Annotated in this window: 46 protein-coding genes (1 of these 46 running past the window's edge); 18 read left to right on the forward strand and 28 right to left on the reverse strand. The window is 69.6% G+C overall.

The features are described from left to right. Window positions 1–788: the 5' portion of a Na+/H+ antiporter subunit A gene (locus ABZ319_RS03165; RefSeq protein WP_354984640.1), read on the reverse strand. Its footprint begins 2,056 nt before the window's first position; 788 of the gene's 2,844 nt are visible here — the first part of the coding sequence; the start codon lies at window positions 786–788; the stop codon falls past the left edge of the window. 278 nt (window positions 789–1,066) lie between these two features. Here ABZ319_RS03165 and ABZ319_RS03170 point away from each other — a divergent pair, with 278 nt between their 5' ends. After that, complete coding sequence (locus ABZ319_RS03170) at window positions 1,067–1,774, forward strand: VIT family protein (RefSeq protein ID WP_354984686.1); 708 nt, start codon at window positions 1,067–1,069, stop codon at window positions 1,772–1,774. A 526-nt stretch (window positions 1,775–2,300) separates the two neighbouring features. On the opposite strand, the gene ABZ319_RS03175 is transcribed toward ABZ319_RS03170, so the two are convergent. The 3 genes from ABZ319_RS03175 to ABZ319_RS03185 form a co-directional block, all read right to left on the reverse strand. Next, complete coding sequence (locus ABZ319_RS03175) at window positions 2,301–2,849, reverse strand: hypothetical protein (RefSeq protein WP_354984641.1); 549 nt, start codon at window positions 2,847–2,849, stop codon at window positions 2,301–2,303. A gap of 13 nt (window positions 2,850–2,862) precedes the next feature. Then, a complete protein-coding gene (locus tag ABZ319_RS03180; RefSeq protein WP_354984642.1) occupies window positions 2,863–3,363 on the reverse strand; it encodes a hypothetical protein in 501 nt (166 codons plus the stop codon). A gap of 205 nt (window positions 3,364–3,568) precedes the next feature. Further along, window positions 3,569–4,654: an NAD(P)-dependent alcohol dehydrogenase gene (locus ABZ319_RS03185; RefSeq protein ID WP_354984643.1), complete on the reverse strand. Its 1,086-nt coding sequence runs from the start codon at window positions 4,652–4,654 to the stop codon at window positions 3,569–3,571. Window positions 4,655–4,776: 122 nt separating this feature from the next. Here ABZ319_RS03185 and ABZ319_RS03190 point away from each other — a divergent pair, with 122 nt between their 5' ends. The 3 genes from ABZ319_RS03190 to ABZ319_RS03200 all read left to right on the forward strand — a co-directional run bounded on the left by ABZ319_RS03190 (window position 4,777) and on the right by ABZ319_RS03200 (window position 7,784). Continuing rightward, the gene (locus tag ABZ319_RS03190) at window positions 4,777–5,574 is read left to right on the forward strand and encodes a helix-turn-helix transcriptional regulator (protein WP_354984644.1); all 798 of its coding nucleotides are present in this window, start codon (window positions 4,777–4,779) and stop codon (window positions 5,572–5,574) included. Between the two features lie 128 nt (window positions 5,575–5,702). Continuing rightward, window positions 5,703–6,374 carry a PadR family transcriptional regulator gene (locus tag ABZ319_RS03195; protein ID WP_354984645.1) on the forward strand — a complete coding sequence of 224 codons (672 nt, stop codon included), beginning with the start codon at window positions 5,703–5,705 and terminating at the stop codon, window positions 6,372–6,374. A gap of 177 nt (window positions 6,375–6,551) precedes the next feature. Beyond that, window positions 6,552–7,784 carry an FAD-dependent monooxygenase gene (locus ABZ319_RS03200; RefSeq protein ID WP_354984646.1) on the forward strand — a complete coding sequence of 411 codons (1,233 nt, stop codon included), beginning with the start codon at window positions 6,552–6,554 and terminating at the stop codon, window positions 7,782–7,784. Window positions 7,785–7,821: 37 nt separating this feature from the next. On the opposite strand, the gene ABZ319_RS03205 is transcribed toward ABZ319_RS03200, so the two are convergent. Next, window positions 7,822–9,861 carry an MFS transporter gene (locus ABZ319_RS03205; protein ID WP_354984647.1) on the reverse strand — a complete coding sequence of 680 codons (2,040 nt, stop codon included), beginning with the start codon at window positions 9,859–9,861 and terminating at the stop codon, window positions 7,822–7,824. A gap of 128 nt (window positions 9,862–9,989) precedes the next feature. Further along, window positions 9,990–10,652: a TetR/AcrR family transcriptional regulator gene (locus ABZ319_RS03210; protein WP_354984648.1), complete on the reverse strand. Its 663-nt coding sequence runs from the start codon at window positions 10,650–10,652 to the stop codon at window positions 9,990–9,992. Between the two features lie 109 nt (window positions 10,653–10,761). Between ABZ319_RS03210 and ABZ319_RS03215 the strand changes: the two genes are divergently transcribed. The 4 genes from ABZ319_RS03215 to ABZ319_RS03230 all read left to right on the forward strand — a co-directional run bounded on the left by ABZ319_RS03215 (window position 10,762) and on the right by ABZ319_RS03230 (window position 13,689). Then, a complete protein-coding gene (locus ABZ319_RS03215) occupies window positions 10,762–11,748 on the forward strand; it encodes a sigma-70 family RNA polymerase sigma factor (protein ID WP_354984649.1) in 987 nt (328 codons plus the stop codon). Between the two features lie 113 nt (window positions 11,749–11,861). Then, window positions 11,862–12,737, forward strand: a complete 876-nt coding sequence (locus tag ABZ319_RS03220) for an oxidoreductase (RefSeq protein ID WP_354984650.1) — start codon at window positions 11,862–11,864, stop codon at window positions 12,735–12,737. Between the two features lie 53 nt (window positions 12,738–12,790). Then, a complete protein-coding gene (locus tag ABZ319_RS03225; protein ID WP_354984651.1) occupies window positions 12,791–13,270 on the forward strand; it encodes a transcriptional regulator in 480 nt (159 codons plus the stop codon). A gap of 44 nt (window positions 13,271–13,314) precedes the next feature. Then, window positions 13,315–13,689: a DUF3817 domain-containing protein gene (locus ABZ319_RS03230; RefSeq protein ID WP_354984687.1), complete on the forward strand. Its 375-nt coding sequence runs from the start codon at window positions 13,315–13,317 to the stop codon at window positions 13,687–13,689. 73 nt (window positions 13,690–13,762) lie between these two features. Here ABZ319_RS03230 and rdgB read toward each other — a convergent pair whose 3' ends face one another. From rdgB to clpS, 10 genes are all read right to left on the reverse strand, one after another. After that, complete coding sequence (gene rdgB, locus ABZ319_RS03235; RefSeq protein ID WP_354984652.1) at window positions 13,763–14,371, reverse strand: RdgB/HAM1 family non-canonical purine NTP pyrophosphatase; 609 nt, start codon at window positions 14,369–14,371, stop codon at window positions 13,763–13,765. Beyond that, window positions 14,371–15,147 carry a ribonuclease PH gene (gene rph / locus ABZ319_RS03240; protein WP_354984653.1) on the reverse strand — a complete coding sequence of 259 codons (777 nt, stop codon included), beginning with the start codon at window positions 15,145–15,147 and terminating at the stop codon, window positions 14,371–14,373. Before rph ends, rdgB begins: the two co-directional genes overlap by 1 nt. Before the next feature lie 186 nt (window positions 15,148–15,333). After that, a complete protein-coding gene (locus tag ABZ319_RS03245; RefSeq protein WP_354984654.1) occupies window positions 15,334–16,098 on the reverse strand; it encodes a cyclic nucleotide-degrading phosphodiesterase in 765 nt (254 codons plus the stop codon). A gap of 74 nt (window positions 16,099–16,172) precedes the next feature. Next, complete coding sequence (locus ABZ319_RS03250; protein ID WP_354984655.1) at window positions 16,173–16,868, reverse strand: rhomboid family intramembrane serine protease; 696 nt, start codon at window positions 16,866–16,868, stop codon at window positions 16,173–16,175. Between the two features lie 292 nt (window positions 16,869–17,160). Continuing rightward, window positions 17,161–18,123 (reverse strand): cysteine synthase, encoded by a 963-nt coding sequence (locus ABZ319_RS03255; protein WP_354984656.1) that lies wholly within the window; start codon window positions 18,121–18,123, stop codon window positions 17,161–17,163. Between the two features lie 4 nt (window positions 18,124–18,127). After that, complete coding sequence (locus tag ABZ319_RS03260) at window positions 18,128–18,427, reverse strand: MoaD/ThiS family protein (protein ID WP_354984657.1); 300 nt, start codon at window positions 18,425–18,427, stop codon at window positions 18,128–18,130. A 60-nt stretch (window positions 18,428–18,487) separates the two neighbouring features. Beyond that, window positions 18,488–18,904, reverse strand: coding sequence for a M67 family metallopeptidase (locus ABZ319_RS03265; RefSeq protein ID WP_354984658.1), 417 nt, complete (start codon window positions 18,902–18,904; stop codon window positions 18,488–18,490). Between the two features lie 147 nt (window positions 18,905–19,051). Then, on the reverse strand, window positions 19,052–20,116 hold the full coding sequence (locus ABZ319_RS03270) for a P1 family peptidase (protein WP_354984659.1): 1,065 nt from the start codon (window positions 20,114–20,116) through the stop codon (window positions 19,052–19,054). A gap of 31 nt (window positions 20,117–20,147) precedes the next feature. Further along, a complete protein-coding gene (locus ABZ319_RS03275; RefSeq protein ID WP_354984660.1) occupies window positions 20,148–20,717 on the reverse strand; it encodes a DUF2017 domain-containing protein in 570 nt (189 codons plus the stop codon). Between the two features lie 22 nt (window positions 20,718–20,739). Further along, window positions 20,740–21,138, reverse strand: coding sequence for an ATP-dependent Clp protease adapter ClpS (clpS, locus tag ABZ319_RS03280; protein ID WP_354984661.1), 399 nt, complete (start codon window positions 21,136–21,138; stop codon window positions 20,740–20,742). Window positions 21,139–21,260: 122 nt separating this feature from the next. Here clpS and ABZ319_RS03285 point away from each other — a divergent pair, with 122 nt between their 5' ends. After that, a complete protein-coding gene (locus ABZ319_RS03285) occupies window positions 21,261–22,571 on the forward strand; it encodes a nicotinate phosphoribosyltransferase (RefSeq protein WP_354984662.1) in 1,311 nt (436 codons plus the stop codon). On the opposite strand, the gene ABZ319_RS03290 is transcribed toward ABZ319_RS03285, so the two are convergent. Continuing rightward, the gene (locus ABZ319_RS03290; protein ID WP_354984663.1) at window positions 22,546–22,719 is read right to left on the reverse strand and encodes a hypothetical protein; all 174 of its coding nucleotides are present in this window, start codon (window positions 22,717–22,719) and stop codon (window positions 22,546–22,548) included. The two genes, ABZ319_RS03285 and ABZ319_RS03290, sit on opposite strands and share 26 nt — an antisense overlap. Before the next feature lie 147 nt (window positions 22,720–22,866). On the opposite strand from ABZ319_RS03290, the gene ABZ319_RS03295 reads away from it, so the two are divergent. Beyond that, window positions 22,867–23,436: a nicotinamidase gene (locus ABZ319_RS03295; protein ID WP_354984664.1), complete on the forward strand. Its 570-nt coding sequence runs from the start codon at window positions 22,867–22,869 to the stop codon at window positions 23,434–23,436. Between the two features lie 234 nt (window positions 23,437–23,670). Continuing rightward, a complete protein-coding gene (locus tag ABZ319_RS03300; RefSeq protein WP_354984665.1) occupies window positions 23,671–25,734 on the forward strand; it encodes an ATP-dependent DNA helicase in 2,064 nt (687 codons plus the stop codon). A gap of 168 nt (window positions 25,735–25,902) precedes the next feature. On the opposite strand, the gene ABZ319_RS03305 is transcribed toward ABZ319_RS03300, so the two are convergent. Then, the gene (locus ABZ319_RS03305) at window positions 25,903–26,439 is read right to left on the reverse strand and encodes a DoxX family protein (protein WP_354984666.1); all 537 of its coding nucleotides are present in this window, start codon (window positions 26,437–26,439) and stop codon (window positions 25,903–25,905) included. A gap of 161 nt (window positions 26,440–26,600) precedes the next feature. Further along, complete coding sequence (locus ABZ319_RS03310) at window positions 26,601–27,962, reverse strand: NCS2 family permease (RefSeq protein ID WP_354984667.1); 1,362 nt, start codon at window positions 27,960–27,962, stop codon at window positions 26,601–26,603. Between the two features lie 295 nt (window positions 27,963–28,257). Here ABZ319_RS03310 and ABZ319_RS03315 point away from each other — a divergent pair, with 295 nt between their 5' ends. Continuing rightward, entirely contained in the window at window positions 28,258–30,309 is a 2,052-nt protein-coding gene (locus tag ABZ319_RS03315; RefSeq protein WP_354984668.1) for an AMP-binding protein, read from the forward strand. Between the two features lie 110 nt (window positions 30,310–30,419). Here ABZ319_RS03315 and glgP read toward each other — a convergent pair whose 3' ends face one another. After that, window positions 30,420–32,987 carry an alpha-glucan family phosphorylase gene (glgP, locus tag ABZ319_RS03320; RefSeq protein ID WP_354984669.1) on the reverse strand — a complete coding sequence of 856 codons (2,568 nt, stop codon included), beginning with the start codon at window positions 32,985–32,987 and terminating at the stop codon, window positions 30,420–30,422. A gap of 185 nt (window positions 32,988–33,172) precedes the next feature. On the opposite strand from glgP, the gene ABZ319_RS03325 reads away from it, so the two are divergent. The 4 genes from ABZ319_RS03325 to ABZ319_RS03340 all read left to right on the forward strand — a co-directional run bounded on the left by ABZ319_RS03325 (window position 33,173) and on the right by ABZ319_RS03340 (window position 38,458). Then, complete coding sequence (locus tag ABZ319_RS03325; protein WP_354984670.1) at window positions 33,173–33,832, forward strand: PaaI family thioesterase; 660 nt, start codon at window positions 33,173–33,175, stop codon at window positions 33,830–33,832. A 74-nt stretch (window positions 33,833–33,906) separates the two neighbouring features. After that, window positions 33,907–35,910, forward strand: coding sequence for an alpha-1,4-glucan--maltose-1-phosphate maltosyltransferase (locus ABZ319_RS03330; protein ID WP_354984671.1), 2,004 nt, complete (start codon window positions 33,907–33,909; stop codon window positions 35,908–35,910). Beyond that, window positions 35,907–38,108: a 1,4-alpha-glucan branching protein GlgB gene (gene glgB, locus ABZ319_RS03335; protein WP_354984672.1), complete on the forward strand. Its 2,202-nt coding sequence runs from the start codon at window positions 35,907–35,909 to the stop codon at window positions 38,106–38,108. Before ABZ319_RS03330 ends, glgB begins: the two co-directional genes overlap by 4 nt. 101 nt (window positions 38,109–38,209) lie before the next feature. After that, entirely contained in the window at window positions 38,210–38,458 is a 249-nt protein-coding gene (locus ABZ319_RS03340; protein WP_354984673.1) for a hypothetical protein, read from the forward strand. 108 nt (window positions 38,459–38,566) lie between these two features. On the opposite strand, the gene ABZ319_RS03345 is transcribed toward ABZ319_RS03340, so the two are convergent. The 3 genes from ABZ319_RS03345 to ABZ319_RS03355 all read right to left on the reverse strand — a co-directional run bounded on the left by ABZ319_RS03345 (window position 38,567) and on the right by ABZ319_RS03355 (window position 41,261). Next, entirely contained in the window at window positions 38,567–39,418 is an 852-nt protein-coding gene (locus ABZ319_RS03345) for a tetratricopeptide repeat protein (protein WP_354984688.1), read from the reverse strand. Window positions 39,419–39,476: 58 nt separating this feature from the next. Beyond that, entirely contained in the window at window positions 39,477–39,851 is a 375-nt protein-coding gene (locus ABZ319_RS03350; RefSeq protein ID WP_354984674.1) for a DUF3817 domain-containing protein, read from the reverse strand. Window positions 39,852–40,079: 228 nt separating this feature from the next. After that, on the reverse strand, window positions 40,080–41,261 hold the full coding sequence (locus ABZ319_RS03355) for an acetyl-CoA C-acetyltransferase (RefSeq protein WP_354984675.1): 1,182 nt from the start codon (window positions 41,259–41,261) through the stop codon (window positions 40,080–40,082). Between the two features lie 113 nt (window positions 41,262–41,374). Here ABZ319_RS03355 and mce point away from each other — a divergent pair, with 113 nt between their 5' ends. Next, complete coding sequence (mce, locus tag ABZ319_RS03360) at window positions 41,375–41,845, forward strand: methylmalonyl-CoA epimerase (RefSeq protein ID WP_354984689.1); 471 nt, start codon at window positions 41,375–41,377, stop codon at window positions 41,843–41,845. Window positions 41,846–41,931: 86 nt separating this feature from the next. Then, window positions 41,932–42,906 carry a hypothetical protein gene (locus tag ABZ319_RS03365; protein ID WP_354984676.1) on the forward strand — a complete coding sequence of 325 codons (975 nt, stop codon included), beginning with the start codon at window positions 41,932–41,934 and terminating at the stop codon, window positions 42,904–42,906. Between the two features lie 132 nt (window positions 42,907–43,038). On the opposite strand, the gene ABZ319_RS03370 is transcribed toward ABZ319_RS03365, so the two are convergent. From ABZ319_RS03370 to nucS, 5 genes are all read right to left on the reverse strand, one after another. After that, window positions 43,039–43,479: a hypothetical protein gene (locus tag ABZ319_RS03370; protein ID WP_354984677.1), complete on the reverse strand. Its 441-nt coding sequence runs from the start codon at window positions 43,477–43,479 to the stop codon at window positions 43,039–43,041. A 159-nt stretch (window positions 43,480–43,638) separates the two neighbouring features. Continuing rightward, complete coding sequence (locus tag ABZ319_RS03375) at window positions 43,639–44,118, reverse strand: hypothetical protein (RefSeq protein ID WP_354984678.1); 480 nt, start codon at window positions 44,116–44,118, stop codon at window positions 43,639–43,641. A gap of 20 nt (window positions 44,119–44,138) precedes the next feature. Then, a complete protein-coding gene (locus ABZ319_RS03380; protein WP_354984679.1) occupies window positions 44,139–44,528 on the reverse strand; it encodes a hypothetical protein in 390 nt (129 codons plus the stop codon). Between the two features lie 141 nt (window positions 44,529–44,669). Continuing rightward, entirely contained in the window at window positions 44,670–44,975 is a 306-nt protein-coding gene (locus tag ABZ319_RS03385; protein ID WP_354984680.1) for an ATP/GTP-binding protein, read from the reverse strand. Between the two features lie 10 nt (window positions 44,976–44,985). Then, window positions 44,986–45,666, reverse strand: a complete 681-nt coding sequence (nucS, locus tag ABZ319_RS03390; RefSeq protein ID WP_354984681.1) for an endonuclease NucS — start codon at window positions 45,664–45,666, stop codon at window positions 44,986–44,988. Between the last annotated feature and the right edge of the window lie 200 nt (window positions 45,667–45,866).

Below are 45,866 nucleotides of genomic sequence, written 5' to 3' on the forward strand. Positions count from 1 at the left end.
CACAGCGGTGACTCCGAGAAGACCGGGGCCAGCCGGGCCACCAGGTACACACCGGCTTTCACCATGGCGGCGGCGTGCAGGTAGGCGCTCACCGGGGTCGGGGCGGCCATGGCGCCGGGCAGCCAGAAGTGCAGCGGGATCAGCGCGGACTTGCTCAGCGCGCCCACCAGAACCAGGACCACCGCGACATCGACGGCCGTGCCGGTGGGCACGTCGCTCGCCGCCAGCAGATCCGAGAGCAGGTAGCTGCCGTAGGCCTCGCCCAGGATGACGACGCCGACCAGCATGGCCAGCCCGCCCGCGCCGGTGACCAGCAGCGCCTGAATGGCGGCGCGGCGGCTGTCCGGGCGGTCGGCGTAGTGGCCGACCAGCAGGAACGACAGCACGGTCGTCAGTTCCCAGAAGGTGAACAGCAGCAGCATGTTGTCGCTGGTGACGAGGCCGAACATGACGCAGGCGAAGGCCGTGAGCAGCCCCGCGAACGCACCGAGGCGAGGTTCGTCGTTCTCGAAGTATCTGGCGCAGTAGGCCAGGATGAGCGCACCGACGCCGAGCACCAGACTGGCCATGATCGCGGCCAGCGAATCGAAGCGGAGATCGATGTTCATCCCGATCTCGGGCGCCCACTCGATCCGAACCTGTTGCGTGGAGCCCCAATTCGCGATGACCCACAGCAGTCCCGCGGCGGGGACGAGCGCCAGACCGAAGAAAGCGTCGCGACCGAAGACCCGGACGCACCACGGCGCAGCCAGCGCGGCGAACGCGAGTGCGAGCAGGACTGGCAGCAAATTGGCTCCGATGGTCGGCGGTACGTCGACGGGAAGTCGAGAGGATCCTATCCAAATTCGGACATCGCCCTGAAATCGCGCTGGTGAGACGCCCCGGCGCGTCGCCCGCGGGCACGGCCCGGCGGCACCCCCGCCCACCGGCGAAAACATCGGGTGCGCACGGTACGGGCCGAGGGACCCGCCGGTGTGGGCAACATCATGGCGGCGCGCCGTCCCGCCGTTCGGCGCACCGGGACGCCTACGCTTTTCGAGTGACCGAAACGACCGATTCGGACGGACTGGCGCATCCGCACGAGCCCCATCAGACCGAGGGCCTGGCCGCTCGGCTGAACTGGTTGCGGGCCGGGGTCCTCGGGGCCAACGACGGCATCGTCTCCACCGCCGGGCTCGTCGTGGGCGTGGCCGCGGTGAACACCGGCACCTCCGCGATTCTCACCGCGGGCATCGCCGGGCTCACCGCGGGCGCGATCTCCATGGCCGCCGGCGAGTACGTCTCGGTGAGCACGCAGCGCGACAGCGAACGGGCGCTGCTGTCGAAGGAGAAGCGCGAACTCGCCGAATCACCCGATTACGAACTCGCCGAGCTGGCGCAGATCTACCGGAACAAGGGACTCTCCGCCGAGACCGCCCGGCGGGTCGCCGCCGAACTCACCGAGCACGACGCCTTCCGGGCGCACGCGGAAGCCGAATTGGGTTTGGACCCCACCGAACTCACCAACCCCTGGCACGCGGCCCTGTCCTCCGCGGTGGCGTTCACCCTCGGCGCCCTGCTCCCCCTCCTGGCCATCCTCCTGCCACCGGTGTCGTACCGGATCCCGGTGACGTTCGTCGCGGTCCTCGTGGCCCTGGCCGTGACCGGCACCGTCAGCTCCCGCCTGGGCCGCAGCGATCCCCGCCGCGCGGTGCTCCGCGTGGTGATCGGCGGCGCGCTGGCCATGGCGGTCACCTACGGCATCGGTCAGCTGGCGGACGTGTCAGGCCTCTGACGGTCAGGGGGTGGTGCGACGCCGCTCCGCCGGGCACATCTCCGCGTGGCGCCGGCGATGTTCACCCGACGCACGAGGCGAACGCCCGGAGGGACGAGTTCGGTTCGCCGAACGAGTCGGCGGCGCCGCCGTCGCGAATGCCCAGGGTCAACCGTCGAACGCAGCAATCCGGGAACGGCGGCGAGCGCGTCCATCGGCGGCCCGCGGACTCGGCCGTCACAAACCGCGTAGGCAGCCGGCGGACGTGTCGGGCCTCCGACGGGCAGCGCGCAGGGCTGACGTCGGGTTGCCGGTGCCGCTCCGGATCGCGTACCGGCGGCCGAACGAGGACGTCGCGATCCGACGACTTGAACGAAATATTCTCAATAGCAACGGGATTGGCGGTTCCATCGGACGGGGTAGTTGGTTCGTGGCCCTCCGTCCAGTACGCATTCGACCGGACCCGCGTCCGGGGGCGGGACTTCCTTGTCACCGGCCGGGCATCGCACCGAGGCAGGACGACCCCGGTGCGGCGGTTACGGCGACATCAGGGCAGCGGCACCGGGACCGGCGGCTCCACCGGGTGGGGAGGGCCGGGTTCGGCGGGCGGGGGCGGCTCGGGTGCGTCGAGCGGGGGCAGTACGGCGGGGTCGATCACCGCGCCGGCGGGAGGGATCGGCGGGACGGCCTCGGCCGGCGGCAACCCGGGCACCGGTGGGACACCTTCGACGGGCGGTAGGCCGTCGACCGGCGGGACGCCTTCGACCGGTGGCACCGCGGCTACCGGTGGAACTCCCGCCACCGGCGGCACCCCGGCTACGGGTGGAACTCCGGCCACCGGTGGAACTCCCGCCACCGGCGGCACCTGGGCGGCGGGGGCCAGGGGCACCCGAATCACCAACGCGGGGGTCGTGATCGGGGGTGGGGCGACCGTGGGGGTGGACTCGGCCGCGCCGGTGTCGCCGGTGCCGGTCAGGAGCATGCCCGTGCCGATCGCCAGCACCATCAGCCCGGAGGCCACGGCCACCGAGCGCAGTGCCCGGGGGTCGATGTCACCCTCGTCCGCCGGCTTCGATTCGTGAACGCTACCGAGCATGGCGGTCTACCTCCTACGGGGCGGGCGGCGGCGGGGGCGGCGGGGGCAGCAGGAACGGCAGGATCGGGGCCAGGATGTCCGGTACCGGCGGGGGCGGCGGCGGAGGCGGAGGCTCCGCCGGGGGCGCGGGCTCGGGCGGCGGCGGCTCGGCGGGCGCGGGCGGGATGTACTGCTGCTCGGGCTCGGGGGCGGGCGGCGGCGGTGGGGGCGGCGCCTCCGCGGGCGGCGGTTCCGGAGCGGGCGGCGGCGGGGCGGGCGCGGGCGGCGGCGCCGAATCGACGGGCTGCGTGGTCGAGGACTTGGATCCGGGGGTGGTGGTGGACTCCGTCCCGTCGGACGTGCCGCCGAGCCCGGCGCCCAGTCCGCCGCCGACCAGCACACAGGCGATGCCGACGGCGAGCGCGCCCATGACGACCACCGAACGCAGCGACATCTCCCCGGGCTCGGTCACGCCGGGGGTGCCGTCGTTGTCCGGTCCGGCGGGGGGTTTCTTCTGCATCGTGCCCAGTGCCACCGAGGAACTCCTTCGTTCGAAGCAGCGCTGTCGCCGATCCGAAAAGCTCGTCCTTCAGGCACGGTACACAGATTTGCCAGAAACTTATACGCGCTCGACCGGAGACGAATATTCCAGCTCAGCATCTATTGAGCAGCATTGCGGAAAGGTCGCTGATACCCGTTCACCCCGGTCGGGGGCGGATCGCGGCCGACCCGCCGGACCGTCACGACACCGTGATGACCACCTTGCCGAACGGGTCGCGCTCGGTGAAGTAGCGGTACGCCTCGACGGCCTCGTCGAAGGCGAAGACGCGATCGATGACCGGGCGCAGGCGGTGCGCGGCGACGGCGGCGTTCATCGCCTCGAAATCGGCGCGGCTGCCGACCGCGATCCGGCGAACGGACAGGAACTTGCCGCCGAGCGGGTCCGCCGGTTCGGCGCCGGCGGGCGCGGGGAAGGCGCCGATCAGCGTCACCTGCGCGTTGTATGCCGCTGCCGCAAGGGATTTCGGCAGGGTGAGCAGGCCGACCGCGTCCACCACGTGCTCCACGCCGTGGCCGCCGGTGAGGTCCAGGACCGCCTGCTCCCAATCCAGGGTGACGGTCCGGTCGATGACCTCGTCGGCCCCGAGCGCGCGCAGCCGCTCGGCCTTCGCCGCCGAGGAGGTGATCGAAACGACCCGCGCGCCCAGCAGTTTCGCGTATTGCACGGCGAACAGCCCCACCGGCCCGGTCCCGACCGTCAGCACCGTCTCACCCGGCCCGACCGGCAGCGGCTTGGTCAGCGCCGACCAGGCGACCAGGCCCGCGCAGGTCATGGCGGCGGCCTCCACATCGGTCAGATGCGCGGGCACGTGCACGATCGAATCCTCTTCGAGCACAACGTGATCCGCCAGCCAGCCGGCGTTGTTCGCGCCGTACTGCTCATAGGCCAGCGCGAGCACTTGCGGGCCGTCGTTCCAGGCGACGAAGTAGGTGCCGGAGACGCGGTCACCGAGCGCGGCCCGGGTGACTCCCGCGCCCAGGGCGACCACCTCGCCGACGCCGTCGACCAGCGGCACGATGCCGGGGGTCAGCGGCACCGGGTACGTGCCTTCGAGGAGCATGAGGTCCCGGCGATTGAGCGAGGTGGCGCGGACGCGGACCACCACCTGGTGCGGTCCGGGGCTCGGCACCGGCCGATCACCCCGGACCAGGCCGTCGAGCCCGCGCAGCGGCTCGGCGCGGTAGGCGCGGGAGGTGTCCGGAAGTGGTTCCGCGGCAAGGGAAGTGCCGGCGACGGAATTGCGCTGATCGAGTTCGTTGCTCATGGGACCGAGTTTGTGCGCCGCGCGGCCGCCGTGCGATTCCCCGCGGGGAATGATCGAGTGGCCGCCGTCGTCATACCCCGCGGGGAATCGCGGCGCGGCGCGCCCGGGCACACAGTGGAGGGATGACGATCATGGCGGTGGCGACGGCGAGCCCCTTCGCGCAGCAATTACGCCGGTGGCGGTCGCTGCGCCGGATCAGCCAGCTCGATCTCGCGATCCGGGCCGAGACCAGCCAGCGGTACCTGAGCTTCCTGGAACAGGGGCGCTCGCATCCGGGGCGGACCATGGTGGTGCGGCTGTCCGAATCGCTCGGACTGTCGCTGCGCGAGCGCAACACCCTGCTGCTGGCCGCGGGCTACGCCCCCGCCTTCCCCGAATCCGCTTTGGACGCACCGGAACTCGGGGCGGTCCGGGAGGCTGTGGAGACCATCCTGCACGGCCACCTGCCCTACCCGGCGGTCGTCACCCGCCCGTACGGGGTCCTGGTCGCGGCCAATGCCGCCTTCGAGTTGCTGACCGAGGGCTGCGCACCCGAGCTGCTGACCGGGCCGCCGAACGTTCTGCGCCTGGCCCTGCACCCGGACGGCCTCGCGCCGCGGGTGCTGAATCTGCCCGAGTGGGGCAGGCACATCGTCGACAGCCTGCGCAATCGCGCGGCGCACAGTCCGGATCCGGAGCTGGACGCGCTCATCGCCGAGTTGACGGGGTACCTGCCGCCGGTCGATCCCGGCCCGAACCACCTCGGTTTCGCCGTACCGCTGCGGCTGCGGCAGGGGGACGCCGAACTGCGGCTCATCACCACCCTGACCTCGTTCGCCACCGCCACCGACATCACCCTGGCCGAGTTGCACCTCGAGGCGTTCCTGCCCGCGGACCGGCCCACCGCCGACCTGCTGCGCGCCCGCTTCGCGCAGGATTAGGACTGAACCCGGCACGCGCGACACCGGGCCCGGCGGCGATTGCCCGCCGGGCCCGGTGTCGTATGCGGCGACCCTTGTCCTCGAATACTCGTAGACGTATATTCGTAGACGAGTAAGGAGGCGCGCGGATGGCCCGCAAACGCAAGGTAGGCAATCTCATGGCCCTGGCCGTGCTCTCGGTGCTCGCCACCGGGGACATGCACCGCTACGAGATCGCTGCCAGATTGCGGGCGTGGGGCAAGGACCGCGACATGGGCGTCAAGTGGGGCTCGCTCTACACCGTCGTGGACAACCTCACCCGGCACGGCTTCCTGGAGATCGCGGGCAGCGAGCGCGACGGCGCGCGCCCCGAGCGCACCATCTACCGCATCACCGACGCCGGTCGCGCCGAACTCGCCGACTGGGCACGGGAACTCATCTCCACGCCCATGCCCGAACAGCGGCCCTTCATGGCGGGCCTGTCGGTGCTGGCGGCACTGCCGCCGGACGACGTCGTAGAACTGCTCGGGACGCGAATTGCCGCGCTGGAGCGCACGATCGCCGAACAGCGAGCCCAATTGTCCACGCTGGAAAGCACTTTGCCGCGACTGTTCCTCATCGAGGACGAATACGAACTGGCCATGCTCGAGGCCGAGGCACACTGGGCGCGCACGACGCGCGACGCCCTCGCCGACGGCACCTTCCCGGAGATCGGGACGTGGCGCGCATGGCATCTAGCCGGAACGACGCCCGCCGAGGTCGTCACCGAAGTGGAGGGAGGAGCGCCCGGGGCGCAGCCGCCGGATACGAATTCTCGATAGACCGGGCCCCGGCGAGCGTGCTGCAACACGACCGCCGAGACCCGGATGTGCACAGTCCCGAACCTCGTTCGTGCAGGCGAACTCGGCTCCGAGTTTGGCAACTACAGGATAACTGGCTTCGCCGCGCGCGCAGGGATTCGGGTAAACGATCTTTATCGATACCCAGGGAGAAAACCCATGTCCCTCATTGACACTGCCCTCGTCAACACTGCCCGCGTGCGGTCCGCCATGGTCATCGGCGGTGGCATCTCCGGTCCGGTGACCGCGGCCGCCCTGCAGCGCGCCGGCATAGCAACCCGGGTGTACGAGGCCTATCCCGGCCCCGCGCACAGCATCGGCTCCAACTTGGCGCTGGCTCCGAACGGAGTGGCCGCCCTCGACGTGATCGGCGTGGGCGACGCGATTCGCGCCATCGCCGCGCCGTTCAGCGCCCAGTCCGCCGCCATCGGCGCCAAACACGTCGACCTGCCCCGGCTGGCCGGGGTGGAACCGCTGCGGCTGGTCGATCGGCCGGACCTGCACCGGGTCCTGCACGAGCACGCCGTCGCCCAGGGCGTCGAGATCGAGTACGGGCGGCGGCTGATCGGGGTGGACGAGCGCGCCGACGGCGTCACCGCGCGTTTCGCCGACGGCTCCACCGCCACCGCCGACGTGCTGATCGGCGCGGACGGCATCCATTCGGCCACGCGTTCGCTGATCGACCCGCAGGCCCCGGGGCCGACCTATCTGCGCATGCTCGGCTTCGGTTCGTACACCACGTGCGATCTCGAATTGCCGCCGGAGAGCATGACTTTCGCGTTCGGGCACCGGGCCTACTACCTGTACGGCTCCATGCCGGACGGGCGGGTGATGTGGGGTGCGAACCTGCCACACGATCGCAAGCTCTCGCTCACCGAGGCGCGGGCGATCCCGGCCGAGCGGTGGCTGGAGATCCTGCGCGAGACCTACGCGCAGGACAACCCCGGGGCGGAATTGGCGCGGCGGACCCGGCCCGAGGATCTCGAGGTGGTCGGCGGGCTGTACATCATGCCGCGGGTGCCGAACTGGTCACGCGGGCGCATGGTGCTCACCGGCGACGCGGTGCACGCGCCGTCCAACAGTTCCGGCCAGGGCGCGTCGCTGGCCATCGAGAGCGGTATCGAGTTGGCGCGCTGCCTGCGTGACATCGGCGATCCGGCAGCGGCTTTCGCCGCCTACGAGGCGCTGCGCCGCCCGCGGGTGGAGGCGGTCGCGGCCCGGGTGGCGCGCACCAACAGCACCAAGGCGGCCGGGCCGATCGCGCGCCGGATGATGTCGGCGGTGATGCCGGTCATGTTCCGGATGATGAACCCGGAGAAGGTGTTCGGGGCCGAGCAGCGCTTCCGGATCGACTGGGACGCCCCGGTGCGGCCGGCGCGCGTCAGCGCCTGAGGCCGCACCGCGCTCGGCGGCGGGGCGGGCGGCGCACTCAGCGGCGCGCGGGCAGCGCGTCCGGGCGGTCCGCCTCGTCGAGGAGTTTGGTGGCGATGTTCTCCAGCGCCTGATCGAGCAGCGCGCGGTCCTTGGAATCGGTGAGATCCCAGTCCTCCAACTGGGTTTCGAGCCACTGCTTCCAGGCCGCGCGCACCCGATCGACCTCGCGCAGGCCGCGATCGGTGAGTTCGAGTTCGTCCCCGGCGCGCCGGAGCAGGCCCTCCCGTTCGGCCTTGGCGTACACCGGCTCGACGAGTTCGGACGGCACCCAGTGCGTGCGGGCGATATCGCCGACCGTCGCCGTGCCGCGCAGTTTCTGATAGAGGCGCACCTGCCCCAGCGCCCACGCCTCGTCGCGACTGAGCGAACTTCCCGCCGCGGCAAGGATTCCCGGGTCCGGGACGGCGTTGTCACGGAGTTTGCGCAGCACCTGCGCCACCGCGCGCTCCAGTTGCACGGCGCGGTCGCCGGAGTCGGGTACCGCGAAACCCTCGCCGACATCGGTGGCCTCCCCGCGCGCGCTGTCGCGCAGCGGCACCTCCTTGAGAAGCCACGCCACCAGGAAGCCGAGCACCGCGACCGGCACCACCCATCGGAAGACGTAGTCGATGGAGGTGGCGTAGGCGTCGATGATCGGCAGCGCCTGCTCGTGCGGCAACTGCCGCAGCGCTTCCGGGTTCTGCGCGACCTCGGGCGGCACCTTCGCCTCGGCCACCGCCGCACCGAGATTCGGCCCGATCTGATTGGAGTACAGGGCGCCGAAGACCGTGGTGCCGAAGGCGCTGCCGATGGTGCGGAAGAAGGTCACCCCGGAGGTGGCGGTGCCCAGATCGGCGTACGGCACGCTGTTCTGCACCGCGATGGTCAGCACCTGCATCGCCAGGCCGATGCCCAGACCCAGGATCAGCATGTACAGCGACTGCAGCCAGACCGAGGTGTTCGCGTCCATCGTGGACATCAGGAACAGGCCGACGGCCATGACCGCTGTCCCGGCGATCGGGAAGTACCGGTAGCGCCCGGTCCGGCCGACCACCGTGCCGGACAGGATGGAGGTGAAGAACAGGCCGACCACCAGCGGCAGCGTCCGGACCCCGGACACGGTGGCCGAGACGCCCATGACGTACTGCAGGAACGCCGGGAGATAGGTCATCGCGCCGAGCATGGCGAAGCCGACGATGAAGCTCAGGATGGAGCACACGGTGAAGACGTTGCTGCGGAACAGGTGCATGGGGAGCATGGGCTCGGCGGCCCGCAGTTCCACCCGCACGAACAGCACGGTGAGCACGGCCGCGGCCGTGAACAGTCCCAGGATCACCGGCGAGCCCCACGCGTATTCCTGTCCGCCCCACTCCAATCCGAGGATCAGGCAGGTGACCGCGACCGCGATGAGCGCGATGCCCAGGTAGTCGACCAGCGGCTTGACCGTGTTCTTGACCACCGGGATCGTGCGGGCCGCCACCAGGATCATGATGATGGCCAGCGGCACGTTGACGTAGAAGCACCAGCGCCAGGTCAGATGGTCGGTGAAGAGTCCGCCCAGGGTCGGGCCGATCACGGTGGTGATGCCGAAGACCGCGCCCAGCCCGCCCTGGTACTTGCCGCGCTCGCGCAGCGGGATCACGTCGGCGATCAGCGCCATGGAGGTGACCATGAGCCCGCCCGCGCCCAGGCCCTGGATGGCCCGCGCGACGATGAGCAGGGTCATGTCGCCCGCCATGCCGGCGATGATCGAGCCGATGATGAAGATGGCCCCGCTGGCCTGGAAGACGAGTTTGCGGCCGAACAGGTCGCCGAATTTGCCGGCCAGCGCCGTGGCGATGGCCTCGGCCACCAGGTACGCGGTCACGACCCACGCCATATGCCCGGCTCCGCCGAGGTCGGCGACGATGGTCGGCAACGCGGTGGCGACGATGGTGGAGTCCAGCGCCGCCATGAGCATGCCGAGCACCACGGTCCCGAAGATGATGTCGATACGGGCCTTGCTCAGCGGCTGAGGTGGCGACGGGAGGGTTGCGGCTGCGCTGGCACCGGTCATCGGCCCAGTATGTTGCGCTCACCAGCCCCGATTGAGCAACGACACGGCAAATGAGACCGTTCGGTTGCATCATGCGCCCACACGGGAACGGCTCGGCCGCGGGGCAGCGCCGCTCGGCCCGCGAGACCTCAGCCGGCGCGCACCGCGTACGTCCCCAGCGCCGGTTCCAGGGTGTCGAACGCGGTCGCGATGTAACCGAGCACGGCCGCGGCGATGACGTCGTTCGGCTCACCGGCGACCGCGCGGCGCAGGGTCTCCTCGAAGAGCGCGCGGTGCACCGAACCGAGCAGCGCGGCCGCGACGCGCGGGGTGAAATCACCGGCGGCGGAATCGGTTTCGGCGGCCAGCGCGTCCGCGAGCCGATTCTCGCGCTCCTCGTGGAACTCCCGCAGCCGCGCCAGCAGCGCCGGGCTGCTCACCAGCAGCCCGGCGAAGGCGGGCCCGGAGAATCCGACCACCGGATCCCGCTCCCGCGCGGCCGCCTCGTACGCGCGCCGCAGCGCGTGCAGCGCCGACTCCCCCGGTTCCCGCGCCCGCACGACGGCCGCGAGCCCGCCGACGTACTCCCCCGCCAGATCCAGGACGAGGTCTTCCTTGCGCGGGAAGTAGTTGGTGACGGTCATCTTGGCGACGTCGGCCGCGGCGGCGATCTCGGCGATCGTGACCGCGTCGTACCCGCGCTCGAGGAAGAGCTCGGTGGCGGTGCTGGAGATGTTCTCCCTGGTCCGCTGCTTCTTGCGGGCACGTAGCCCGTCCGGGCGAGCGCCGGGATCGGCGGCCTGTCGACTCATGAGAAGGAGCATAGCTTATCTCGTCATAAATTCGTGGTTGACATATTTTTAGCCTCAACCTATATTTATCGCGTTGCCGGGGACGGCAGCGAGACCGAGGGAGCCGCACATGACCGTCACCGCGACCACCACCGCCCGTACCACCGGCGCCGGCGCAGCGAGCCCCATGACCCTCAGCGAGGACTCGATCAAGGACTATCTGCGCCGCATCGGCGGCACGGCGCTGCTCACCGCAGCCGACGAGTACGCCCTGGGCGAGCGCATCGAGGCCGGGGTCCTGGCCCGGCATCGACTGGCCGAATCCGACTGCGCGGGAACCGAATTCAGCGCACATCAGCGGCGGGAACTGCTGCGTGCGAGCGCGGACGGACAGCGCGCCAAGGACCACATGGTGTGCGCCAACCTGCGGCTGGTGGTCTCTATCGCCAAGCGCTACCCGCCCGCCACCGGCATGTCCATGCTGGATCTGGTGCAGGAGGGCACACTCGGGCTCATGCACGCCATCGACAAGTTCGAGTACCGGCGCGGCTTCAAACTCTCGACCTACGCGACCTGGTGGATCAAGCAGGCCATCGGCCGCGCGCTGAGCGAGCGCGGCCGGGCCATCCGGCTGCCGTCCCACGTGGCCGAGATCCTGAACCGGGTGCTGCGCACCGAACGCGCGCTGTCCCAGCGACTGGGCCGCGCGGTCACCGCGCAGGAGCTGGCCGCCGAGCTGGACCTGCCGGTCGCGCAGGTTCGCGATCTGCTCGGCCATGCGCGCGAACCGATTTCGCTGCACACCCCGATAGGCGAGGACGACAACGCCGATCTGGGGTCCCTGCTGCCCGACCCGGGCCCGGACCCGGCGGCGGTGGCCACCGACGGCGCACTGGGCGGCGAGCTGCGCCGCGTGCTGGCCGGACTTCCCGAGCGCGAGGCGCAGGTCATCGTGCTGCGATACGGGCTGGACGGCGACGCCGAGCCGCGCACACTGGAGGAGGTCGGCCGGATCTTCGGCGTATCCCGGGAGCGCGTGCGCCAGATCGAGGCCAAGGCGCTGGGGAAGTTGCGCCAACCGGCCCGCGCCCGGGCGCTCGAAGGCATGCTTGGCTGAGAACGCCCACTGTCCGATCGAGCGGACTACCGCCCGAACTTACTCTGGAGTAAGGTACGGGCCAGCGAGTGCGACGGTGCACATCGAACGCCGAACCTGTGAGGTCAACAGCCATGGCATGGAAGCCAAGCAACATCTCGGATCAGTCCGGACGCACCTTCGTGATCACCGGCGCCAATGGCGGCATCGGCGAGCAGACCACCAAGGTACTCGCGAGCAAGGGCGCGACGGTCATCATGGCCTGCCGCAACACCGCCAAGGCCCAGGAAGTGGCCGACCGCATCGAGGGTGACGTGCGGGTCGCCGCGCTGGATCTGGCCGATCTGGCCTCGGTGCGCGAATTCGCCGACGGCACGGGCGAATTCGACGTGCTGATCAATAACGCCGGCCTGATGAACATTCCGTTCCGGCGGACCGCCGACGGCTTCGAAACCCAGTGGGGCGTCAATCATCTCGGCCACTACGCGCTGACCGGCCTGCTGCTGGACCGGATGCGCGACCGGGTGGTCACGCTGGCCTCCATCGCGCACCGCCAGACCCCCAAGCTCTGGATCGACGACCTCAACTACGAGAACCGCCGATACCAGCGCAATCTGGCCTACGCGCAGTCCAAGCTGTCCAATCTCATGTTCGCCCGCGAGCTCCAGCGCCGCCTGGGCGAGGCCGGGTCGGCCAAGCGCTCCTACGGCGTGCACCCGGGCGTCTCGGCCACCGATCTGTTCGCCCGCACCGAAACCCCGCTGGACAAGATCTCCAAGCCGTTCGTGGCGATGGTCGGGCACTCCCCCGCCCGCGCCGCGCACTCCTCGCTCTTCGCGGCCACCGAGACCGACGCCGACCCGACCGTCTACTGGGGCCCGAACCGCCTGCGCGGCGCCCAGGGCCCGGTCGAGGCCGCCTCCTCCAGCAAGCTGTCCCAGAACCGTGAGCTCTGGCGCCGCCTCTGGGAGGAGTCCGAGCGACTCACCGGTGTCACCTACAAGTTCTGAGCGGGAACAACCCGGCTACTACGTGAGCCGTAGTAGCCGGGTACCTTGATGGGGTGTCCGCCGCACCCCATCGCCGCCCGGCCCTGATCGTGTTCGTGATCGTGGCGTTCGCGGCGTGCCTGGCACTGGGCTACTGGCAGTGGACCCGCTACGAATCCGGCAGCGGTACCGGCCAAAATCTGGGGTACGCGCTGCAGTGGCCGCTGTTCGCGGGTTTCGTCATCTTCGCCTACGTGCGTTTCGTGCGGCTGGAGAAGGCCGCGCGGGACGAGGTCGCACAGCAGGGTGACCCCGGCGGCGCGGACGCCTCCGATCACGGCGCCGCGTCCGCCCCGCGCCCGCGGCGCGTGACATCGGCCGCACCGCGCGAGATTCCCGCGGGCCTGCTGCCCGAACGGCCGAAAGCCGCCGCGGAGGCCGACGCACAGACCACCGAATACAACAGGTACCTGGCCGAATTGCACGCCGTCGACATGGATCAACGCATTCAGGACGCGGGACTGGGCAACAACACCGAGAGGAGCGCCGGGTGACCACCCGCGACGAATCCCCCGTGAACACGGACGCCGAACCCGCCGTGCGCACCGATGCCGCGACCCCGGCCCGACCGGCCGGCGCCGCCCCCACCGAGAAGATCCGCGGCGCACTGCTGCGCTACCGGATCCTGGCCTGGATCACCGGCCTGTGGCTGCTGGTGCTGTCCGGCGAGATGGTCTACAAGTACCTGCTGCTCGAGGACAAGAACACCGCCCCGGAGTGGTTCTTCTACATCGCCCAGGCGCACGGTGTGTTCTACATGATCTACCTGGTCTTCACCGTCGACCTCGGAATCAAGGCGCGCTGGGAGCCGGTCACCACGGCGCTGACCTGCCTGGCGGGCACGGTTCCGTTCCTGTCGTTCTGGTTCGAGCACAAGCGCACCCTGGAAGTCCGCAAGACCTTCGGGATCTGACGCACGCCCCCGTACATCGACAAGCGCTCCCCGCCATGACCGCGGGGAGCGCTTTCGAGTCTTACAGCCGAATTCAGTTCTCGGCCAGGGCCTTCAGCGCCGGAAGCAGCTGCTTCAGCGCGCGCCCGCGATGCGAGACGGCGTCCTTCTCGGCGGGGGTGAGCTGGGCCGCGGAGACCGTGCCGCCCTCGGGGACGAACAGCGGGTCGTAGCCGAAACCGCCGTCGCCCACCGGCTTCCGGGCGATGACGCCCGGCCACTCGCCGCGCACCACCGTCTCGACGCCGTCGGCGACCAGGGCGCAGGTGGACACGAAGTGCGCGCCGCGCCGCTCGTCGGGCACGTCCCCGATCTGGGCCAGCAGCAGCGCGTTGTTGGCGGCGTCGTCGCCGTGTGTGCCGGACCAGCGGGCCGACAGCACGCCGGGCATGCCGTTGAGCGCGTCCACCGCGATGCCGGAATCGTCCGCGACACAGGCCAATCCGGTGGCGGCGAAGCCGTCGCGGGCCTTGGCCAGCGAGTTCTCCTCGAAGGTCGCGCCGGTCTCGGGCGCCTCCTCGTATTCGGGAACGTCGTTCAGTCCGACGATTTCCAGGCCCGCGATCCCGGCCTCGTCGAGGATGCGGCGCAATTCGTTGAGCTTCTTGGCATTACGGCTGGCGACCAGTACCCGGCGCGACATCAGGACTTCTTCTTTCCCGTCTCGGACCGTTCGGGCAGCACACCCGGGTAGGGCAGCGCCAGCGCCTCCTTCTGCACCAGGAACAGCTGCTCGCAGCCCGCGAGCGCGGAATCGAGCAACCGGTCCAGGGTGGAGCGCGGGAAGGTGGCGCCCTCGCCGGTGCCCTGGATCTCGACCAGGGTGCCGGTGTCGGTGGCGACCACGTTCATGTCGACCTCGGCGCGCGAATCCTCTTCGTACGGCAGGTCCAGGCGCACCCGGCCGTCGACGACGCCGACGCTCACCGCGGCGATGGCGCACGAGATGGGCTGCGGGTCGGTGAGCTGACCGGCGGCGGCCAGGTAGGTGATGGCGTCCGAGAGCGCGACGTACGCGCCGGTGATGGCGGCGGTGCGGGTGCCGCCGTCGGCCTGCAGCACGTCGCAGTCCACCGCGATGGTGTTCTCGCCGATGGTGGACAGGTCGATGCAGGCGCGCAGTGACCGGCCGATGAGCCGGGAGATCTCCTGGGTGCGGCCGCCGACCCGGCCCTTCACCGACTCACGCCCGGAGCGGGTGTGCGTGGCGGCGGGCAGCATGGCGTATTCGGCGGTCAGCCAGCCCATTCCGGAGTCACGACGCCACCCGGGCACGCCCTCGGTGACGCTCGCGGTGCACATGACCCGCGTCCCCCCGAACTCGACCAGCACCGACCCCGCCGGATGCGAGGTGAATCCCCGGGTGATCTTCACGTCGCGGAGTTCGTCATCCGCCCTACCATCGGCTCGTTTAGACACGGCACAACCCTAGCGGGGCCAACACCGCGAATTCTCCCCAGGGGAACCGGCGAACTGATTTCGTGCGTGTCGGGGTAACTCGTGGGGTACGCCCAAAATCGTCGGCGCACCCAACCGCACCACGCGTACGAAACTGCCGACGGCTCCCAGGCCGTGCGCTGAATATCCGGGGAGGCGGGGGAGACCTCAGATGTCGAAGGTTTCGCCCGGGGAGACGGCGTGTACCGGACCCTTGAAGACAGCCTTCGCCTCGGCGATGACGTCTTCGCGGGACGTCCACGGGGGAATGTGGGTCAGCAGCAGTTCGCCGACGCCCGCCTCGGCGGCGACCAGGCCCGCCTCGTGGCCCGAAAGGTGAATGCCCGGGGGGCGATTCGCGGGGTCGTGGGTCCAGGACGCCTCGGCCAGCAGCACGTCCGCGCCGCGCGCGAGTTCGAAGACGTCGTCGCAGATGGCGGTGTCGCCGGTGTAGACGAAAGTCTTGCCGGCGGCCGTCCGGAAGCGCAGGCCGTAGGACTCCGGCGGGTGGAACATGCGCCGGGCCTCCACCACGTGGCCGGGGCCGAAGGTGATCGGCTCGTTCGCGACCCAGGTGCGCATGTCGATGACGTCGGACCAGTCGTCGGTCTCGCCGCCGATCTCCGCGGAGGCGTTGCCGATCCGCAGGGAGGTGTCGGTGGGGCCGTAGACGATGGCCTTACCCGTGGGCGGGTTCGGGTGGTAGCGCCGCCACACCAGCAGGCCCGGCAGATCCAGGCAGTGGTCCGCGTGCAGGTGGGTGAGGAAGATATCCACTTCGCCCGGGTCGAGGTAGCGCTGCAGCGCGCCCAGGACCCCGGGGCCGAAATCGATGACGGTGGGTGTCATATCCGGGCCGGTGAGCAGGTATCCCGAGGCCGGGGAATCCGGGCCGGACACGCTGCCCGAGCACCCGATCACGGTGAGGCGCATTCCCCCATGCTGCCACGCTGCTGTCTCACTCAAGGAGGGATCCCCCAAATCGCCGACCGGTGCCACCGTCACCCCTACGACGCGAGACGGCCGGCGTTAGCCCCTCGACGATGACGACGTTCATCCCCAGAGAGTACCCACCCCGCAACCAGACCACCCACCGCCCCGAAAAGATGTCCTTGCCAAGAGATTCCGTCCTGTCCCGGCAGGACTCCCCACAGAATCGACCCATACAGCAACCCCACCAGGACGCCAATAGCGATCTGCGCCACATTCCGCGCGAACAGTCCCCGGGAGATCAGGTAGGTGAGCCAGCCGAACACCAGGACCGACGCCCCGACATGCACCGACCCCGTCGCGCCGGTCAGCCAGGTGCCGGTTTCGCCGATCACCCAGACGATCGCGGTGGCGGCCAGCCCGCGCCCGATCCCGGTCAGCAACGTCAGCAGGCCCAGGATGAGGACCGGCAGCGTATTGCCGATCAAATGCTCCCAATTGGCATGCAGCACAGGGCCGAACAAGATCCCGCTGAGCCCGTCCATCCGGCGCGGCTCGACGCCGATCGCCAGGTCCAGCTGATGTCCGGTTACCGAGTCGACGCCCTCGACCCCGTACAGCAGCGCGGTGAACGCGAGGATGATGGCAATGGCGCGCTGCCACAACAGTTTCAGCGCTCCGCCACCGCCCGCGGCCGAGCGTGGATCGGTGAGTTGCCCGCGCAGCCGCCCGATTCGATCCGGGTCGAAAGACGCTCCGACGCCGCCACTCATAGCCAGACCTCCTAGGCCGCACTCTGCCCCGAGCGTACCGCCGGGCGCGCCGGGCACACCGCTATCGGGCGGCGACGCCCCGCGATCGCCCGTCGAGACGGACGAATCCGGCAGATGAGCCGCACCCGGCGGGCTCCGCCGACGGGCACGAGCGCGGTGCGATCCGAGACCAGCTCGGCCAGACCGCCGCGCGACGGGTGCCGTCCGCGGCGGCGCAGCGTGCGCACACTCGGATTCAGCTCGTCGGCGATCTCGGGCTGCAAGGCCGCGGCGCTGCGCCATCGGGTCGGCGTCAGGCCCAGAGCTGGCCGTCCAGTCGCTCTTCGGCTTCGTCCAGGGTGCCGTCGTACGCGCCGGTCGAGAGGTATTTCCAGCCGCCGTCGGCGACCACGAAGGCGATGTCCGCCCGGGCGCCCGCCTTGACGGCCTTGTTCGCCACGCCCAGCGCGGCGTGCAGGATCGCGCCGGTCGAGATGCCCGCGAATATGCCCTCTTCCAGGACCAGTTCGCGGGTGCGGCGTACGGCGTCGTACGGCCCGACCGAGAAACGTGAGGTCAGCACGGATTCGTCGTAGAGCTCGGGAATGAAGCCCTCGTCGATGTTGCGGAGCCCGTAGACGAGTTCGCCGTAGCGCGGTTCGGCGGCGACGATGTCGATCCCGGGCACTTTCTCGCGCAGGAACCGGCCGGTGCCCATGAGCGTGCCGGTGGTGCCGAGCCCGGCCACGAAATGCGTGATCTCGGGCAGGTCGGCCAGGATCTCCGGTCCGGTGGTCTCGTAGTGCGCCAGCGCGTTGGCGGGATTGCCGTACTGGTAGAGCATCACCCAGTCCGGATGCTCGGCGGCGATCTGCTTGGCCAGCGCCACAGCCTGATTGGAGCCGCCCGCCGCGGGCGAGTCGATGATCTCCGCGCCGAACATGGTCAGCAGCTGCCTGCGCTCGATCGAGGTGTTCTCCGGCATGACGCACACCAGCCGGTAGCCCTTGAGCTTGGCGGCCATGGCCAGCGAGATGCCGGTGTTGCCGCTGGTCGGCTCGAGAATGGTGCAGCCCGGGGTGAGCAGCCCGTCGCGTTCGGCCTGTTCGATCATCCGCAGCGCGGGCCGGTCCTTGATGGAGCCGGTGGGGTTGCGGTCCTCGAGTTTGGCCCACAGGCGCACGTGGTCGTCACCGTCCCAGCGGGGAGACAGATTCCGCAGGCCGACCAGGGGCGTGTTGCCGAGGGTGGCGATCAGCGACTCGTAGCGGGCCACCGGACTACCGGCCGCCGGTCGGAGCGTCCGGCGCGCCGCCGGCGACCGCCGGCAGGATGGTGACGGTGCCGCCGTCGGTGATCTCGGCGTCCAGTCCGCCCGCGAAGCGCACGTCCTCGTCGTCGACGTAGATGTTCACGTAGCGGTTGAGCTTGCCGTCCTTGAGCAGGCGCTCCTTGAGGCCGGTGTGATTGGCCTCGAGGTCGTCGATGAGCGCGGCCAGGGTCGCGCCCTGCGCCTGTACTCGCTTCTCGCCCCCGGTGAGGGTGCGCATGATGGTCGGGATGGACACGGTGACCGGCATGGGTTGGGCTCCTTCGTCGCGGCGGAGTGTGGTGCGGTGGAAGTCTTCCGGGACCGCGGATCAGTCCGGGGGCAGGATCAGGTGCACCGGTTCCTCGGTGACCGTCCCGTTCACGATGCGGTAGCTGCGCAGCTCGTGCACCTCGGGATCGCGGGTGGAGATCAGCACGTAGTGCGCGTTGGGCTCGGACGCGTAGGAGATGTCGGTGCGACTCGGGTACGCCTCGGTCGCGGTGTGCGAGTGGTAGATGACCACCGGCTCCTCGTCGGCGTCGTCCATGGCGCGCCATACGCGCAGCTGTTCACCGGAGTCGAAGCGGTAGAAGGTGGGCGAGCGCTCGGCGTTGACCATGGGCACGAAGCGTTCGGGGCGGTCGGCGCCCTCGGGTCCGGCGATCACGCCGCACGCCTCGTCGGGGTGGTCGGCGCGCGCGTGCGCGACCATCGCGTCCACGAGGTCGGCTCTGATCACCAGCACCGTCGAATCCTTCCGCTGGGTCGTGCTTTCCGATGGGCTCGTCGCTCGATCACACGGATCGGAGCGTCGAAACGCTGTCGTCAACAGGTCAGCCTAGGCAACCTATTCCCGGCGTGCCGGATGACACCCGCGCGCGGCGGGCCGGGGTCAGCCGCCGAACAGGTCGGTGTAGGACGGGATGCCCGCGACGGCGGTGGCCGAGAGAATCGCGTCGACGATCGCGCGCTCCACGCATACCGCTGCGGCCGTGCACAATTCGTCCAGCACGAGCAGGTCGGCCGGAAACGCGGGCGGCAGCGGGAAGGCCGGCGCGGACGGGGAGGCGGTGCCGGTCGCGAGGGCGAACAGGGTGTCCCCGTCCAGCGGCGAGTGCGCGGGGCGGATGGCGCGGGCCAGGCCGTCGTGCGCGGTGGCGGCCAGGCGGCGGCAGCCGGCCGGGTCCAGCGCGGCGTCGGTGGCGACAACGCCGATGGTGGTGTTCAGGACCGTGCCTTTGACCGGCAGCGCGTTGGCGGCGGCCAGCGTGCCGGCGGCGGCCGGGCGCAGGCCGAAGCGTTCCGCGCCGTCGGTGCCCGCGCCCCAGGGCAGGCCGGTGCGCGGGTCGAAGACCGAGCCGACCGGATTGGCCACGATGAGCGCGCCCACCGTGATTCCGGCCGCGGGGCCGTCCGTGAAATACACGCTGGCCGAGCCGACCCCGCCCTTGATCGAGCCCGCCCGCGCGCCCGTGCCGGCCCCCACCGAGCCACGCGCGAAATCGACGGCCGCGGCCTCGGCGGCCAGGAAGCCGAAATCGGCGGTGGGCCGAATGTGCCACGCGCCCACCGGAAGATCGAAGATGACCGCGCCGGGCACGATCGGCACCACGCGGGTGGGATCGGTGGGATCCATGGGGATGCCCTCGCCGTGTTCCTCGAGCCACCGCATGACGCCGTCGGCCGCGGCGAGGCCGTAGGCGCTGCCGCCCGACAGCAGCACCGCGTTCAGCCGCCGGACGGTGTTGCCCGGATCGAGCAGATCGGTTTCACGGGTGCCGGGGCCGCCGCCGCGCACGTCCACCGAGGCGGTCGCGCCGCCGGGCACGCGCAGCACGGTGCAGCCGGTGGCCGCGCCGGAGCCCAGGGTCGCGTCCGGGTCGAGCGAATGCTGGTGCCCGACCAGCACACCCACCACGTCGGTGATCGAATTACGCGGTCCCGCAACGGTGTTCACGGATTGCACCTCCGGTGGCCGGGTACTGGGGTCAGGGTGCGAGCGCCTGCAGCAGCGAGTCCTGCATCCAGGTCAGCCAGTGGTAGATCTCCAGACTGGGTGCGCGCGGATCGTCCTCGTCGAGATGGTCGGGCGTGTCGGGGCCGATCTCCAGCGCGGTCCCCAGCGCCAGCCGGGTGTCGTTGAGCGCGGTCAGCCAGGCGTCGGCCTGTTCGGGGGTCAGCACGATCTTGCCGCCCTGCGGCGGGAGCGTCTCGAGCACGACCGAACCCGCGGCCACCTTGGTCTCGATGATGTCGGGTTCGTGCAGGCCGCGCAGGGCGCCGTTGAGACCGGCACGCTCGGCGTCGGGGGATCCGGGTTCGCTGCGGTGGAAGTCGGGCAGCAGCCGGTACAGCCGGGGGTCATCCGGCGGTGTGGTGTTGCCCGTCTGCAGCCCGGTCAGGGCCGCCAGTTCGTCCTCGGGGGCCGAGCGCGCCCGTTCGGTGAGCAGTCCGGAGACGGCTCCGATGAGCGAGCGCAGGACCTCTGCCTCGTGCTCGTCCATCTCCGAACGCACCTTCAGCCCGCCCAGGGAGTTCTTCCTGCTCCACTTCCGCACGGTTCAACCGTAGCCGTCCGGATCACTGGTCCCGTTGCATGGTGGCCCAGAGTCCGGCCGCGTGCAGGCGTTGCACGTCGTGTTCCATCTTGTCGCGCGAGCCGGAGGACACCACGGCCTTGCCCTCGTTGTGCACCTCGAGCATCAGCTCGGTGGCCTTGCCTTTGCTGTAGCCGAACAGCTTCTGGAAGATGTACGTCACGTAGTGCATGAGGTTGACCGGGTCGTCCCATACGACGGTGACCCACGGCCGGTCCTCGGCCTCCAGAATTTCGGTGTGCTCGACCGTCTCCGGCGTCGCCTGGGGCGCCGAGGCCGTGATCGCGGCGAACCGGGTCGCCACCTGTGCCGCCGAAGAGACCCCGTTCACGCCTGCCGGACCGGCAGCGACCCGGACAGCGTCTTCCATGCACAGACCCATGGGGTCCAGGGTACGACTCGACAAAGCAGAAACAACACCCAGGCAACACGCCGGGCCGACGCGTCGGGGAACCGGAATCGAGCAAAGTCCTGCGGGCGGCGATTCAGGGCAGTATGGAGGCCATGATCGCTGACGGAGTCAACAGCACCGCGTTGCTGACCGACCAGTACGAGCTGACCATGCTCGCCGCCGCGCTGCGGGACGGATCCGCGCAGCGGCGGTGCACCTTCGAACTGTTCGCGCGCCGTTTGCCGCACGGGCGGCGCTACGGCGTGGTCGCGGGAACCGGCAGACTGCTGGCCGCCCTGACCGAATTCCGGTTCGGCGAACCGGAATTGGCGGTCGTGGCGAAGTTCCTGGACGAACCGACGGTGCGGTGGCTGCGGGACTACCGGTTCACCGGCGACATCGACGGGTACCGCGAGGGCGAGCTGTACTTCCCGGGATCGCCGGTCCTCACCGTGCGCGGCACCTTCGCCGAATGCGTGCTGCTGGAGACGCTGGCGCTCTCGATCTACAACCACGACAGCGCCATCGCCTCGGCCGCGGCGCGCATGGTGAGCGCGGCCGGGGGCCGGCGCATGATCGAAATGGGTTCGCGCCGAACGCATGAGCTCGCCGCGCCCGCCGCCGCCCGCGCCGCGTACCTCGCCGGATTGGACGCGACCTCGAATCTGGAGGCGGTGCGCAGCTTCGGGGTTCCGGGGGCCGGCACCAGCGCGCACGCCTTCACGCTGCTGCACAGCGCCGCCGACGGACAGCACGAGGCCGCGGCCTTCCGCAGCCAGATCGACGCCCTCGGGGTGGGCACCACGCTGCTGGTGGACACCTTCGACATCACGCGGGGAGTGGCCACCGCCGTCGAGGTCGCCGGTCCCGAATTGGGCGGCGTGCGTATCGATTCCGGCGATCTCGGGGTGCTGGCGCGGCAGGTGCGCGAGCAGCTCGACGGGCTCGGGGCCACCCGCACGCGCATCGTGGTGTCCGGAGATCTCGACGAGTACGCCATCGCCGCGCTGCGCGCCGAACCGGTCGACGTCTACGGCGTGGGCACCGCGCTGGTCACCGGCTCGGGCGCGCCCACCGCGGGCATGGTCTACAAGCTCGTCGAGGTGGAGGGCGTTCCGGTCGCGAAACGCAGCTCGCACAAGGAATCTCGCGGCGGCGGCAAGAAAGCGGTGCGCCTGGTGCGGCGCACCGGCACGCTGCTCGAGGAGATCGTCTTCCCCGAGACCGCGCAGCGGCCGGCGGCGAACGGCCACGAGGTCCGCGACCTGCAGACGCCGCTGGTGCGCGCCGGCGCCGTGCTGCCCGATCAGCCGACGCTGGCCGAGGGCCGGGACCTGGTGGCCCGCGGGCTGGTCAGCCTGCCGTGGGAGGGGCTCAAACTCTCCGCGGGCGACCCGGCTATCCCGACGACTTTCCTGAGCTGACCCGCCGCCGCAGCCAATCCAGGCCCGCGCCGAGCAGGACGATCAGGATGAGCCCGCGGCCGTACAGCGCCACGGTGTCATTGCCCGCGATCTCGATGAGGATCCCCATGGCGATGAGGAACAGCACCAGCATGACCATGCGATTCACGGTGTTCTCCCGGTTGTCGGAATTCGTCCCGTCCGGGTGCGCCACACCGCCGCCCGGGCGAATGGACGGGGTGCGCGCCCGGGCGGCACAATGCAGTACGCGGGCGGAACCGCCGCAGTTCATCCGCAGGCCCCGGGAGGTCGACCAATGAGCCGAGCCCTGATCGTCGTCGACGTGCAGAACGACTTCTGCGAGGGCGGATCGCTCGCCGTCACCGGCGGCGCGGCGGTCGCCGAGCGGATCAGCCGGTACCTGGGCGTCTCGGACTACACCGCGGTGGTCGCCACGCGCGACTTCCACATCGACCCGGGCGCGCACTTCTCCGAGCATCCCGACTTCGTGGACAGCTGGCCCCCGCACTGCCGCGCCGGCACCCCCGGCGCGGACTTCCATCCGGGCCTCGACACCGCGCCCATCGCCGAGGTCTTCTCCAAAGGCGCTTACACGGCGGCGTATTCGGGTTTCGAGGGCACCGCCGCGGACGGCTCCACCACCCTGGCCGACTGGCTGCGCGAGCACGACATCGACACCGTCGACATCTGCGGCATCGCCACCGACCACTGCGTGCGCGCCACCGCCCTGGACGCGCGCGCGGCGGGGTTCGACGCCCGCGTCCTGCTGGGCCTGACCGCGGCGGTCACCCCCGCCACCGTGCGCACCGCGCTGGACGCCATGCGCGCCGCGGGCGTGGAACTGGCCGGAGCCCTCGAGCGCTGACCACCCGAGGGTGCGTTCACCGCCGGGTCACGCGCAGGTTTTCGCCGGTCACGCGGCGTGTTCGCGGCCCGTCGCACGGCGCGGCGACAGTCCATCACGCTGCACATCCACAGCACGTCGCATAGTGCATCCACAGTCCGTCGCACGGTCGGTTCGCGATCACCGCGCGGTGCGCAGGCGGTCCGGACCGAGGTTCGCGGGACCTTGTCGGCACCGGCCGTTAGGCTGGCCGCCGTGCCTGAACTCCCTCCCGTTCCCAAGCTGCTGTCCACCGCGGTGCAGGCGCTCGGCGGCAAGGAACGCAAGGGCCAGCAGACCATGGCGGCCGCGGTCGCGCACTCCATCGACACCGGGGAGCATCTGGCCGTGCAGGCCGGAACCGGAACCGGAAAGTCGCTGGCATATCTGGTGCCGAGCCTGCGGCACGCGGTGCGGACGGGGCGGACCGTGGTGGTGTCGACAGCGACCATCGCGCTGCAGCGCCAGCTCGTCGACCGGGATCTGCCGCGGCTGACCGCCGCGCTGGCCGAACCACTCGGGCGGGTGGCGCAGTTCGCGATTCTCAAGGGCCGCAACAACTATCTGTGCTTGAACAAGATCAATAGCGCGATTCCGGACGAACCCGCCGAAGCGGAGTTGTTCGACGCCTTCGCCATTTCCCGGCTCGGGCGCGAAGTGCAGCGCCTCAACGAATGGGTGTCCGACACCGAAACCGGCGACCGCGACGAACTCGCGCCCGGCGTGAGCGACCGCGCCTGGCGGCAGGTGAGCGTGAGTTCGCGGGAATGCCTGGGCAAATCGCGCTGCGCGTTCGGGCAGGACTGCTTCGCGGAGAAGGCGCGCGCGGAATCCGGGGCCGCCGACGTGGTGGTCACCAATCACGCGCTGCTGGCCATCGACGCCATCAGCGGCATCCAGGTGCTGCCCGAACACGACGTGGTCGTGGTGGACGAGGCGCACGAACTGGTCGACCGGGTCACCGGGGTCGCCACCGCGGAACTCTCCACCGGCGGCATCAGCGCCGCGGCCAAACGCTGCACCAAGCTCATCGACGAGCAGGAGGTCGATCGGCTCGAGGGCGCGGCCGAGGCCTGGCACGCCCTGCTCGACGATCTCGCGCCCGGCCGCTGGGACCGGCTGCCCGAGGGCGCGGCCCCGGTGCTGGCACTGATCCGCGACGCCGCCTGGAACGCGCGCACCGCGCTCGCGCCGCAGGGTTCGGCGAATCCGCAGGCCGATCCGGAATCGGCGGCGGCCCGCAATCAGGCGCTCTCGGCCGTGGAGGAGGTGCACGACGCCGCGGTGCGCGTGCTCACCACCTACGAGGAGGCCGATCCGGCGGCCCATCGTGACGTCATCTGGCTGGCAGCCGACGACGTGCGCGGGGTGGCCCGGCGCACCCTGCACATGGCGCCGCTGTCGGTGGGCGGGCTGCTGCGCAGCCGCCTGTTCGGCACGGCCACTGTCGTTTTGACCTCGGCGACGCTGCAGGTCGGCGGGTCGTTCGACAATCTCGCGGTCACCTGGGGTCTGCCGCCGGAGAACGCGAGCAAGGTGGATCCGGCGCTGGCGAGCGGGGTCGAGGCGCCGTCCGACACCGAGAAACTGCGCTGGAATTCCTGCGACGTGGGTTCGCCCTTCGATCACGCCAAGTCCGGAATCCTGTACGTGGCAAAGCATTTGCCCGCGCCCGGCCGGGACGGCCTGCCGCCGTCCTACCTGGAGGAGATCGAGCGGCTCATCCTCGCCGCCAACGGCCGCACCCTGGGCCTGTTCTCCTCCATGCGCGCGGCCAAGGCCGCGACCGAGGCGCTGCGCGAGCGGCTGGACACCCCGATCCTGTGCCAGGGCGACGACGCCACCGGCGCGCTGGTGCGCAAGTTCGCCGAGGACCCGGAAACCTCACTGTTCGGCACGCTTTCGCTGTGGCAGGGCGTGGACGTTCCGGGCCCGTCGCTGAGTCTGGTGATCCTGGACCGGATTCCGTTCCCGCGCCCGGACGATCCATTGCTGGTGGCGCGCCAGCGCGCGGTGGAATCCCGGGGCGGCAACGGATTTCTCTCGATCGCGGCCAATCACGCGGCGCTGCTGCTCGCGCAGGGCACCGGCCGGCTGTTGCGCAGCGTCGATGATCGCGGCGTCATCGCTATTCTGGATTCACGACTCGCGACTGCCCGTTATGGCGGATATCTGCGGGCCTCATTACCGCCCTATTGGGAAACGTCGGATCCCGCGGTTGTGCGAAAGGCATTGGAGCGCCTCACGAATAGCGCCGCGTCAAACTCGACTACCGTGTGAGAACAGTCACAAGGTTGGTTCGTGTTTCCGTTCGGAAGTAAATTGGCTGTCGATACGCCGGTGGACCCCCAATTCCCACATCGGATGTGTCCGTAGTCCCCGCGCCAAGCCCTGCACGCGGCGCGGGGATACGAAACTTCCGGGCGGAGATCACCTTCGGGTCGTTTCCTACAGCGCCCACTTCAGAATCAGCGTGCCGACCCCGGCCGCCAGTGCGAGCGCCACCGCGCCCAGACCCCAGACCAGCCCCTGTCGCTGCCACGGCCGGCCCGCGTCCAGGGAGTAGCGACCCGGGCCGGTGAAGGCCAGCGTGGTGATCGCGATGGCGAAAAGCAACGCGAGTTCGTAGACCGCGAGCCCGTCGCCCCAGGTGGCGTGCAGCGCGTTGACCATGGTGCCCAGCGCGATCGCGGCGGCCAGCGGGGTCGCCAGGCCGAGCAGCAGGAGCAGGCCGCCCACGAGTTCGGTCAGCCCGGCCAGCGTGCCGAACAGCGCGCCGGGGTTGTAGCCCATCGCCTCGAACGATTCCTGCGTGGCGGTCAGGCCGTACCCGTTGAACCAGCCGAAGAGCTTCTGGGCGCCGTGCACGGCCAGCAGGCCGCCGAAGCCGGCCCGCAGGGCCAGCAGGCCGATATCGAAGGCGGTGGCGTTCACGCCGGTGGCTGCGGATTCCCGAGCGGCGGCGGCCTTTTCGATCGTGGTCATGGCTCTCTCATTCCTCATCGGTCCGATTCCGTGGAAGCAACGCCGCGCACCGGTCCGATCCTGGAACCGGACTGCGGTCCGCATCGCTGCCGACAGTTCGAACCAACTGGGCCGCGCCGCAGGCTATTCCGGCCCGCCGCACCCCGATGATGTGACCTGCGCTACTCGGCGAGGAACCAGAAATACGAGAGGAAGACGAGCATGAGCACCCACATGACCGGATGCACCTCGCGCGCACGGCGTTTGGCGACCATGACCACCGGATAGAACAGCAGGCCCATGGCGATGCCGTTGGCGATGGAGTAGGTCAGCGGCATCATGATCACGGTGATGAACGCCGGGACCGCGTATTCCAAACGGCTCCAGTCGATGTCGCCGAGCGCGCGGGACATGAGCACGCCCACCACGATCAGCGCCGGGGCCGTCACCGCGGGCACGCCCGCGACCACCGCGAACAGCGGGAAGAAGAACATCGCCGCCAGGAACCAGCCCGCGGTGGAGACAGCCGTCAGCCCGGTGCGCCCGCCCGCGGTCACACCGGCGGTGGACTCGACGTAGGCGGTGGTGGTGGAGGTGCCGATGATCGCGCCCGCGGCGGTGCCGACCGAGTCGGCGGCCAGCGCCTGCCCGGCGCGCTCCAGCTTGCCGTCCTTGGTGAGCAGCCCGGCCTGATTGGCCACGCCGATCAGGGTGCCGGAGGCGTCGAAGAAGTCGACGAACAGCATGGTCAGCACCACGATGATCATCTGCCCGGTGAAGGCGTCCGGCAGATGAATGATGGCCTGGCCGAAGGTCTGATCGAGCCCGTGCGGCAGCGCGGCGACCGAGCCCGGCAGTTCCACCAGCCCGCTCACGATGCCGACCACGGTGGTGGACAGGATGCCGTAGAGCACCGCGCCGTGCCAGCCCAGCACCAGGAAGATCACCGTCACCAGCAGGCCGAACAGCGCGAGCAGCGTCGTGCCCTTGTGGAAGTCGCCGAGGTGCACGAAGGTCGCCTCGCTGGCGACCACGATGCCCGCGTTCTTCAGGCCGAGGAAGGCCACGAACATGCCGATGCCCGCGCCGACCGCGAGCTTCATCTGCAGCGGAATCGCGTCGATGATCTTCTCGCGCACCTTGGTGATGGCCAGGATGAAGAAGATGATGCCCGAGAGCAAGGTGCCCGAGAGGGCCTCCTGCCAGGGGATGCCCATGTTGAGCACGACGGTGTACGCGAAGAAGGCGTTCAGGCCCATGCCGGGTGCGAGCGCCACCGGATACTTGGCCCAGATCCCCATGACCAGCGTGCCGACGACGGCGGCGACCGCGGTGGCGGTGAACACCGCCTGCATGGGCATGCCCTTGTCGCCCAGCGGACCCTCGTCGCCCAGGATGGCCGGGTTCACCGCGAGCACATAGGACATGGCCAGGAAGGTGATCGTTCCGGCCATCAGCTCACGCCGAATGGTGGAACCGTGCGCGCTGACGCCGAAGTACTCGTCGACGCGCCCCTTGGTGCGCGTGAGGACGCCGGTGCTCATGAGTGTGGTGTCTCCAGTCGGCGGGTAACGGGGAACGGGAGCGGCGCCGGCGGGTACAGCAGGTGCCCTGGGCACCGTACTTGTCTGGTTCGCCGGAACTTCACTCGGCCCGGCGAATCGTGAGCAATCGCACCTGCCTCACCCTTGAAATCACAGCATCACCTGCGCAATCAGTGGGCAATTAAACCCATTACCCACCGGTATTTCCAAACGCTTGCGGGTAACTGTCTGAGACGTTACACATACGTTATCCGCCGACCCGAGACTCGAACCGGCCGACGAGAATTGCACGCCTGTGGTTACAGATGTCATCGACGCGGTCGCCGACTACGCGGTCCCGCGCAGCGCCCTGTGGAGCGTGCTCGCCGAGCCGCAGAGCTACCCGCGGCTGTTCCGCGGCATCGGCGCGTGCGAACAGGTCGACGCCGCCGCCGAACACCCCACCCTGAATCTGCGGATCGGCGGCTCCGACACCGAGATTCACACCCTGCAGGTCCAGCTCCGGCTCGGCCGCCGGGACGAGGGACTCGAGATCCACCACGCGGCCTCGGGCAGTTTCGCCGCGGTCCGGCTCCGCGAGGACCGTGGCCGTACCAAGATCATCGTCACCTATTTCAAAGCCGCACAGGCGTATCCGGCGCTGCGGCAGGTGCCGAACTCGGCGGTGATCGGCTGGACACTGACCGGCCTGACCCGCGCCGCGGAGCTCATCACCGGCGCGCCGACCGCGTACCTCGACAACGGCGAGGACTCCCCGCTGCGCCGCCGGGCCGGGGTCGCCAAACGCATGGTGACCTCCGGCGTGGTGCGCACCTACAACCCCGGCGTCGGCCTCAAACAGCTGACCAGCCTGGCCAAATGGGGATTCAGCCTGGCGGGCGGCTACGCCGCGGCCGCGGCGCACTCCCCCGCCCGGACCGCGGTGATCGACGACCGGTACGCGAGCACCTTCGACCGGTTGCACGGGCGCACCAACGCCCTGGCCGGTTCACTGGAATCGCTCGGGCTGGGCGGCACCGGCGTCGGACTGCTGTGCCGCAACCACACCGGCATGGTCGAAGTCATGGTGGCCGCGGGCAAGGCGGGCACCGACTGCGTCCTGCTCAACACCGGACTGCCCGCCCGCCAGATCGAGGAGATCGTGCACCGGCACCGGCTCTCGGCGCTGTTCGTGGACAGCGAATTCGAGCACCTGGTGCGGTACGCGCCCGCGGACCTGCCGCGTTTCACCACCGACGACCGGCCGCCCGACGCGGGGCGCACCACCATCGAGGACCTCATCGCCGCTCGGCAGAGCCTCAGCGGGAAGCCACCGCGCGCCGGACGGCTCATCGTGCTCACCTCCGGCACCAGCGGCACCCCCAAGGGCGCGCGCCGCCCGCACCCCAGGGGATTCGGCACGGTGGCCGCGCTGCTGTCCCGAATTCCGTTCGGCGTCAACGAGACCCTGTTCATCCCCTCGCCGCTGTTCCACACCTGGGGGCTGGCGGCGCTGCAGATCGCCACCGCGATTCGCGCCACCATCGTGCTCAACGACCGCTTCGACGCGCAGGACTGCCTGCGGCGCGTCCAGGAGCAGCGGATCACCGCCCTGATCGTGGTGCCGGTCATGGTCAATCGCATCCTCGACCTGCCCGCCCACGTGCGCGAGCGCTACGACCTGTCCAGCCTGAAGGTGGTGGCCAGCTGCGGCGCGCCGCTGTCCGGGGCCTCGGTGCTGCAATTCCTGGAGATCTTCGGCGACATCCTCTACAACGTGTACGGCTCCACCGAGGTGAGCTGGGCGAGCATCGCCGACCCGGCGGATCTGCGCATGTCCCCGACCACCGCTGGACGGCCGCCGCTGGGCACCAGAATCGCTGTGCTGGACCCGGATCGGCGACGGCTGCCGGTGGGCGCGGTGGGCCGCATCTTCATCGGCAACCACATGCTCTTCGACGGCTATACCGACGCCACCCCGCCCGATCAGTCCGAGGGCATGCTCGACACCGGGGACATCGGCTACCTGGACGCGGACGGCAAGCTCTTCGTGTCCGGGCGCGACGACGAGATGATCATCTCCGGCGGCGAGAACGTCTTCCCGCGCGCGGTCGAGGAGGCGCTCTCGCATCTGCCGCAGGTGAGCGAGGTCGCGGTGGTCGGCGTCCCCGATCGCGAATTCGGCCAGCGGCTGGCGGCTTTCGTGGTCAAGCGGCCCGGCGCCGGGCTGGACTCGGACATGATCCGCAACTACATCCGGCACCGGGTGAGCCGTTTCTCGGTGCCGCGCGATGTGACCTTCCTGGAAGCGCTGCCGCGCAACGCCACCGGGAAGATCCTCAAACGCACCCTGGCCCAGCCGAGTTAGGACGGGTCACCGGGTGCGAGGGGCGCTCGGGGTTCGCGCACATGGCGATACGCGACCCCGGGTGCACCCTCGCCCGGTAGCCGGCCCCGGGCTTCCGGGTCCGGTGCGGATCAGGGGCTGGGGGTGACGACCAGGCCGAACTCGGCCGCACCCGCCAGCAGCGGATGGCTGGGCAGGATCCGGATGGTGTAGCCGACCGCGCCCGAGATGGGCACCTCGGTCCGCACCTCGAAAAGCTCCGCGCCCGAATCGGTTCCGACGTGCGTCATGGTCACCTCGTGCGTATCGGAGAGATCGTCCGAGGTGTCGACCCGGCCCAGTACGGCCCGCACGCTGACATCGGCGGGGCTCAGCCCCGCCAGATCCAGCCGGGCGCGCAGGTCCAGGGTCGCGCCGATGACCGGGATGTCCGGCAGCCCCGACGCGTCGACCTGGACGACCTTGACCGCGGGCCAGGCGGATTCGATCCGGCGGCGATACGCCGCCAGCTCGCGAGCGCCCGCGAAGTCGTCCCGCGATACGGCCGCGAACGCCGCGGCGGCCGGGGCGTACAACTCGACCGCGTAATCGCGAACCATGCGCGAGGCCAGCACCTTCGGGCCCAGCGTCTGCAGCGTGTGCCGCACCATCTCCATCCAGCGGACCGGCAGATCGTCGTGATCGCGGTCGTAGAAGCGCGGCAGGACAGCGCGTTCGAGCAGTTCGTACAGCGCCGACGCCTCCAGATCGTCGCGGCGCTCGTCATCGCGCACGCCGTCGGCGGTCGGTATCGCCCAGCCGTTCTCGCCGTCGTACATCTCGTCCCACCAGCCGTCCCGGATGGAGAGGTTGAGACCGCCGTTGAGCGCGGACTTCATGCCCGAGGTCCCGCACGCCTCCAGCGGGCGCAGCGGATTGTTCAGCCACACATCGCACCCCCAGTACAGGTACCGGGCCATGGACATGTCGTAGTTGGGCAGAAAGACGATGCGGTGGCGAACGGCCGGATCATCCGCGAACCGCACCACCTGCTGGATCAGCGCCTTGCCGCCCTCGTCGGCGGGATGGGATTTGCCCGCGACCACCAGCTGCACCGGGCGCTCGGGATCGAGCAGCAGCGCGCGCAGGCGTTCGGGATCCCGCAACATCAGGGTCAGGCGCTTGTAGGTGGGCACGCGCCGGGCGAAGCCGACGGTCAGCACCTTCGGATCGAAAACCTGGTCCACCCAGCCCAATTCGGCCGGCGCGGCGCCGCGTTCGAGCCAGGACGCGCGGACCCGACGGCGCACCTCCTCGACCAGCAGGCCGCGCAGATCGTTACGGGTGGACCACAATTCGCGCAGGTCCACATCGCACAGCCGCTCCCAGCCGCGCGCCTCCTCGACCAGCTCGTCGCCGATGAGCGCGCGAGCCTTGTCGATCCATTCGCGCGCGGCCCAGGTGGGGGCGTGCACGCCGTTGGTGATCGACCCGATGGGCACCTCGGACGGATCGAAACCCGGCCACAGCGGCGCGAACATGTCCCGGCTGACCTCACCGTGCAGCCGGGAGACGCCGTTGGCGCGCTGGGCCAGGCGCAGGCCAAGGTGCGCCATGTTGAACACCGACGGATCGGCCTCGCGGCCCATGGCCAGGATGCGATCCACCGAAACGCCCGGCAGCACCGGGGATTCGCGCTCACCGTGCGCGCCGCCGAAGTAGCGGCGCACCAGCGCGCCCGCGAACCGGTCGATGCCGGCCGGGACCGGGGTGTGCGTGGTGAAGACGGTGCCCGCCCGGACCGCGGTCAGCGCGGAGTCGAAATCCATTCCGGTGGTCATGAATTCGCGAATGCGCTCGATGCCCAGGAAACCGGCGTGGCCCTCGTTCATATGGAACACATCGGGATCGGGCAGGTCGTTGGCGCGGGTGTACGCGCGCACCGCGCGCACGCCGCCGATGCCGGCCAGGATCTCCTGTTTGACGCGGTGGTCCTGATCGCCGCCGTACAGCCGGTCGGTGACCGCGCGCAATTCCGGATCGTTCTCCGCGATGTCGGAGTCCAGCAGCAGCAACGGAATCCGGCCCACCTGGGCGATCCACACCCGCGCGCGCAGCACCCGGCCCTCGGGCATGGCGACGTGGATCAGCACCGGCGCGCCGCCCTCGGTGAGCAGCCGCAGCGGCAGCCCCTGCGGATCCAGCGCCGGATAGTGCTCGGCCTGCCAGCCGTCGGCGGTCAGCGACTGCCGGAAATAGCCGGAGCGGTACAGCAATCCGACGCCGATGAGCGGCAGGCCCAGATCGGAGGCGGCCTTGAGGTGATCGCCCGCCAAAATCCCGAGTCCGCCCGAATAGTTGGGCAGCACCTCGGTGACGCCGAACTCCATCGAGAAGTAGGCGATCCCGCGCGGCCCGCTCTCCTGCCGCTGGAACCAGCGCGGGCGCGCCAGATAGTCGCGCAGGTCCGCGGCGGCGGCGTCGACCCGCCGGGTGTACGCCTCGTCGACCGCGAGCTCGTCGAGCCGGGCGGCGGGCACCTCCCCCAGCATCCGCACCGGGTCGCGCCCGACCTCGACCCACAGGGCCTGGTCCAGCTGCGCGAAAACATCCTGGGTCTGCATGTCCCAGGACCAGCGCAGATTCGTGGCCAGCTCGGTCAGCGCCGCCAGCCGATCGGGCAGATGGGCGCGGACCGTAAATCGACGCAATGCCTTCACGGTGCCCATTCTGCCCTCCGCTTCGCTCCGGGCGAGTTCACGGCCCCCTAAGTCTCGTTCTTCCCTCCCTCCGCTCCTCCGCTGCGCTCCCCCGCTCCACTCGGTCCAGAACGAGACGGGCCGTGAACGGGCTCGGCAACGAGCCCGGGCGGGAGCATCCTCCGGGCAACCGATAACGTGTTCTCATGAGCGAACAGCAGGTCGAGGCGGTTGACGCCGTGCCCACCGCGGAACATCACGAAGGTGGCTTCCGCCCGATCGCGGACCTCGGGCGCGACTTCACCGTCGGCGGGCCGCACTACGGCGAGTTCGTCGATCAGGTCCGCACCCTGATGGACAAGGTGCGCCTGGCCAACCCGACCGACGAGATCGCGCTCGACGCCATCGCCACCCTGAAGGAGCTCAACGACAAGCTCGACGCGGTGGTGACCGACGAATGGTCCGCCCCGACCTGGCATCGCACCGACCTGCCCTCGCGCGGCAACATCACGCTGCCGCCGTTCCTGGTGGATTCCGCGTCCAAGGACGGGGTGCACGCGCGCATCACCTTCCGCACCTTCCACCTGGGCGGCAACAACGCCGCGCACGGCGGGCACATCGGGCTCGGGTTCGACGACCTGCTGGGCATGACCGCGGCCGTACACACCCGCGCGGTCACCCGCACCGCGTACCTGCACGTGGACTACCGCGCCATCACCCCGCTGAACACCGAACTGGCGGTGCACGGCTGGGTCGAGCGCGTGGAGGGCCGCAAGGTCTTCGTCCGCGCGACCATGCACGACGGCGACCGCCTCTGCGCCGAGGCCCACGGCCTGTTCCTGCTCCTGAAGCCCGGCCAGCAGTAGTTCTTCCGCCGCGCCCGATCGGCTCTACGCGCCCGGAACGCGGCGCGAACCCGGCAACCCAGTAGGTTCGTGGGGTGACCGGCCGCATCGCCATCGATGACACCGCCCCCGCGATTCCCGGGGGCAGGCCGAGCAAAGCCGTCGTCGGGGAGGTTTTCCCGGTGCGCGCCGTCGTCTGGCGCGAAGGGCACGACGCGGTCGCGGCCACCCTGGCGGTCCGTGCGCCCGGTTCCTCGCGCACCCAGCGCATTCGCATGACGCCCGAATATCAGCCCGACGTGTTCAACGGTGTGTTCACCCCGGGCGAGGCCGGGCTGTGGACCTATCGCATCGAGGGCTGGAGCGATCCGCTCACCACGTGGCGCGCCACGGTCGAGGCCAAGCTCGCGGTCGGCCAGAGCGCGGTGGATCTGGCCAACGACCTGGAGATCGGGGCCCGCCTGCTCGACCGCGCCGCCCAGGCCGTGCCCAAACGGCAGTGGGAGGTGCTGCACGCGGCGGCGACCGCGCTGCGCGGGGACGCCCAGCTGCCCGCCCGGGTGGCCGCCGCCTTCGGCGCGGAGGTCGCGGAGATCCTGCGCGAGACCCCGCTGCGCGAATTGGTCACGCGGGGACCGCAGTTCAGCGTCCTGGTGGAGCGCCGACGCGCACTGGTCGGAGCCTGGTACGAGTTCTTCCCCCGCTCCACCGGCGGCTGGGACGCCGCGGGCAAGCCGGTGCACGGCACCTTCGCCACCGCCGCCCGGGATCTGCCGCGCATCGCGGGCATGGGGTTCGACGTGGTCTACCTGCCGCCGGTGCATCCGATCGGACGGGTGAATCGCAAGGGCCGCAACAACTCTCTGTCCGCCGAACCCGGCGACGTCGGCTCGCCGTGGGCCATCGGCGCGGACGAGGGCGGCCACGACGCCATCCATCCCGAGCTCGGCACCGAGGCGGATTTCGTGGAATTCGTCTCGGCCGCACGCGATCTGGGCATGGAGGTGGCCCTGGACCTGGCGCTGCAGTGCGCGCCGGATCACCCGTGGGTGCGCACGCATCCGGAGTGGTTCACCACGCTGCCGGACGGCACCATCGCCTTCGCGGAGAACCCGCCCAAGAAGTACCAGGACATCTACCCGGTAAATTTCGACAATGATCCGGACGGGCTGTACGCCGAGGTGCTGCGGGTGGTGCGGCACTGGATCCGGTTGGGCGTCACCATCTTCCGGGTCGACAACCCGCACACCAAACCCGCCGACTTCTGGGAATGGCTGATCGCCCAGGTCCACCGCAGGAACCCGGAGATCATCTTCCTGTCCGAGGCGTTCACCCGCCCGGCCCGGCTCTACGGCCTGGCCCGGCGCGGGTTCACCCAGTCGTACACCTACTTCACCTGGCGCACGCACAAACACGAACTCGCCGAGTTCGGCCGCGAACTGGCCGCCAAAGCCGATGAGGCCCGGCCGAATCTGTTCGTCAACACCCCGGACATCCTGCACGAGAGCCTGCAGCACGGGGGCCCCGGCATGTTCGCGATTCGCGCGGTGCTGGCCGCCACCCTCGGACCGACCTGGGGCGTGTACTCGGGATTCGAGCTGTTCGAGCACCAGGCGGTGCAGCCGGGCAGCGAGGAGTACCTGAACTCGGAGAAATACGAGCTGCGCCCGCGCCACTTCACCGCCGCCGACGCGCGCGGCGAATCGCTGACTCCCCTGCTGACCCGGCTCAACGAGATCCGCCGCGCCCACCCGGCACTGCAGCAGCTGCGATGCATCCACTTCCACCACACCGACTCCGACGCGCTGCTGGCCTTCTCCAAGTTCGACCCCACCACCGGGGACGCCGTGCTGGTCGTGGTGAACCTCAACCCCTTCGGCGCCGAACAGGGTTCCGTCGCACTGGATCTGCCCGCGATCGGCCGCGAATGGCACGACCGGCCGGTAGTGCTGGACGAGATCACCGGCGAGCAATACCACTGGGGCCAGAGCAATTACGTGCGCCTGGACCCCGCGCGCGCGGTCGCCCACATCCTGACGCTGCCCCCGGTGCCCGCCGCGGCCCGCACCGAACTCGCCCATCGCAGATCCTTCGGATGAACCGGCGCGATCTGCTGCTGCTGGCCGCGGGAACCCATCCCGATCCGCATACGGTGCTCGGTGCGCACCCGCACGCCGAGGGCACCGTGCTGCGGGTGCTGCGCCCGCACGCAGCCACGGTGCACGCGCGCGTCGGCGAGCAGGACCTGCCGCTCGAGCACATCGGGCACGGCGTCTTCGAAACCGTCCTGCCCTTCGACGGGTTGTGGGACTACCGGGTCGTCGCCGTCTACGCGGGCGGGCGCACGGTGATCGACGCCGACGGCTACCGATTCCTGCCCACCCTGGGCGAATTGGATCTGCACCTGTTCAACGAGGGCCGCCACGAACGACTCTGGGAAGTGCTCGGCGCGCATCCGCGGCGTTATGCCACCCTGGACGGCGAGGTCACCGGAACCTCGTTCGCGGTGTGGGCGCCCAACGCGCGCGGGGTCACGGTCATCGGCGACTTCGACGGGTGGAGCGGGCACACCGCGCCCATGCGCCGGCTGGGCGGCTCCGGGGTGTGGGAGTTGTTCCTGCCCGGGATCGAGCCCGGCGACAAGTACAAGTACCGGGTGCACGGCGCGGACGGGCGCACGGTCGATCACGCCGATCCCATGGCGTTCGCCACCGAGACGCCGCCCGCCACCGCCTCGGTCGTCACCGCGACCGGCTTCGCCTGGGGCGACGAAGACTGGGTCCGTGCCCGCGAACGCCGGGACCCCACCCGCGCGCCGATGAGCGTGTACGAGGTGCACCTCGGTTCCTGGCAGCCCGGGCTCGGCTACCGCGAGCTGGCCGAACGGCTCGCGGAATACGTTGCGGGACAGGGCTTCACCCATGTCGAACTGCTGCCGGTCGCGGAACACCCGTTCGGCGGATCCTGGGGATACCAGGTCACCTCCTACTACGCCCCCACCGCGCGGTTCGGCGGCCCGGACGATTTCCGCTGGTTCGTCGATCACCTGCACCGGAAGGGCATCGGGGTGCTGCTGGACTGGGTGCCCGCGCACTTCCCACGCGACGAGTGGGCGCTGGCCCGCTTCGACGGCACCGCCCTGTACGAGCATCCGGACCCGCGCCGGGGCGAGCAACTCGACTGGGGCACCTACGTTTTCGACTTCGGCCGGCGTGAAGTGCGGAACTTCCTGGTCGCCAACGCGCGGTACTGGATCGAGGAGTTCCACATCGACGGCCTGCGCGTGGACGCGGTCGCCTCCATGCTCTACCTGGACTACTCGCGGCCCGACTGGGAACCCAATATCCATGGGGGCCGGGAGAATCTGGAGGCGGTGGCGTTCCTGCAGGAGATGAACGCGACCGTGCACAAACACCATCCCGGCGTGGTCACGATCGCCGAGGAGTCCACCACCTGGCCCGGGGTCACCCGCCCCACCGAGGTCGGCGGGCTCGGATTCACCATGAAGTGGAACATGGGCTGGATGCACGACACGCTCGGCTACCTCGGCCACGACCCCGTGCATCGCGCCTGGCACCACAACGAACTCACCTTCTCGCTCACCTACGCCTGGAGCGAGCACTACGTGCTGCCCATCAGCCACGACGAGGTCGTGCACGGCAAGGGCACGCTGTGGACCCGGATGCCCGGCGACGATTTCACCAAGGCCGGCGGGGTGCGGGCGCTGCTGGCCTACATGTGGGCGCACCCGGGCAAGCAATTGCTGTTCATGGGACAGGAATTCGGCCAGTTCCGGGAATGGAACCACGATCGCGGGCTGGACTGGCACGAGCTGGAGAATCCGCTGCACCGGGGCATCGCGCTGCTGGTGCGCGACCTCAACGCCGCCTACACCGCCACCCCCGCGCTGTGGAGCCAGGACACCTCGCCCGGCGGCTACTCCTGGATCGACGCCGACGACCGCGAGAACAACGTGGTGTCGTTCCTGCGCTACGGCACCGACGGATCCATCCTGGCCTGTGTCTACAACTTCTCCGGCGCCGAGCACCGGGACTATCGCGTCGGCCTGCCCGGCGCGGGGGTGTGGCGCGAGATCCTCAACACCGACGCTGTCGCCTACGGCGGCAACGGAATCGGGAACCTCGGCGCGGTCACCGCGACCGCCGATCCCTGGCACGGACGGCCCGCCTCGGCGGTGCTCACCCTGCCGCCCACCAGCGGCGTGTGGTTCGTGCCGGTCGACCCGCCCGCCGCGGCGACGCGGCCCAGGCCGAGATCCGCGCGCGCACCCGAATAGCCGTGCCACCGAATGTGTGGTCTGCCCAAAGGCTTTCCCGTGTAGTGAACTGACTCCCGTCGGGGCGTCAATCGAATCTCATGGGATAGGAACGAATCTTGATGAAGAAGCTGAGCACTGTCGCGATCATCGGTGCGGCTGCCGCCGGAATCATCGGCGGCGCGGCCGGTACGGCCGCCGCCGACGCGCAGGTCGCGCTGGCGCCGGTGGCCGAGATCGCGCCGGGCGAGCCGAACCCCAACGGCACCGGCTCCTCGGCGACCGCGCTCACCGACCTGGTGCAGAAGCTGATCGCGGGCAGCTCGAAGGCCCCGGCGACGCCGACCACCCCGGACACCCCCGCCGCCTAGTTCCCAGCGGGGTGCACACGAAACGGGCCCCGGCCGCGGTACGCGGCGGGGGCCCGTTTCGCTGTCGTGGTACCGAAAGACCGTGCGGCGCAGCGGAAGCCGCCGGAATCAGTACAGTGCGGCGGCCAGCTTGCGGCGCGCGGCGGTGACGATCGGCTCGGCCGGATCGAAGAGCTCGAACAGTTCCAGCAGATGCGTGCGGACCCGGGTGCGGTCGTCGCCCGCCGTGCGCTTGACCAGCGCGATCAAGCGATCGAACGCGGCTTCGGGCTGCTGGTTGAACATCTCCAGATCGGCGGCGGCCAGTGCGGCGTCCAGATCGCTCGGATCGGCGGCGGCCTTGGCGACGGCCTCGGGATCGACCTCCTGCACCCGGGCGATGAACTGCACCTGGCGCAGCGCGGCCTTGGCTTCGGCATTGGCCGGCTCGGCGTTCAGGATCGCCTTGTAGGCGGCGACGGCGGTGTCGAAATCGCCACGCTCCAAAGCCTCTTCGGCCGCCACGAAGCGCGGGTCCTCGGGGATCTCGGCTTCGGCCTCGGCCTCGGGCGCGCCGCCCTCGAGCTTGCCGCGCACCGCGTCCACCACGGCCGCGAGCCACTGGCGCACCTGGGGCTCGGGCTGGTTACCGGTGAAATCGGCGAGCGGCTGACCGGCGGCCACGGCCACCACGGTCGGAATGCCCTGCACGCCGAAGGCCTGCGCGATGCGCATGTTGGCCTCGGCCTCGATGGTCGCCAGATCCCATTCGCCGCCGTTGTCGGCGTACAACCGCTCGAGCAGCTTCACCAGTTCGACGCTGCCGGGGCTGCGCTGGGAGTACAGCACCACAACCACCGGCACGTGCGTCGAACGGCGCAGCACCTTGTGCTCGAAATCGGCCTCGGTGACAGCGTGGTCGCCGGGAACATCCGTGGCTACCGGCTGCTTCAGTGCGGACAGGTCCACCGCGCCGGACATGGCGGCAGCTGCGGCGGCAGAGGGTCGTCGTGCGGGTCGAGTCACGACATCCAGTCTGTCACGAACGAACGGGTGCGGGGCTCGCAGGTTCGGTCCGGCGGCCGGTGCTCAGCTCGCCGAGCAGACCGGACTTCGCGGCCCAGAGCTCGAACAGGACCGTGAAGAACGGCGGGACGCTCGACGCCAGCGCGAGCAGCGCAACCCACCAGGGCCACTTCAGTTCCCGCGCGGCGAGCAGCGCCACGATCAGGAACGCCACGAACACCGCGCCGTGGAACATGCCGAACACCTTCACCGGCCACATGATCGGCTCGTCGAGCCGCTTGCAGATCATGCCGACGATCAGCAGGGCCCAGGACACCGCCTCGAGCACCGCGACGAATCGGAACCGTTTGGCAGTGGTGCTCAGATCGAAGATATTCACGGCCCCCATTGTGCCGGACTACTACGACGCTGTGTCGTGGAGCTGGTCACATGCGTTCGGCACCCGGGGTTCCACCCCGGGACCCGGGAGAAGGGGGGATTCCGGGTGCCCAGCCCCCGGACCCCCGGGTCCCAGGTGAGCGGCCGCACCGACCCAGGCCGGAGCATCCGCCGCCCCCGAGCACGACACCGCCCCGGTTCGTAGTACGAACCGGGGCGGTGGCTATCAGGCCGATGCTCAGGGCACGCGGATGATCAGGGCGTCGCCCTGGCCGCCACCGCCGCAGAGGGCGGCCGCGCCGACGCCGCCGCCGCGGCGCTTCAGCTCGAGGGCCAGGTGCAGCAGGATGCGGGCGCCGGACATGCCCAGCGGGTGACCGATCGCGATCGCGCCGCCGTTGACGTTCACCTTCTCGGGGTCGATGCCGAGCTTCGCGGTGGAGGCGAGGCCGACCGCGGCGAACGCCTCGTTGATCTCGACCAGATCCAGGTCGGCGGGCGAGATGCCTTCGCGCGCACAGGCCTTCGCGATGGCGTTGGCGGGCTGATCCTGCAGGGTGGAGTCCGGTCCGGCGACCACGCCGGCGGCGCCGATCTCGGCGATCCAGCTCAGGCCCAGGGACTGCGCCTTCTCCTTGCTCATCACGACCACCGCGGCCGCGCCGTCGGAGATCTGCGAGGCGGAGCCCGCGGTGATGGTGCCGTCCTTGCGGAACGCCGGGCGCAGCTTGCCCAGCGATTCGGCGGTGGTGTCGGCGCGAATGCCCTCGTCGGCGTTGAAGACGACCGGATCGCCCTTGCGCTGCGGGATCGAGACCGGGGCGACCTCGTCCTCGAACAGGCCGTTCTTCCACGCGGCGGCGGCCTTCTGGTGCGAGGCGGCGGCGAAGGCGTCCTGCGCCTCGCGGCTGATCGGCTCGGTGTCGTTCTTCTGCTCGGTGAGCAGGCCCATGGCCTGATCGGTGAACACGTCGTGCAGGCCGTCGTAGGCCATGTGGTCGCGCAGGGTCACGTCGCCGTACTTGAAGCCCTCACGGCTCTTCTCCAGCATGTGCGGGGCCCGGGACATGGACTCCTGGCCGCCGGCCACCACGACCTCGTACTCACCCGCGCGGATGAGCTGATCGGCGAGCGCGATCGCGTTGATGCCGGACAGGCACACCTTGTTCAGGGTGAGCGCCGGGACGTCCATCGGGATGCCGGCGGCCGCGGCGGCCTGCCGGGCCGGGATCTGGCCCGCGCCCGCGGTCAGCACCTGCCCCATGATCACGTAGTCGACCAGTTCCGGCGCGACGCCGCCCTTCTCCAGGGCCGCCTTGATGGCGATGCCGCCGAGATCGGAGCCGCTGAAGTCCTTCAGCGATCCGAGCAGCCGGCCCACCGGGGTGCGCGCGCCGGAGACGATGACGGTGGTGGTCACGATGTGCCTCGCTTACGTCGATTGTCGTGGCTCCGCCAACCATCGGAGCCCTACTCAAAGGTAACCCGACCGACCCGGACAACCTTCCTCAGGTGCGCGCTACCGTTGCCAGGGTGAGCACCACCGAGAACACCGAATTCATCCCCACCGAATACATCACCGCGATCGACCACGTCGGCATCGCCGTGCCCGATCTCGATACGGCGGTGGCCTGGTACCGGGACAATCTGGGGATGGTCGAGACGCATCGCGAGATCAACGAGGCGCAGGCCGTGCACGAGGCCATGCTGTCCTATGCGGGCGCTCCGGCGGGAACTGTTGCCTTGCAGTTGCTGGCTCCGCTGAACGACGCGTCGACCATCGCGAAGTTCATCGATCGAAACGGGCCTGGCCTGCAGCAGCTCGCGTACCGGGTCACCGATGTCGAGGCCGTCGCCACGCATCTGCGTTCACGGGGCTTGCGTTTGCTGTACGACGAGCCCCGCGGTGGCACGGCCGGTTCGCGCATCAATTTCATCCACCCGAAGGATGCTGGCGGTGTGCTGGTCGAACTCGTCGAACCTGCCGCGAAAACTACCCACTAGTACCGACTTCCGCGAGCCTAAAGAGGCTGTAACAACATTCGCGGTCGGGTCACCATCAGTGGTCGACAGGCTGTAGTTTGTGTGCCATGTCGTCCACTGAGCCCGATCGTAATCGCTTCGTTGCGCTGCCCTTTACCGTCGTGCGGAAGGGCTATGACCGTGATGAGGTGCGTAACTACTTCGACCGTTTCGACGCCGAGCTGAGGGTCACCGCGACCGATCGCGATGCCGCCGCAGCACAGGCACGCAACCTGGCAGCCCAGCTGGAGGACGCGCGCGACGAGATCGATGAGCTGCGCAAGGAGGTCGATCGTCTCTCCGTGCCGCCGACCACCGCCGAAGGCATGTCGGATCGTATCTCCCGCATGCTCCGCCTGGCCTCCGACGAGGCCTCCGAGGTCCGCGCCCAGGCGCAGGCCGAGGCCGCCGAGATGATCTCCATCGCGGAGCAGCAGGCGACCGAGATGCGCGGCAAGTACGAGTCGCTGCTCTCGGAGACCAAGGAGAAGCGCGAAGCCCTCGAGATCGAGTTCGAGCAGACCCTCGCCAACGCCCGCTCCGAGGCCAACAAGATCGTCGAGGCCGCCAACGCCGAGGCCGATCGCCTCACCAAGGAGTCCGAGGCCAAGCGCAAGGCCGCGCAGCAGGACTTCGAGGTCACCATGGCCGAGCGCCGCACCAAGCTCACCCGCGCCATGGAAGAGCTCGAGGCCACCTCGCGCGCCGAGGCCGCCCAGCGCATCAAAGACGCCACCGATGAGGCCAACCGCCTCATCACCTCGGCGACCAACACCGCCGATCGCAAGATCGCGCACGCCAAGGAACTGGCCGAGGAGATGCGCGTGCTGCGCGGCCGCGTCCTGGCCCAGCTGCTCGGCATTCGCGGCCAGCTCGACTCCGTGCCGGCCATGCTCGCCGCGGTCAACCGCGAGAGCGAACTGCTCGACGGCTCCCCCGAGCCCCGCTCGCTGGGTAGCAAGTCCAGCAACCGCAAGGCCCTCGATGTCCGCGACGACGACCTCGTCGAGGATGAGCGCGAGAACGCCGACATCTCCGGCTAGTCCTCCGACCGGGCGACACCCGTTCAACGAAGCACGAAGACCGCCCCCGGTCCGGGGGCGGTCTTCCTTATGTATGGGGGCTCGTCCGGACGCGCGGGGCGGGTCCGGCGCGCTGACAGCCGATATCCGCAATCAGATGCTGCCGGAGGTCAATGCGCAGTCGGTGCTGCCGATGATGGGCCTGTCACACGGAATCCGGGTCACGTTGAAGTGCGTGGACATCGTGCTGGTGACATTCAGTTCGCCGTCCATCTGCTCAACGACGATGTGATGTGTACCAAGGGTTTTCGGCTCCCACCCGATCCGCCCCTCATGTAGTCCGGGGGTGCAGGGGGTGTAGGGGGGATTCCACGGCACAATCGGGCCGCCCGAAACGGGCTTGCCGTTGTCGTAGACCTGAACCGAATTGCAGTCGGTTGTCTGCACGGTGATCACCAGGAATTCGGTGCCGTCCATACGGTCGTAGTGGACGTCCAGGCCGACTATTTCCGCGGAAGCAGCGGGTGCTCCCGCCCAGATCGCGGCCAGAGCGGCAAATCCCGCCACAGCCGTAGTGATTCGTTCTTTACGCATGACAACTCCGTATAGGTGAACAGGATTCGGGCTCCGATGACGGTGCCGTCAGCAGAACCCGAGGTACACAGGAAGCTCGGCTCGGGCCCACAGGCCGTCTGGAGCTATCGGGATATGCCCGTACCCTCGGGACCGACGGGCAGGGATCTTGCCGGGCGGTCAGCGACGCTGGAAGCTGCCGCCGCCATTGAAGGAGCCCGTCCAGGCGCCGGCGCCGTCGGCGGAGCCGAGGCTGCAGAGGAGGGTGTCCTCCGGCAGGCAGGGAATCTGGTCCACGGTGAAATCCGCGGACCGAGAGTTGATTACGTTGCCGTCGGCGTCGCGCTGCTCGGCGACGATGTGGTGATTCCCGCGGGTTGTCGGGTACCAGGAGACCGAAACCGGCGCCGATACGCCGGGTTCGCAGTTCGGACGGCTGACCGAGCTGCCGGGAATCGGGGTCCCGTTGTCGAAGAACCGCACGGGGTAGCAGTCGGTGGTGGTGATCGTGATCATCCATGTCGGCACGACGTACATCCCGGAGTAGTGGCCGTATACCTTCATGCTCGTTATCTCCGCGGACGCGACCGGCGCGGCCGCCCAGGACGCGGCGATACCCGCGAAAGCGGCCACCGCCAGGACAATTCGTCTCGAATTCACAATCGACTCCTGGCTTCGGCTCATGCGCTGCCGGAGGCGATTTGGCACGCGCTGCCCGTCCCGGACCTGCAGGGCACCTTCTCCACGAAGTAGTCCTCCGAGATCGAACTCACCACTTGACCAGCCGCATTGCGTTGTTCCACGACGATGTGATGCACACCCTTGGTGGTCGGCAGCCAGCCGATACTCGCAAAATTATTGTTCGGCCTGCAAAAGTCATAGCCGGGATTCACCGGCACTACGGGTTCGTCCGATATCAATGTCCCGTTGTCGTAGAACCACACCGGCGCACAATCGTCGGTAACGGCCGCGATGTTCCAGTCGTTGATTTCCCCGGCGCGGTCACCACTGATCGACAAGGAGGTAACCTCCGCGGACGCGGCCGGAGCCGTCATGTTCAGGCTTGCCATGGCGGCGCAACCCGCCAGAACCCAGCGGATTCGATTCGATCTCAAGCGAACTCCCAGTGAAATACGAACACTTCAATTCACCTGGAGCGTAGTGAGCGATGTGGCCTGCCACGATCGAATCATGGCCCCTGCTTTTCGGGGCTAGGACCAGCGGCGGGTGATGCCGCGGGTGTGGCGGCCCTTCCAGCAGCCGGTGTGCCAGTGGCGGCGGTCGTCCTCGCCGCCGTCGGCGGGCCAGGCCACCAGATGGGCTACGCCGGGCGGGATCTCGTGATCGCAGCCCGGGCAGCGGTAGTGCTTGGTGGCCCGCGTTCCGGGGATGGTGCGGACTATGTAGTCGTCGCCGCCGGGGCCGTCTTCGGTGCGGCCGAAGACATCTCCGATCGGGCGCGGTTCCGGTTGGGACCGCGCCTGGGAGGACTTGGGGCGAGGCTTCCGGCGGGGCATGGCATGGAACCTAGAAGAGCCGGAATTCGTCGCTGTCGGTGCCACGTAGGGCGTTGTAATCCAGGGTGAGACAGCGGATTCCGCGATCGGTGGCGAGCACCTTCGCCTGGGGCTTGATCTGCTGGGCCGCGAAGACGCCCGTGACGGGAGCGATGAGGGGATCGCGGTTGAGCAGCTCCAGGTAGCGGGTCAGCTGCTCTACGCCGTCGATCTCGCCGCGGCGCTTGATCTCCACCGCCACCGTGGCGCCGTCCGCGTCCCGGCACAGGATGTCCACCGGGCCGATCGCGGTCATGTACTCGCGGCGAATGAGCGAGTACCCCGCGCCGAGGGTTTCGATGTGCTCGGCCAGCAGCTCCTGCAGGTGCGCTTCCACACCGTCCTTCACCAGACCCGGATCGATGCCCAGCTCGTGCTTGGAATCGTGCTCGACTTCCTCGATGCTGATGCGCAGCTCTTCGCCGGCCTTGTTGGTGACCACCCAGAGATGCTTCGCCGCTTCGGCTTCGGAGTCGCGCTCCTCCACCCAGCAGGGCGGGCTCATCCAGTTCAGCGGCTTGTACGAGCCGCCGTCGGAGTGCACCAGCACCGACCCGTCCGCCTTCATCATGATCAGGCGGCGAGCCATGGGCAGATGGGCGGTCAGACGGCCAACGTAATCGACCTGGCAACGAGCTATTACAAGGCGCACCGGTCGAGTCTATGCCAGCGGCATAACCACCTGTAATGCAACCGCGCTCTGAATGCCCGGGGACTTCGCGAAACGCGTTTCGCCATTCGCCGGCAAACGGCCCCGGAAACGACAAAGACCCCCAGCCGAAGCTGGGGGTCTTTGTGAATGATGTTCCGGCGGTGACCTACTCTCCCACACCCTGTCGAGTGCAGTACCAT

Source organism: Nocardia sp. NPDC005978 (genome assembly GCF_040614455.1).
Classification (GTDB): domain Bacteria; phylum Actinomycetota; class Actinomycetes; order Mycobacteriales; family Mycobacteriaceae; genus Nocardia.

Excerpts from the sequence above, each read along its gene's own strand:
- ABZ319_RS03175 (WP_354984641.1), bottom strand. The coding sequence starts at position 2,849 with ATGCTCGGTAGCGTTCACGAATCGAAGCCGGCGGACGAGGGTGACATC.
- ABZ319_RS03185 (WP_354984643.1), bottom strand. The coding sequence starts at position 4,654 with ATGAGCAACGAACTCGATCAGCGCAATTCCGTCGCCGGCACTTCCCTT.
- ABZ319_RS03190 (WP_354984644.1), top strand. The coding sequence starts at position 4,777 with ATGACGATCATGGCGGTGGCGACGGCGAGCCCCTTCGCGCAGCAATTA.
- ABZ319_RS03195 (WP_354984645.1), top strand. The coding sequence starts at position 5,703 with ATGGCCCGCAAACGCAAGGTAGGCAATCTCATGGCCCTGGCCGTGCTC.
- ABZ319_RS03200 (WP_354984646.1), top strand. The coding sequence starts at position 6,552 with ATGTCCCTCATTGACACTGCCCTCGTCAACACTGCCCGCGTGCGGTCC.
- ABZ319_RS03205 (WP_354984647.1), bottom strand. The coding sequence starts at position 9,861 with ATGACCGGTGCCAGCGCAGCCGCAACCCTCCCGTCGCCACCTCAGCCG.
- ABZ319_RS03210 (WP_354984648.1), bottom strand. The coding sequence starts at position 10,652 with ATGAGTCGACAGGCCGCCGATCCCGGCGCTCGCCCGGACGGGCTACGT.
- ABZ319_RS03215 (WP_354984649.1), top strand. The coding sequence starts at position 10,762 with ATGACCGTCACCGCGACCACCACCGCCCGTACCACCGGCGCCGGCGCA.
- ABZ319_RS03220 (WP_354984650.1), top strand. The coding sequence starts at position 11,862 with ATGGCATGGAAGCCAAGCAACATCTCGGATCAGTCCGGACGCACCTTC.
- rdgB (WP_354984652.1), bottom strand. The coding sequence starts at position 14,371 with ATGTCGCGCCGGGTACTGGTCGCCAGCCGTAATGCCAAGAAGCTCAAC.
- ABZ319_RS03245 (WP_354984654.1), bottom strand. The coding sequence starts at position 16,098 with ATGCGCCTCACCGTGATCGGGTGCTCGGGCAGCGTGTCCGGCCCGGAT.
- ABZ319_RS03250 (WP_354984655.1), bottom strand. The coding sequence starts at position 16,868 with ATGAGTGGCGGCGTCGGAGCGTCTTTCGACCCGGATCGAATCGGGCGG.
- ABZ319_RS03260 (WP_354984657.1), bottom strand. The coding sequence starts at position 18,427 with ATGCCGGTCACCGTGTCCATCCCGACCATCATGCGCACCCTCACCGGG.
- clpS (WP_354984661.1), bottom strand. The coding sequence starts at position 21,138 with ATGGGTCTGTGCATGGAAGACGCTGTCCGGGTCGCTGCCGGTCCGGCA.
- ABZ319_RS03285 (WP_354984662.1), top strand. The coding sequence starts at position 21,261 with ATGATCGCTGACGGAGTCAACAGCACCGCGTTGCTGACCGACCAGTAC.
- ABZ319_RS03295 (WP_354984664.1), top strand. The coding sequence starts at position 22,867 with ATGAGCCGAGCCCTGATCGTCGTCGACGTGCAGAACGACTTCTGCGAG.
- ABZ319_RS03305 (WP_354984666.1), bottom strand. The coding sequence starts at position 26,439 with ATGACCACGATCGAAAAGGCCGCCGCCGCTCGGGAATCCGCAGCCACC.
- ABZ319_RS03310 (WP_354984667.1), bottom strand. The coding sequence starts at position 27,962 with ATGAGCACCGGCGTCCTCACGCGCACCAAGGGGCGCGTCGACGAGTAC.
- ABZ319_RS03325 (WP_354984670.1), top strand. The coding sequence starts at position 33,173 with ATGAGCGAACAGCAGGTCGAGGCGGTTGACGCCGTGCCCACCGCGGAA.
- glgB (WP_354984672.1), top strand. The coding sequence starts at position 35,907 with ATGAACCGGCGCGATCTGCTGCTGCTGGCCGCGGGAACCCATCCCGAT.
- ABZ319_RS03340 (WP_354984673.1), top strand. The coding sequence starts at position 38,210 with ATGAAGAAGCTGAGCACTGTCGCGATCATCGGTGCGGCTGCCGCCGGA.
- ABZ319_RS03345 (WP_354984688.1), bottom strand. The coding sequence starts at position 39,418 with ATGTCCGGCGCGGTGGACCTGTCCGCACTGAAGCAGCCGGTAGCCACG.
- ABZ319_RS03350 (WP_354984674.1), bottom strand. The coding sequence starts at position 39,851 with ATGGGGGCCGTGAATATCTTCGATCTGAGCACCACTGCCAAACGGTTC.
- ABZ319_RS03365 (WP_354984676.1), top strand. The coding sequence starts at position 41,932 with ATGTCGTCCACTGAGCCCGATCGTAATCGCTTCGTTGCGCTGCCCTTT.
- ABZ319_RS03370 (WP_354984677.1), bottom strand. The coding sequence starts at position 43,479 with ATGCGTAAAGAACGAATCACTACGGCTGTGGCGGGATTTGCCGCTCTG.
- ABZ319_RS03380 (WP_354984679.1), bottom strand. The coding sequence starts at position 44,528 with ATGGCAAGCCTGAACATGACGGCTCCGGCCGCGTCCGCGGAGGTTACC.
- ABZ319_RS03385 (WP_354984680.1), bottom strand. The coding sequence starts at position 44,975 with ATGCCCCGCCGGAAGCCTCGCCCCAAGTCCTCCCAGGCGCGGTCCCAA.